The following is a 43,609-nucleotide window of genomic DNA, read 5'->3' as shown; positions in this document are numbered from 1 at the left end:
GCGTCACGACACGCCGGGCGGGCTGACGCAAACCTCTTGATCACCGGGGGTGGGCGGGCCCGGGGGCAGGGCGGGCCGGGGGTGGGCGGGCCGGGGGCAGGGCGGACCGGGGGCAGGGCGGGCCGGGGGGGTGGGGGTGGGGGTTGGGGGTCAGGCGGGGTTGGAAACGTTTTCGTAACGGGGGGTTGACCTCTCCGGCATCTGCGGAGCAGACTCCCCGGAAACGTTTACAGCTATCGGGTGGAGGTGCCGAACGTGGGTCGTAAACGTTTACAGGAACCGGCGGACGGTCGGCCCACGGTGCACACCGTCGCCGCCCGCGCCGGCGTCTCCATCGCCTCCGCCTCGCGGGTGCTCAACGGCGTCGGCGGCAGCCCCGAGACGATCCGCAAGGTTCGCGAGGCGGCGGCCGAGGTGGGCTACGTGCCGAACGCCATCGCCAGGTCGTTGCAGTCGCAGCGCACCGGCCTCGTCGCGCTCGCCGTCGAGGACATCGGCAACCCGGTCTACGTCGAGATGATGCGGGCCATCGAGGCCGTGGTCGCGTCCTCCGGGCGGCAACTGCTGGTGCACGCCACCGGTGGCCGGATCGACAACGAGACCGCGCTGCTGCGGCGGCTCGCCAACCGCTACGTGGACGGGATGATCGTCTCGCCGATCCGGGTCACCGACGACCACCTCACCGCGCTGGTGGACAGTCCGGTGCCGGTGGTGGTCGTCGGCCAGCTCGGCGCGGACGCTCCGATCGACAACGTGCGCACCGACTCGCGGCACGGTATGGCGCTCGCGGTGGACCATCTCGTCGCCGCCGGCCGACGACGGATCGGCTTCGTCAACGGCCCGCTCGACACCGTCCCGGGCGCCGCCCGCGACGCCGGATTCCGGGCCGCCCTGGCCAGCCACGGCATCCCGGTCGACGACGAACTGGTCGAGGTCGGCGACTTCCAGTACGCCGCCGGCCGCGCCGCCACCGAGCGACTGCTCGCCCGCGCCGACCCGGACGCCCTGGTCTGCGCGAACGACCTCATCGCGGTCGGCGCGCTGCACGCCCTGCTGGTCGCCGGGCGTCGGGTGCCGCAGGACGTCGCCCTGGTCGGCATGGACGACACCGAACTGGCCCGGATGATGTTCCCCCAGCTCTCCAGCGTGTCGCTCGGCTCGACCGAACGTGGTCGCCGGGCCGCCGAGCTGCTGTTGCAACGCATCGCCGACGCGACCCTGCCGCCGCGCCGCGAGCAGGTGCCACCACACCTTGTCGTCCGCGCGTCAAGCGCCGCGACCCTGCCGGCACCCCGACCCGCCGGCCCACCCACCACCCACCCGTCCAGCGAAGGGGTGACCGCATGACCACCCTGACCGAACGGCCGGACGTCGAGGGGGCCGAGTCGCCCCGCCGGCGGAACCGGTTCCGGTCCGACCGCACCACCATCTACCTTCTCCTGCTGCCGTCGCTGCTGCCGATCCTGGTGCTGTCGGTGTTTCCACTGCTGCGCGGCATCTACCTCGGCTTCACCGACGCCCGCGCCGGGCGCAACGTCGAGGTCAGCTTCACCGGCCTGGCCAACTACCGGGAACTCCTCGGCGACGAGCTGTTCTGGAACTCGTTCAAGATCGGCCTGCTCTGGGCGGTCGGGGTGACGGTCCTGCAGTTTCTGCTCGCCCTCGGGCTGGCGCTGCTGCTCAACCAGCAACTGCGGTTCCGCGGAGTGGCGCGGGTGCTGGCCGTGGTGCCGTGGGCGATGCCGCCGGTCGTGGTCGGCATCCTCTGGAAGCTGGTCTACCACCCCGACGCCGGCCTGATCAACGAGTTCTTCCACCGCGTCGGCGCAGACGGGCTGCGGACGAACTGGCTTGGCGACTTCAGCACCGCCCTGCCCGCGGTGATCATCGTCGGGGTCTGGGCGGGCATGCCGCAGACCACAGTCGTCCTGCTCGCCGGTCTGCAGGGCGTGGGTCGCGAGCTGCACGAGGCGGCGGCGGTGGACGGGGCGAGCACCTGGCACCGGTTCCGGCACGTCACGTTGCCCGCCCTCGCCCCGGTGATCGTGGCGATCACCTCGCTGGACTTCATCTGGAACTTCAACTCGTTCGGCCTGGTCTACGTGCTGACCGCGGGTGGGCCGGGCGGCAAGACGATGCTGCCGATGCTGTTCGCGTACGAGGAGGCGTTCCGCTACGGCAACTACGGCTACGCGGCGGCGCTCGGCAACGTCATGGTCGTGATCATCATCGCGTTGCTCGCGGTGTACCTGCGTCGCCGGCTCAGGGAGGCGAACTGACATGTTCGGAAAACCGAGCCGCACCAGCCGGACGTTGCAGTACCTGGCGCTCGCCGGCTACCTGATCTTCCTCGGGTTCCCGCTGGTCTGGCTGCTCTCCACGGCGTTCAAGCCGCCGCGCGAGCTGGTCCGCCTGCACCCGACGCTGATCCCCGACAACCCGACCCTGCAGAACTTCGTGCAGGCGTTCACCGAGCAGGAGCTGGGCCGGGCGGCGCTCAACAGCCTCCAGGTCTCGCTCGCCTCGGCGGTGCTGACCGTGCTCGTCGCCATGCCGGCGTCGTACGCGTTGGCCCGGTTCCGCTCCAAGCTCGGCACCGCCGCGCTGGGCTGGGTGCTGCTGTCCCAGCTCTTCCCGTTCGTACTGCTGATCATTCCGATCTTCCTGGTGCTGCGGCAGGTCGGCCTGGCCAACACGCACGCCGGCCTGGTGCTGATCTACGTGGTCTGGGCGCTGCCGTTCGCACTGTGGATGCTGCAGGGCTTCGTCCGCAACATTCCGCGGGAGCTGGAGGAGGCCGCCTCGGTCGACGGCGCGACCCGGATCCAGGTGCTGCGGCGGGTGGTCTTCCCGCTGCTCGCCCCGGGCCTGGTCGCGACCGCGCTGTTCTCCTTCATCTCCGCCTGGAACGAGTTCTTCTTCGCCCTGGTGCTGATCAAGACCCCGGAGCTGGCCACCCTGCCGGTGGCGCTGGCCCGGTTCGTCGGCATCGAGGGCACCGCCCGACTGGGGCCCCTGGCCGCCGGCTCACTGCTGGCGACCCTGCCCAGCCTGATCTTCTTCGCGTTCATGCAGCGCCGGCTCTCGTCCGGGTCGCTCGCCGGCGCGGTCAAGGGCTGAGCCGCCCGCACCCACCATCACCAAGGAGGTAACCCCCCATGCTCCGTACCCGATTCCGCCGACTCGCGGCGGCTGCCGCGGTCGCGGTCGTCGGCCTCGGCGCGCTCAGCGCGTGCGGCGACGGCGGCGGCGACGAGGACACGTCCGGCCCGGCCAAGCTGCGATTCCTCAGCCTGGCCTGGCAGAAGGAGTCGCTCCAGGTCAACAAGGACCTGGTCGCCAAGTGGAACGCCGAGCACCCGGACATCCAGGTCGAGTACGTCCAGGGTGACTGGAACTCGGTGCACGATCAGCTCCTGACCTCCTTCGAGGGCGGCGACGCGCCGGACATCGTGCACTACGAGGCGTCCTCGATCGGCGAGTTCAGCAAGCAGGGCTACCTGGCCGACCTGTCCGACCTGGTCTCCGACGACCTCAAGGGGCAGATCGACAAGGGCATCTGGGACACCGCCACCACCGACGGCAAGGTCACCGGCGTGCCGTTCCTGCTGGAGTCGCAGGTCGTCATCGCCAACAAGAAGCTGCTCGACGCCGCAGGTGTGGCGGTCCCACCGGCCGACGGCGGTTGGACGTGGGACGAGTTCCAGAGCAACGCGCAGAAGCTCACCAAGCCCGGCCAGTACGGCGCGGCCTGGGCGTTGAAGTCGCCGACGAACCGGGTGCTCAACCTGGCGCTCAACTACGACGGGAAGTTCTTCTACGGCGACGGTGGGCGCTCCGAGGTCAAGGTCGGTGACGCGGAGAAGGAGGTGCCGAAGCGGATCCACGACATGCTCTACACCGCCAAGTCCGCCTCCCCGGAGGCGCTCGGCATGAGCGGCGCGGACACCCTGCCCGGCTTCTTCGGCGGCAAGTACGCGATGCTTCCCGGCTCGGTGTCGCTGCGCCAGCAGATGGTCGAGCAGGCGCCGGCCGGCTTCGAGTGGGTCACCCTGCCCCCGATCAAGGGCCTCTCCAGCAAGCAGGCCGCCAACCCGCAGACGCTGTCGATCTCCGAGGACAGCAAGCACAAGAAGCAGGCCGCGCAGTTCCTGGAGTACTTCCTGAACCCGACGAACATGGCCGCCCTGGCCAAGGGCGACTGGCTCGTGCCGACCGGCAAGACGGCAAACGAGGAGCTGGTCAAGATCACCGCCGGCAAGCAGGGCTGGGACGTGGCCGCGGCCAGCGCCGCCGACCTGACCGTCGCCCCGTTCCAGCAGGCCGACGGCTACCCGGAGTGGAAGACCAAGTACGCCACTCCGGCCCTCCAGCAGTACTTCGCCAACAAGATCACCCTCGATCAGCTCGGCACGCAGCTGGTCGACGGTGGCAAGCAGGTTCTGAGGTAACGACATGTCTCTCTTGCTCGACACATCGGTTGGTTGCCTGGTCGGCGCCGCGGTCGGAGACGCCCTGGGCGGCGCCACCGAGACGGCCCTGCCCGAGCAGATCCGCACCCGCTTCGGCGGCTGGGTCGAGGGCATCGTGCCCCCGTACCACGCCGACTGGGCCACCGCGCGACCGCTCGCGCCGTACCACAAGGGCGACGGACACCTCACCGACGACACGTTGATGACCCACGCGCTGGTCCGCGCGTACGCGGCCAAGAGGGACCACCTCGACGCGTACGACGTGGTGGAGCTGCTGGTCCCCGACCTGATCGAGCGGGTGGTGTACATCCCCGACCTGGAACGCGACGGGGTGACCTTCCACCGGCTCGCGGCCGCCGAACGGTGGCTGGTCACCCGCCTGCACCACGCCCACGCGGACCCGCGTGAGGCCGGGGTCGGCAACATCGTCAACTGCGGCGCGGCCATGTACATGGCCCCGGTCGGCATCGTCAACGCGGGCGACCCGGCCGGCGCGTACGCCGAGGCGGTGGAGATCGCCGGCGCGCACCAGCACAGCTACGGGCGGGAGGCCGCCGCCGTCTTCGCGGCCTCGGTCGCGGCGGCCGCCACCCCCGGCGCGAGCGTGGACGACGTCGTCGCGGCGGCGCTGGACCTGGCCCGCGACGGCACCCGCGCGGCCATCGACGCGGTGGTCAAGGAGGCCCGCGGTCACCACGACTGGAAGCAGGCCATCCCGGCGCTGCGGGCCGCGGTCGCCCCCTACGACACGGTGGGGGAGGAGTACCGCAGCCCCGGCCTCGGCGCGCGGCGGCCCAGTCGCCTGCACGCCATCGAGGAGCTGCCGGTGGCGCTCGGCATGCTCGTGGTGGCCGGCGGCGACTTCCGGGCCGCGGTGCTCGGCTCGGTCAACTACGGCCGGGACGCCGACTCCACCGCCACCATGGCCGCCGCCATCGCCGGCGCGCTCGGTGGCGCGAAGGCGGTCCCGGCGGAGTGGTCCGACGTGGTCGCCACCGCCTCCAGGACCGATCTGGTGGAGCCGGCCCGGGTCCTCGCGGCAGTGGCCGGCGAGGTCTTCGAGCGGGACCAGGCCCGGTTCGCCCGCCGCGCGGAGCGTTTCGCGGGGCTGGCCGCCGGCACCACCCGGGAGGCTGGGGGCGAGACCCGGTGAGGATCACCTGGGTGCAGCCGGAGGACCTGCTGCCGCACGAGCTGGCGGCCAGCCGGGACGAGGGGCGCGACGTCACCGCCATCGCCGAACGGTGGACGGCGGCCGGCGGGGACCTGACCCCGCCGGTCAGCGGGGCGTCGAGCACCCCGGCGTCGCCGCAGCTGCGGGCCCTCGCGACGGAGCTGCTGGACGCCGCCGACGCGCTGCCCGCCGTCGACACCGCCGCTGAGACCGACGACCTGGCCACCCTGCGCGCCGGCTGGCCGGCCGGTTGGTCGCTACCGACCGAGGTGGCGTACGACCGGCTGCACGGCGCCTGGCTCGGCCGGGCCGCCGGTTGCCTGCTCGGCAAGCCGGTGGAGAAGATCCCCCGCGAGGGCATCCGGGAGATCCTCACGGCGACCGGCCGGTGGCCGCTGCGCGACTGGTTCACCGCGAAGGGACTCCCGGCCGACGTGGCCGCCCGCTGGCCGTGGAACCGGCGCAGCGCGCCGACGAGCCTCGCCGAGAACATCGACGGGATGCCCGAGGACGACGACCTGAACTACGCGTTGCTCGCACTGCGCGTGCTGGAGACGCACGGTCGGGGCTTCACCAGCGCCGACGTGGCGCAGGCGTGGTTGGACTGGCTGCCCGGCGGGCGGGTCTTCACCGCCGAGCGGGTCGCCTACCGCAACCTGCTGCTCGGCTACCCACCGCCGGAGAGCGCCCGTCGGCACAACCCGTTCCGGGAGTGGATCGGGGCGCAGATCCGCACCGACGTGTACGGCTGGGTCAACCCCGGCCGGCCGGACCGGGCCGCCGAACTGGCGGTGCGGGACGCGGCGGTCAGCCACGTCCGGGGCGGGGTGCACGGGGCGATCTGGGCGGCGGCTCTCTGCGCCGCCGCGCCGGTGGCCGACACCGTGCACGAGGTGCTGGACGCCGCCGAGGCGGTGCTGCCGCCGGCTAGCCGCTTCGCCGCCACGGTCCGCGGGGCACGCGCCCTCGGCGCGGGGACCGACGACTGGGAGAGCGTGGTCGACGAGCTGTACGCACGGCACGGCCACCTGCACTGGGTGCACGCCCGCAACAACGCGGCGCTGGTGGCCGCGGCCCTGGCGTACGGCCGGGGGGACCTGGAACGGTCGATCACCGCAGCGGTCAGCGGCGGGTGGGACACCGACTCGACAGGCGCGACGGTCGGCGCGGTGACCGGAGCGCTCACCGGTGCGTCCGGGCTGCCGGAGCGCTGGGTCGCCCCGCTGCGCAACCGACTGGCCAGCAGCATCGCCGGCTTCGACGGGATCGGTTTCGACGAGTTGGCCGGGCGGACCCTCGCCCTGGTGCGACCGGCGACGGAAGGGGGCCTGGCATGAGCGCGCGGGTGGCGGTGGTGGGTAGCAGCAACCTGGACCTGGTGGTCACGGCGTCGCGGCTGCCGCACCCCGGCGAGACGGTGCTCGGTGGAAACTTCCGGACCGTGCCCGGCGGCAAGGGCGCCAACCAGGCCGTCGCCGCCGCCCGGGCCGGCGCGACCTGCGACTTCGTGGGCGCGGTCGGCGACGACGAGTTCGGTACCCGGATGCGCGGCAGTCTCGTCGACGCCGGCGTGGACGTCCGGGGTCTGCGCACCGTCGCCGGCCCCTCCGGTGTCGCGCTGATCGCCGTCGACCGGGACGCGGAGAACTTCATCGTGGTCGCGCCGGGCGCCAACGGCACACTGACCGAGTTGGACGCGGACGACCGGACGACGATCGCGGCGGCGGGCGTGCTGCTGCTGCAACTGGAGGTGCCGCTCGCCGCCGTGACCCAGGCGGCGCAGTGGGCCCGCGCCGAGGGCACCACGGTGGTGCTGAACGCCGCGCCGGCCGCGACGCTGCCCGGCGCACTGCTCGACCTGGTGGACGTGCTCGTGGTCAACGAGCACGAGGCGGCGGTCGTCGCCGAGGTCACCTCCGACGACCCCCAGGTGCTGCTCGACGCCCTGCTGAAGCTGGTGCCCCGGGTGGTGCTGACCCTCGGCGCGCGGGGTGCCGCGTACGCCGACCGGGAGGGCCTGCGTCTCGCCGTCCCGGCGCCGCAGATCGACGCGGTGGACACCACCGCCGCCGGTGACGCGTTCACCGGCGCGCTCGCCGTCAGCTGGGCCGAGCGGGGTGGCGCCATCGACCAGGAGACCGTCACGGCCAGCCTGCGGTGGGCCTGCGCCGCCGGGGCGGCCTGCGCCCAGCGGCCCGGGGCGTCCACCGCCCTGCCCGAGCGGCCGGCCATCGACGCCCTCTACGACGCGACCTACCGAGGTGCACCGTGAGCTTCAACCCGTACGTCCCACGCCCGATCGACCGGCCGACCGAGGTGCCGTTGGGCGGGCACGCCGACCTGAGCACCCTGGACGAGGCGAAGATCTTCGCCGCGCCGACCGACCCGGCGGACTGGCCGGCCTGGCGGGAGCAGATCACCAGGTGGCGGGCCGACGCCCGGGAGCGGACCGGCTATGTCGGCGAGCACTACGACGAGATCACCGGCGACTGCTTCAGCGTCTGCCTGGCCTGGCTCTGGGACGAGACGCTCTACGACCACGAGCGTGGCGTCTTCACCGTCGACGAGTTCCTCGACGCGGCCGGGCGGGACTTCGGCGGCTTCGACGGGGTGGTGCTCTGGCACGCGTACCCGGTGATCGGTCTGGACGACCGCAACCAGTTCGACTGGTACCGGGACGTACCGGAGCTGCCCGAGGTGGTGCGCGCGTTCCAGCAGCGCGGGGTGCGGGTCTTCGTCGACTACAACCCGTGGGACACCGGCACGCGGCGCGAGGCGGGCAGCGACGCCGAGGAGGTTGCCACGTTGGCCGGCAAGCTCGGCGTCGACGGGGTCTTCCTGGACACTCTCAAGGAGGGCGCCGGGGAGCTGCGGGCCGCGTTGGACGCGGTCCGCCCCGGCCTGGTCCTGGAGGGCGAGAGCCGGGTTCCGCTGGCCCGCATCGCCGACCACGCGATGTCCTGGGCGCAGTGGTTCGCCGACTCCGAGGTGCCCGGCGTGCTGCGGGCGAAGTGGTTCGAGCGACGCCACGTGCTGCACCACACCCGGCGCTGGCACCGCGACCACCTCGACGAGTTGCACTCCGCCTGGCTCAACGGTGTCGGTGTGCTGGTCTGGGAGAGCGTCTTCGGTGTCTGGGTCGGCTGGAACGAGCGGGACCGCGCGGTGCTGCGGGCGATGCGCCGGGTGCAGAGCAGCCACGCGGCGTGGTTGCGCGCCGAGGACTGGGTCCCGCTCGCCGACCACCCGGGCCAGGGCATGGTGTACGCGTCCCGCTGGACGCACGACGACGAACCACTGTGGACAGTGGTGAACCGGGGCGCGGACCACGCCGGTCCGTGGCTGGTCACCGACCCGGACCTCGGCCGGCACTTCGTCGACCTGGTCACCGGTGCCGAGCTGACCGTCACCGAGACCGCCGACGGTCGACTCGCGGTGGGCGGCCCACTGCCGGCCGGCGCGATCGCGGCCGTGGCGCGTGGAGTCGCCGCCGCGCACCGACACGAGCCGCCGACCGGCGACCCGGCCTTCCCGGCCCGCGAGGCGGTGCGCGCCCGTACGCCCTGGGCGCCCCGCCTGCACGTGCCGTCGGGCATGGTCGCCGTCGAGGGCGGCCGGCGGGAACTCGTCGTCCGGCACCGGGTGCGGGAGACCGGCCTGTACGGCGAGGCGCCCTACGTCGACGAGTGGAAGCCCCTTCCGCCCCGACTCCACCACCCCGGCACGCTGCGGCGCAGTGTGCGGCTCGGCCGGTTCGCCATCGCCGTGCATGAGGTCACCCACGGCGAGTACGCCGAGTTCCTGCGCGCCACCGGTCACGCGCCGGTACGCCCGGAGCGGTTCACCGCCGGCTCCGGTTCGGCCGACGCTCCGGTCACCGGGGTCGAGTTGGCCGACGCGCGGGCGTACGCGGCGTGGGCCGGGCTGCGCCTGCCCACCGAGGACGAGTGGCAGGTCGCCGCCGAGGCGGGGCTGCTCGTGCGACGGGAACCGCTGGTGTGGAACCTGACCGAGAGCGAACACTCCGACGGTCGTACCCGCTTCGCCATCCTCAAGGGCGGCGCCGAGTACCGGGCGGAGGGCTCCGACTGGTACCTCGACGGTGGCCCACAACCCGCCGACGTCTCGGTGAAGCTGCTGCTCACCGGCGCCGGCCTGGCCCGCTCCGAACAGGTCGGTTTCCGCTGCGCGGCCGACCTCCCGGAGGCGACGGAGGTGACCCGGTGACCGCGCCACTGGACGGGGTGAAGGTCGTCGACCTGGCCACCCTCTTCGCCGGGCCGCTCGCGGCGGCGTTCCTCGCCGACTTCGGCGCCGACGTGATCAAGGTGGAGCACCCAGCCAAGCCGGACCCGTCGCGGGGGCACGGCCCGGCCCGCGACGGCGTGGGGCTCTGGTGGAAGGTGCTCGGCCGCAACAAGCGCACCGTCACCCTCAACCTCTCCGACCCGGAGGGCGCGGAGTTGCTGCGCCGGCTGCTCGCCGACGCCGACGTGCTGGTGGAGAACTTCCGCCCCGGCACCCTGGAGCGGTGGGGGCTCGGCCCCGCCGAGCTGCACGCGGTCAACCCCCGACTGGTGATCACCCGGATCAGCGGGTTCGGGCAGGTCGGTCCGTACGCCCGCCGGCCCGGCTTCGGCACCCTCGCCGAGGCGATGAGCGGGTTCGCCGCCGCCACCGGGGAACCGGACGGCCCGCCCACGCTGCCCCCGTTCGGGCTGGCCGACTCGGTGAGCGCGCTCGCCGCCGCGTACGCGGTGATGCTCGCTCTGCGGGCGCGCGACGTCACCGGCACCGGGCAGGTCGTCGACCTCGCCATCATCGAGCCGATCATGGCGATGCTCGGGCCGCAGATCACCTGGTACGACCAGCTCGGCTACCTCCAGCCCCGGCTGGGCAACAGGTCGAACAACAACGCCCCGCGCAACACCTACCGGTGTGCCGACGGGCGCTGGGTGGCGGTCTCCACCAGCGCGCAGAGCATCGCCGAACGGGTGCTGCGGCTGATCGGCCGGCCGGAGCTGGTCGACGAGCCGTGGTTCGGCACCGGCAGCGGTCGGGCCGCCCACGCCGACGAGTTGGACGCGGCGGTGAGCGCCTGGGTGGCGCAACGGGACCGCGACGAGGTGGTGGCCGCGTTCGAGGAGGCGCAGGCAGCGGTCGCGCCCGTCTACGACGTGCGGGACATCCTCGCCGACCCGCAGTACGCGGCGCTGGGCACGGTGCGCACCGTGCCGGACGAGGAGCTGGGTGAGGTACGGATGCAGAACGTGCCGTTCCGCCTCACCGGGACGCCGGGCGAGATCCGGCACGCCGGCCGGCGACACGGCCAGGACACCGACACCGTCTTCGGGGCGCTCGGCCTGAGCGCCGAGGAGTTGGCCGCGCTGCGCGAGCGGGGGGTGCTCTGATGCTGGTGAGCTGGCTCTACGTGCCCGGAGACCGCCCGGACCGGTTCGCCAAGGCGGTCGCCTCGGGTGCCGACGCGGTCATCCTCGACCTGGAGGACGCCGTGGTCGCCGGGCGCAAGGCGTACGCCCGGGACGCGGTCGCCGAGTTCCTCGCCGAGGCGCACCCGGTGCCCGTGCAGGTCCGGGTCAACGAGCTGACCGGCCCCGACCTCGACGCCGACCTGGCGGCGGTGACCGGCCGGCCCGGGTTGGCCGGGCTGCGGCTGCCGAAGGTCGAGTCGGCCGCGACGGTGGCGGCCCTCGCCGACCGGGTCGACGTACCCCTGCACCCGCTGATCGAGTCGGCGGTCGGGCTGGAGGCCGCGTACCCCATCGCGTCTGCCCACCCGGCGGTGGCCTCGGTCGGGCTCGGCGAGGCCGACCTGCGCTCGGATCTGGGGGTGAGCGACGACGACGGCCTGCTCTGGGCGCGCGGCCGGGTGGTGGTCGCGGCCCGCGCGGCCGGTCTGGCGCCGCCGGCCATGTCGGTGTACGCCGACGTCGTCGACCTCCCCGGTCTGGCCGCCTCCTGCGCGGCGGGCCGACGGCTCGGCTTCCTCGGCCGGGCGGCGATCCACCCGCGCCAACTCCCGGTGATCGTCGACGCGTTCCGGCCACCCGATCGGGAGGTGGCCCGCGCCACCGAGCTGCTGGCCGCCGTGGCGGACGCACACCAGCGCGACTCGGGGACCGTGGTCCTGCCCGACGGCCGGTTCGCCGACCGGGCGATGGTGGCCGCCGCCCGACGCGTCGTCGACCTCGCCGCCCGCTACGCCGCCTGAACGTCCCGCGTTCGTCAGGTCGCGCGCGGGGTCGGTGGTCGGTCGAGCTGGTCGAGGCGGGCGAGATCGCCGTCGCCGGCTCGGATCACGGCTGCGGCAAGCGCGGTGGTGTCCGGGTGGACGCCGGCCCGCTGCTCGGCGGCGGCGATCTTGACGGCCTGTGCGAGGTGTGCACGCAGATGCGCGGCGAGCAGTCGCTGGAACGTCTTCCCGGTGGCCGACCGCAGCGCGGCCAGCTCGTCGGCGGTGATCATGCCGGGCATGTCGTGACCCTCGTGTGGGTTGGTCGTCGGCGCGCCGGCCTCGGTGAGCAGGTGGCGGGAGCGGGTCAGGTCGGCCCGGGTGCTCGCCTGGACCTGCGCGGCCAACCGCTGCCAGGTCGGGTCGGTGGTGTGGGTGGGCACGAGGTCCAGCACCGGGAGCAGCCGTTGCGTCATCGCCGCCGTGAGTTGCAGCCAGGCGATGTCGGTGGGGCTGAAGGCGCGGGCCGTCGGGGTGGTGGCGCTCGGTGTGAGGGCCCGCTGTGCCGCGTCGTCCGTGGTGTTCGACGGCCCGCCGGCGCAGCCGGCGACGAGCATCGCCGTCATCAGCAGCGCGACGTGGACGCGCATCTCTCCTCCTTCGGCCTCCCGAGGAGAGGGGGCGGCCCGGACCGGGCCGCCCCCTTCCGGGTACGACGGATCAGATCGGTCGGCCGTCGTGACCGCACTTGATGACCGGACGGATGCAGTCCTGGACCCGGCGGGCCAGCTCCGCTGTCGGCCAGGCGTTGAAGAAGTCGCCGTGCATGGTGTACCCCGGCCCGGAGGCGAGCCGGAAGTGCGACGGGTCGCCGTTGACCGGGTAGCGCAACACCTGGCGCAACTTCGGCACGTGCACCGGGTGGGTGCTCGGGCAGGCCTGGTTCACCGGGTACGCCAGGTGGCTCTTGTGGTCCGCGGAGTCCAGGTCGCGGCCGTTCCAGCACTGCGGGAAGTCCAGGTACGACTCCAGCATCGTGCCCGACGGGCAGTTGACGAAGTCCTTCGACGGCGGCACGTGCCCGGCGTGCAGGCACGACCAGCGGGCGATGCTGTCGTTCGGCCCGGCGGCCTTCGCGTTGCCGGCGACGAGCCGCAACCCCTGCGGGAACGGCTGGGTGTTCGCGACGACATCGGCGCGTACGCCCTCGCCGAGGTAGTAGAACGTGGCGATCGCCGGCTCCACCGCGACGTTGTCCCGGTAGAGGGTCGGCACCCAGTACGACGACACGTCCACTGCCGGGTTACAGGTGGTTGGCGAGTTGACCAGGTCGGGCAGGGTGGTCCTGGCGTTCGTCACCGTGCTGCCGAAGAAGCTGTGCATGTGCGAGGCCCCGGGCAGCCCGGGAAAGATGATCGGGTCGTCCGGCAGCCGGTGGCTGTAGGTGCAGTCGGCGGGGAACTCGGCGACCCGGATGACGTTGGTGCCGAAGTCGGCTCCGCCGGGGGCGGCGTCGGCCCGGTTGGTGGTGGACACCAGGTACGTGCCGAGTAGCACCAGCAGGGCGCCGATCGCCGTGGCGAGGCGCAGTCGGCGGGGGGTGCCGGAGAGGGGTGCGGCCCTGTCCATCTCGTGACTCCTGTCGGGGGAACGGGTCAGGGACAGCTCCGGTGCCGCCGCCGAAGACATCGGAGGTGTGTCCTGGCCAGACTGGGTGGTGGCCGGTTGTGCAGCCGGTGCGAGAGAGCGCTCTCACTACCCCAGCCTCACCTTGAAGTCGACAAATGTCAATACGTGCCGCGGTTGGCGGAAATGACGACGAACGGCCGGGCCATCGACTCGGGTTCCTGAAAGTCGCGGCGTCCCGGCGCCAGGGACACCCCGACTTCCTGAAGACCGAGTGGATCATGCCGGTCTACGCCGTTCGCGCGCACGAATCGGCCCTGCGCCGATCCGGCCCCGGCCAAGCGGCAGACCCGGCCAAGGAGGAGGCCCTCCGGGAACGGGCACCGGCACGGGTCTCGACGTGCGGGTGGGGCAGCCCGAACGTGTCGGACTGCCCCACCGAGGGGTGCGGGGATGCGATCAGAACCCGAGGACACTCCGCCCGCCCACCACGGGCAGGCGCAGCTCGCTGTCGTTCGGCGCGACCCGCAGCTCGGTGCCGCCCAACGGCAGCAACGTGTACTCCTGGTCGCTGGAGAAGACGACGACACCGATCCGGTGGCCGGCCGGGAAGATGTAGTCCTTCGGCTCCATGGTCCACCGGTAGTCGTACAGCTTGCCCTGCTTGACCGGCGCGGTCCGCGCGGCGCTGACGCGGTTCTGCGGGTCCATCCAACCTCGCGTGACCACCGTCGGGGCGGCGGTCGAACCGGCCGGGCCGTAGTCGACGAGGTAGGCGGTGAGGTTGGCGTCCGGCTTGTTGTCGATCGCCATTCGCAACCGCATCTCGGGGCGCCCGGAGACGCGTACGCTCTGTGTCAGCTCGGGGGAGCGGTAGGCGAGTCGGTTGGCGCTCGCGGTGTCCGGATTGGACACCAGGGTGTCCGGGTGGATGGTCCGGCCCTCGTCGACGAAGCTCTGCTCGACGCGCGCCTTCGGCGGCTTACCCGTGGTGAGCGTGCCCGGCGCGGTGGCGTCGGTGGCGGCGAAGCGCAGGCCGACCTCCCGGGCGGCGGGGTCGGGCCAGTTGGCGTACGTGGTGTAGGCGCGGTCCTCGCGCTGGAGCACCGCGGTCGGCTCGTCCATGATGCCGTTGCGCACGTTCCACAGCCAGAAGTCGAACCAGCGGTTCTCGGTCTGCTTGTACGTCCAGGTCTGCCCGCTGGGCAGGGTCACCGAGGCGCTACTGCCCGGGCCGCCGTGCCCGCCCTGGTGCAGCCAGATCTTGCGCGGCACGTCGCGCTTGGCGAGCTGGTCCCACCAGCCGGCGAAGTGCTCGGTCTTGACGTTCCAGTCGTTGAGGCCGTGCACGACGAAGACGCTTGCCTTGACGTCGCGGGCGTCGAGGTAGTCGCGGTCGCGCCAGAACGGCGAGTAGTCGCCGGTGACGCGGTCCTGCTTCGCGGTGATGTCCGCGAGCTCGTCGGCGCACTGCCCCTCGGCGCGGGCCTGCCCGGCGGTGTACTGGGCCAGAATGTCGAGGTCCTCGCCCTGGAACGTGCCGGGCGCGACGACGAGGCCGTTGGCCCGGTAGTAGTCGTACCAGCTGCTGATCGCGGAGACCGGGACGATGGTCTTGAGCCCCTTGACGCCGGTGGTGGCCACCTGGTTGGGCAGGGTGCCGTTGTAGGAGACCCCGGTCATGCCGACCGCGCCGGTGCTCCAGCCGGCGGTGACCGGCGCGCCGTTGGCGTCGTACCCCTTGGCCCGGCCGTTGAGCCAGTCGATGACCGCCTTGGTGCCGAGCGTTTCGGCCTGGTCGCCGCTTGTCGGGCAACCGTCCGAGTCGCCGGTGCCGACGCTCTGGCCGAGCACCACCGCGTACCCCCGGGGCACGTAGTAGTCGTCGAGCGAGCCGGGCAGGTTGGCCTTGGCCTGGGCCCGCTGCGCGCCGGCGTCGAGGGCGCGGCGGCCGGAGCGGTCGGTCAGGCCGTTCTGCGGCAGGTCGTCGACGAGCACGCTCGGGTACGGCACGTCACCCCAGGTGCCCTTGCGGTACGGGCTGTGCTCGAAGATGACCGGCACCTTGAAGCCGGTGGTGGCGGTCTCCCGGGGTCGGGAGATGTCGATCGCGACCCGGTCGGGCCGGCCGTCGTGGTCGGTGTCCACCGGGGTCTGGACGAACACCCGCTCCTCGATCGCGTCGGCGAGCGAGAACACCGGTTGGGTCATGCCGTCGCTGACCACGATGCCGGTGGGCGTGGTGGCGGCGGGCGGTGCAGCCGTTGCGGTGGGGGCTGCGCTGAGCACCAGGGCGCCGGACACGCCGACGCTCAGTAGCGCTAGATGACGGGGTCGACGCATCCGCGTCTCCCTTCGGTTGGGCTGGTCGCCGGGTGTCGGCACTGGCCAATCTCGAAGATCCATTCGTCGTCATGCTAGGTGCGCCGCGGCGTCCCGTCGATCCCCTCGGGCGTCCACCGTGGCCGGTCAGGGGGTCGGTGGTGTCACCGCGATGATCAGGTGGGCGCGCCCGTCGCTGGCGTTGCGGTAGAGGTGCGCGAGGCGCGAGTCGAAGGTGACCGACTCGCCGGCGGTGAGGGTGTACGACTCGCCGCCGATCTGTGCGACGACCTCACCGGTGACGACGATCGCGCACTCGGTGGACGGGTGTGCCCAGGGTTCCGCCGAACTGGCGTCGCCGGGTGCGAGGTGGGCCTGGAGGACCTCCAGGTCGCCCCGGCCGGGGGTGAGTCGTTCGTAGGTGATCTGGCCGGGTGGCGCGGCCAGCCGGGTCCGGGCGCCCACGCGGCTGATGTGCACCGGCGGCGCCTCGGGCTCGGAGAACAGCTCCGCGATCGAGGTGTCGAAGACCTGGGCGAGTTTGCGCAGGGTGGACAGGCTGGGGTCGGTCGCGCCGTTCTCGATCTGGCTGAGCAGGGCGGGGGACACGTCGGCGGCTGTGGCGAGCTGGCGCAGCGTGAGGGAGTGCTGCTGACGCAGGTCGCGGAGTCGGTCACCGAGCATGTGTCCTCGTTCCAAATACAGTGTGGCTGAATCTTGATTGACCAAACTATACGGCCCTGTTTAGGATCGCTAAACATCAGGCGGCAATGTTCCACCCAGGTGAACAAGCCGCACCGAGGCGCGAACCGGACGCCTGGCCGCCCGGTCTTACATCCAACCCCGAGACGACGCCCCCGAGAAGCCCGCGACGCCGTCATCCCATCGGCCCCGCCGATGCGTGGCGCCGCCAGCCGGGCGTCGACGCCCCGCGGACCCCGCCCAGCGGGCCGCGCGATACGAAGGTAGGAACAGCATGTCGGTGTCCCCTCGCCGGCTCCTCGCCGGAGCGTCCGCTCTGGCGACGCTGGCCGTCCTCTCCGCCAGCGCCTGTAGCGCCGGCGGCAGCGGTGGAAACACGAACGGTACGGCCAAGACCCTCACCGTGAACACCTCGTTCGTGCTCAAGACCCTCGACCCCGGCCGGGTCTACGAGGCGACCGGTCTGACCGCCGTGCACGCCCTCTACGACACCCTGCTCACCTTCAAGGGCTCGGACGTGAGCAAGCCCGTCCCCGCGCTGGCCGAGTCGTACCAGGCGTCGCCGGACGCCACGACGTTCACCTTCAAGCTCCGGCAGGGCGTGACGTTCGCCGACGGCAGCCCGCTCACCGCCGACGACGTCGTCTTCTCGCTCAACCGGCTGAAGAACATCAAGGCCAGCCCCGCGGTCACCGTCAGCGGCCTGACCGTGACCAAGACCGACGACAGCACCGTGGTGGTCGCCTCGGCGACCCCCGACCCGAACATCCCGGTGGTGCTGTCGATGCCGTCGACAGCGGTGCTCAACTCCAAGGTCGCCAAGGAGCACGGCGCCCGCGACGGCGCTGACGCCGCCCAGAGCGACACGGCCCAGCAGTACCTGGACACCGCCTCCGTCGGCAGCGGCCCGTACGTGCTGAAGTCCTACGACCCCTCGGCGCAGGTGGTGCTGGAGGCCAACCCGAAGTACTGGGGTACGAAGCCGCAGTTCTCCCGGGTGGTGCTGCGCAACATGGACGTGCAGACCCAGAAGCTGACCATGCAGCGCGCCGAGTCGGCCGAGGTCTCCCTGGACATCTCCGGCAAGCTCCTCGACGGCCTGCCGGGCAGCCTGCAGACCTCCGGCGTGCAGGACACCGTCTACTTCCTCTTCCTCAACGCCGACCCGGGCGTCTCGGCGGTCACCTCGAACCCGAAGTTCAACCAGGCTCTGCGCGCCGCGATCGACTACCAGGGGATCGCCGCCCTGTACGGCAAGGGTGCCGCCCCCGGCGCCGGGCTTGTCGCGCCCGCCTTCCCGGGCGCGCTGCCGACCGGCGAGGAGTCCAAGCGGGACGTGGCCAGAGCCAAGGCGCTGCTCACCGAGGCCGGCCTGAGCAACCCGACGGTGAAGTTCACCTACCCGGCCATCACCTACAAGGGTGTGGACCTCGGCACGGTGGCCACCAAGGTGCAGGGCGACGCCGCCGAGGCGGGCATCAAGCTGGAGCTGAACCCGCAGCCGCTGACCACGTTCCTCGACGAGATGCGCGGTGGGAAGTCACCGCTCGGGTTCACCCCGCAGAGCCTGAACTACCCGGTCGCCGACTCGCTGATCAACAACATGGCACCGGGGCAGGCGACCGCACTGCGTTCCGGCTGGACCGTCGAGCGGGCCGACCCGGCCGTGGTGGCCGCCGGCAAGAAGGTCACCGCGACCCTCGACCTGGCCGGCCGGGCCACCGCCATGCAGGACTGGCAGCGACTGATGAACGCGTCCTCGCCGTACGTCGTGCTGGCCAGCAACTCCTCCATCGTGGTGGCGACCAAGGACCTGACCGGGGCGGACTACACCGCCGCCGGTTGGCAGGTGGACGTCGCCGCGGTCGGCCGCAAGTAGTCCCGACGACATGACCACTGTCCACGACGGTGAGCCGGGCGCGGTCGCCACGACCGTGTCCCGGCCCCGGGGTGCCCATCCGCTGCTGACCTTCCTGGCCAAGCGGGTGGCGGTCACCGCCGGCCTGCTGCTGGGCGTCACGGTGGTGACGTTCGGCCTGGTCAACGTGGTCCCCGGTGACCCGGTGACCGCCAACCTCTCCGACCAGGCGCTCAACGACCCCGCCGCGGTGGCCGCCTTCCGCGAGAAGTGGGGCCTGGACCAGCCGCTCTGGGCCCAGTACCTGCACTACCTCGGCAACCTGCTGCACGGCGACCTGGGCCACTCCCAGCAGACCGGGCGGGCCGTCCTGGACGACCTGCTGCACTACGTTCCGGCGACCCTGGAGCTGGCCATCCCGAGCATGGTGCTGGCGCTGCTCATCGGCACCGGGGTCGGCATGCTCGCGGCGGTCCGCAACGGTCGGCTCACCGACCAGCTCGTCCGGGTCGGTGCCCTGCTCGGGCTCTCCACCCCGCCGTTCTGGCTGTCCCTGGTCGTGCTCTACGTCTTCTTCTACCAACTCGGTCTGGCACCCAGCGGTGGGAGACTCTCCACCGACTTCAGCCCACCGCCCACCGTCACCGGCATGTACACCGTCGACGGCGCGCTCGCCGGTCAGTGGGACGTCGCCTGGGACGCCGCCCAGCACCTGTCCCTGCCGGTGCTCGTGCTGACCTCGCTGACGGTGGCGATGCTCGTCCGCTTCGTCCGCTCGGCGATGCTCGAGGTGCTCCAGCAGGACTACATCCGGGCCGCGTACGCCAAGGGTCTGCCGACCCGGGTGGTGCTGCGCCGGCACCTGCTGCGCGCGGGCCTCGTCCCGGTGGTCACCGTCTCCGGCCTGGCGTTCGCGTCGCTGCTCTCCGGGACGGTGCTCGTCGAGAGCATCTTCGGCTGGCCCGGCGTCGGTCAGTACGCGTACCGCAGCGCCACGGCGCTGGACCTGCCCGCGATCCTCGGCGTCAGCCTGTTCGTGGCACTTGTCTACACGCTCGTCAACCTGACCGTCGACCTGCTGTACGGGCTCATCGATCCGAGGATCCGGTTGTCATGACGACACTTGCAGACCCGAAGGCGGAACGGGCCCTGGGCCGACGCCGCTGGCTCGGCCGACTGCGCGGTGGCTCGGCCGGCCGACCGGTGTGGCGTCAGCCGATCACCGTGGTGGCGTTGACGATTCTCGGTGGATGGCTGCTGCTGGCGCTGCTCGCCGACGTTCTCGCACCGTACGACCCGCTGGCGCAGAGCACCGACGCGTACGCGTCGCCGTCCGGGGCGCACTGGTTCGGCACCGACTCGCTCGGCCGGGACATCCTCAGCCGGGTGATCCACGGCGCCCGACTGTCCATCCCGTTGGCCCTGGCCATCGTCTCGCTGGCCCTGCTCGTCGGTGGGCTGCTCGGGCTGGTCGCCGGGTACGTCGGCCGGTTCGTCGACGAGGCGCTGATGCGCCTGACCGATTTGGTGTTCGCGTTTCCGCAGATCATCCTGGCCATGGCGGTGACGGCGGCGTTCGGCCCGAACACCCGCAACGCCGTGCTGGCCCTGGTCATCGTCTCCTGGCCGGTCTACGCCCGGGTCATCCGCAGCGCCGTGCTGAGCATGCGCGGCGACGACTACCTCAACGCCGCCCGCCTGCTCGGCGTGGGACCGATCCGCGCGTTGCGCCGTGACGTGCTGCCCAACAGCATCGGCCCGGCGATCGTGCTCGCCACCCTGGAGCTGGGCAACGCGGTGCTGCTGCTCGCCGCGCTGTCGTTCCTCGGCCTGGGCCCCCGCCCACCGGCCGCCGAGTGGGGCTCGATGGTCGCCCTCGGCGCGCAGGACCTGTCGATGTGGTGGGTGAGCGTGTTTCCCGGCCTGGCCATCCTCACCGTGGTGATGGCCTTCAACGTGCTCGGCGACGCGCTGCGCGACCGGCTCGACCCCCGCTACTCGAAGGGACGCTGAGGTGGCACCGCTGCTCGACGTCGACTCCCTGGCCGTCACCCTGCCCTCGCCGCGTGGTCCGCTGCCGATCCTGCACGACGTGTCGTTGACAGTCGACGAGGGTGAGCTGGTCGGCATCGCGGGGGAGAGCGGCTGCGGCAAGAGCCTCACGGCGCAGACCCTGCTCGGGTTGCTGCCCCCGGGCGCGGCGGTCACCGGCTCGGCCCGGTACGCCGGCACCGACCTGCTGGGCCTCGACGCCAAGGGCTGGCAGCGGGTCCGTGGCGCGGGCATCGCGATGGTCTTCCAGGACCCGAGCGCCGCCCTGCACCCGATGCTCACCGTCGGCCGGCAGCTCACCGAACACATGCGGGTGCACCTGCGGATGGACCGGCGGGCCGCCGGCCGCCGCGCGGTGGAGCTGCTCGACCAGGTCCGCATCCCGGACCCGGAGCGGGCCCTGCGGGCCTACCCGCACCAGTTCTCCGGCGGGATGCGGCAGCGGGTCGCCATCGCCATCGCGCTGGCCGCCCAGCCTCGGCTGCTGATCGCCGACGAACCGACGACCGCCCTCGACGTCACCGTGCAGGCCGGCATCCTGGCCCTGCTGGAACGGCTGCGCGCCGAGACCGGGCTGGCCGTCGCGTTCATCACCCACGACCTCGGTGTGCTCAGCGCGCTCACCACCCGTGGCTACATCTTCTACGCCGGGCGGGTTGTCGAGACCGGCCCGACGGGCGCGCTGCTCACCGCCCCCGGCCACCCGTACACGGCGGCGCTGCTCGGCGCGCGACCGCACGGCACGCAGACCGGCGGGACGTTGCGGCCCATCCCGGGCGCTCCGCCGGCGCCCGGCGAGGCCCCGCCGGGCTGCCCGTTCCAACCCCGCTGCGGGTACGCCGAACCGTCCTGCGGCGAGGCCCCGCCCCCGCTCGCCCCCGCCGGAGCCGACCGGTCGGTGGCCTGTGTGGTCCGTCCGCACCTGGAGGTTCCCGCGTGAACAACTCCGAGCCCGCACGACTGTCCTTCACCGACGTCGAGGTCGAGTACCGCTCCCGGGGGCGTGGCCGGGTGCGGGCCGTCGCCGGGGTCAGTCTCGAGGTGAAACCCGGTCAGATCGTCGGGCTGGTCGGCGAGTCCGGGTGCGGCAAGTCCTCCCTGGCCCGCGTCGCGGTCGGGCTCAGCGCACCAAGTGCCGGCACCGTCGCGTACGCCGGCCGGCCGGTCACCCCGCTGGGCTGGCGGCCCCGCTCGGGCGCGGAGGTCGCTCTCCAGATGGTCTTCCAGAACCCGTACGCCTCGCTGAACCCCCGGCGCACGATCGGCTCGCAACTCCTCGACGGCGTGCCGGCGACGGTGACCGGGGCGGCCCGCCGGGCCCGGGTGCACGAACTGCTCGACCGGGTGGCCATGCCGACGAGCGCCGCCCAGCGGTATCCGCACCAGTTCTCCGGCGGTCAGCGGCAGCGCCTGGCGATCGCCCGCGCGCTCGCCCCGGAACCCCGGATGATCATCGCGGACGAGCCGGTGACGGCGCTGGACGCCTCGTCCCAGGCGCAGGTGGTCAACCTGCTCGTCGGGCTGGTCCGCGACCTCGACATGGGCATGCTGTTCATCTCCCACGACCTGGCGCTGGTGCACGAGATCGCCGACGTGACCGCCGTGATGTACCTGGGTCGGATCGTCGAGGCCGCACCCACCCGCGAGCTGTGGCGCGAGCCGCGACACCCGTACACCCGGGCGTTGATCGACGCGGTGCCGCAGATCGGACCCACGCCGCGGCTGCCCGCCATCCTCGCCGGGGAGGTGCCCGACCCGGCCAACGCCCCCACCGGGTGCCGGTTCCGGCCGCGTTGCCCGCACGCGTTCGACAGGTGCGCCGAGCAGCCGCCCACCGTCGAACTGGGCGGCCGCAGCGTCGCCTGCTGGCTCACCGACTCCGCGGCGGCACCGACCGCCGCGCGCCCACTCTGAGGACGCCCCCATGCGCATGCCCACCGAACAGGTCCTGGTCAACCTCGCCCTCTACGACGGGGTCCAGGACACCCTCCAGCCCGACCGCGGCATCTGGATCGGCGGCGACGGGATGATCCGCGCCGTCGGCCCGGTCGACGACGTCCTCGCCGAGGCCGGCGACGCCCGGGTGGTCGACCTGGGCGGCGACCACGTCATGCCCGGTCTGACGAACATGCACGTCCACCTGTCGCTGGGGCTGCCCGGCCACCTCGCCGACAGCGTGCACAACTCCAACCTGGCCGAGCTGGTGCTGCTGATGGCCGACTCGGCGCGGCGCACCCTGCACTCCGGTGTCACCACCGCCCGCCTCGTCGGGGAGAGCCGGTACGCGGACTTCGCCCTGCGCCGGGGGATCGAGGCCGGCGCTGTCGACGGCCCGCGCATCTTCACCGCCGGGCACGCGCTCTGCTGCACCGGCGGCCACGGCTGGGACGCCGACGCCCTCGAAGCCGACGGCGCGGACGGGTTCCGTCGGGCCACCCGCGAACAGCTCCGCGCCGGCGCCGACCTGATCAAGGTGTGCATCTCCGGCGGGATCGCCGGCCAGCACGAGGCGATCGACACCCCGCAGCTACTCGACGACGAGATGGCCGCGGTCATCCGCGTCGCGCACGACTGGGGGCGCAAGGTCACCGCACACGCCGGCCCGGCCGACTCGGTCCGCCGCGCCGTGGAGCTGGGCCTCGACTGCGTCGAGCACGGGTACGAGCTGACCGACGACGTCACCCGGCTGATGGCCGAGCGGGGTGTCTGGTACGTGCCGACGATCGTGGTGAGCCGGTGCGAGCAGTTCTTCCGCGACTCCGGGGTGCCCGGCTGGCTGATGGACCGGGCCCTCGCGGCCGGACCCCGACACTGGGAGAGCCTCCAGCACGCCATCCGTAACGGCGTGCCGATCGCGCTGGGCAGTGACATGCCTCCGCACGCCGGGTACGACGAGACCACCGCGACCGTCCGCGAGCTGGAGTTCATGGTGGACGCCGGGATGCCCGTCGCGGACGCGCTCAAGGCCGCCACCACCCGACCCGCGCAGTGGCTGGGTCGCGCCGACACCCTCGGCACCGTCGAGCCCGGCCGGCACGCGGACCTGCTGGTGCTGCGCGACGACCCGACCCGCTCGGTCTCCGCGTTGCGCACCCTGCACGCCGTGCTCAAGGGCGGGGTGGCGTACCGCGACGACCGTGGCCGCTTCGGCGTACCGCGATGAGCAGCATCACCGAGGTCGCCGACGGGTACCTCGACGCGCTCGCCGAGCTGGATCCGCAGGCTGCCGAGGCGGTGGGGCGTACCCCCGGGTCGCAGGTCCCGGACCTCTCGCCGGACGGATTCGACGCCCGCGCGGAGCTGGCCCGAGGCACCGCGACGGCCGCCGCCACGGCGACCACCCACGGCCCCGGCGAACGGTCGCTGGCCGGGGCCCTGCGCGACCGGCTGGCCAGCGAGGTCGACCTGTACGACGCGGGTTTCACCACCCGGCTGCTCGCCCCGCTGGCCACCCCGGTGCACCTGCTCCGGCAGGTCTTCGACAACCTGCCCCGGGACAGCGAGGACGACTGGGCGGTGGTCGCCGACCACCTGCACCGGGTGCCCGACGCCCTCGACAGCTACGCCGCGACGCTGCGCCGCTCGGCGCAGCGGGGGCAGGTGGTCGCCCGCCGCCAGGTGCTCGTGGTCGCCGGGCAGTGCACGTCCTGGGCCACCGCCGACTTCTACGGGCGGTTGGTGGACGGCTGCCCCGACGGCCCACTCGCCGCACGCCTGCGCGAGGGCGCGCGGCTGGCGACCGCCGCCACCGCCGGCTTCGCCGCGTTCCTCCGCGCCGAGCTGGCACCCGCGGCGTCCGATGTCGACGGTGTCGGCGGTGACCTGTACCGGGTCACCGCCCGCAGCTTCCTCGGCGCGACGGTCGACCTCGACGAGGTGTACGCGTACGGCTGGGCGGAGCTGGAGCGCACCGCCGCCGAGCTGCGGACCGTGGCGGGCGAGCTGGGCCACTCCCGGGTGGCTGCCGCCCGGGCGGCCCTGGACGCCGAGCCGGCCGGCCGGGTGGCGGCCGGGCCCGCCCTGGAGGAGTGGCTGCGCCGGCGCACCGAGCAGCTGACCGATGCGCTCGACGGCACCCACTTCGACATCCCGGCCGTCCTGCGGCGGGTGGTGTGTCGGATCAGCCCCGCCACGTCCGGGGTCATGTACTACACGCCCCCCGACCCGGCGATGACGCGTCCCGGCGCGATCTGGTGGTCGGTGCCCTCCGGCGAGTCGACGGTGCCGGTGTGGCGGCACGTGGGCACGCTGTGCCACGAAGGGCTGCCCGGCCACCACCTCCAGCACGCCGTCACGCTCACCACCGCCGCCCTGCACCCGTGGCAGCGCGCCCTCTGCCAGGTGCACGGGTACGCGGAGGGGTGGGCGCACTACGCCGAACGCCTCGCCGACGAGATCGGCCTCTACGCCGACCCCGCCGAGCGGCTCGGCATGCTCGACGGTCAGATGTGGCGGGCCGCCCGCGTGGTCATCGACCTGGGTCTGCACCTGCGGTTGCCGATCCCGGCCGGCAACGGGTTCACCGAGGAGCGCCGCTGGACGCCCGCTCTCGCGGTCGACGTCCTCACCCGCGTCGCCGGTCTGGACGCCGAGACCGCGCGTTTCGAGGTCGACAGGTACCTCGGCTGGCCGGCCCAGGCCCTGGCCTTCAAGGTCGGTGCGCGGCTGTGGCAGCAGGCCCGCCGCGACGCCGAGCGACGCGAGGGTACGGCGTTCGACCGGAAACGCTTCCACCACACCGCGTTGGCGCTCGGACCCATGGGCCTGGACCCACTGCGCGTCCGCCTGGCCGACCTGCCCTGACCACCCCGCACCGCCGTACCTGATCGGAAGTGACACCCGATGAACGACGAACTCTCCACCACCATCACCGACCTGTACCGATCCCTCGGCGACCGGCAGGCGTTCGACGCGCACCTGCACCCGGACCTGACGTTCTGGGAGTCCGACGCCGACGGCCTGCTGTCCGGCCTGGGCGCGCTCGACGACCTGCGGGACCTGCGGGCGAGCCGGGCGGCGGGGCCGGCGCCGCTCTCGGTGGCGCCGGAACACCTGCGCGCCGACGCCTGGGGGGACACCGGGCTGGTCCGCTACGTGCTGCGGGCCCGCTTCGCCGCCCCCCGGCCGGACGAGTGTTTCCGGGTGACCGACGTCCTGCGCCGCGAGGACGGCTCCTGGCGGATCGTGCACCACCACGCGGAGGCCGTGCGATGAGCGCCGAGGAACCCACCACCGACCTGTACGACCTGCGGGTCGTGGTGGAGCGGATCGAGGGCCGCTCGGTGTGCGGCCTGAAGCCTGGCGACCACGTCGACGTGACCGGGTCGAACCGGCTGACCATCCCGGCCGGAAAGCACTTCTGCCTGTACGCGCTGGCCGCGTGCCTGCCCCTGATCCCGGCCAAGCAGCGGGCGCTGGCCGAGGGCGACTGGATGGCCCAGGACAGCCACGTGGCCTGCCCGGACCCGGAGGAGCGGCTCATCATGCGCATCGAGCGGACCGGCCGCCGGCAGATCCCCACCGGGGAGCTGACGTGAGCGCAGGGCTGGTCGGCATCGGCCTGCAGTCCGACAAGTCCGCCGACGAGTACGCCGAGCTGGCCGAGCTGACCGAGCGGCACGGTTTCGACGTGCTGTCGGTCTTCGGTGACCTGATGTACCAGCCGCCGATCTTCCCGCTGTTGGTGGCGGCCCGGCACACCCGGCGGATCCGCCTGGGCGTGGCGTGCCTCAACCCGTTCACGATGCACCCGGTGGAGGTCGCCGGTCAGGTGGCCGCGCTGGACCTCGCCTCGCACGGCCGGGCCTACCTCGGGCTGGCCCGGGGCACCTGGCTCAACGAGATAGGCGTGCCGCAGGTCCGACCGATTCGGCGCATCGTCGAGACGGTGGCCGTCGTCCGGCTGTTGCTCGCCGGTGACGACGGCGGTTTCCAGGGCGGCGAGTTCACCGTCGCGCCCGGCACGTCGTTGCGGTACACCCCGGCCCGTGCCGACGTGCCGGTCCTTGTCGGCACCTGGGGGCGGCAGACCGCGCGGGCGGCGGCCGGCTTCGCCGGCGAGGTCAAGGTCGGCGGGTCGGCGAACCCGGCGATGGCCCGGCTGATGCGGGCCTGGCTCGACGAGGCGGCCCCACCGGAGCGCGACCGTACGGGAGTCGTGCTCGGGGCGGTGACGGTCGTCGACGAGGACGGTGCGGTGGCCCGCCGGATGGCCCGCCGGGAGGTGGCCATGTACCTGGCCGTGGTCGCCGCCCACGACCCGACGATCGAGGTGGACCCGGAGCTGCTGGCCCGGATCCAGCAGCATGTCGGCCGCCGGGAGGACGACCTCGCCGGGGCGTTGATCGGCGACGACCTGCTCGACCTGTTCGCCTTCTCCGGCACACCCGAGCACGTCGCCGCGCAGGCGGCGGCGCTGTTCGACGCCGGGGCGAGCCGGGTGGAGTTCGGCACCCCGCACGGGTTGACGCCGCACGGCGGGATCGACCTGCTCGGCCGGCGGGTGCTCCCTTTGTTACGGCAGTGAAAACCACTTCGTCGGAGGCTCCCCGAAGATCGTTCAGCTACATATGATCTTGCCGGAGGTTGCCCGAAGAGGCACTTTCGTCCACATTAGACGAGGAGCAACATGCTCAGGAGAACGCGGTGGCTGATGGCGGTTGCCGTCACGGCCACGACGCTGACCGCCCTACCGGGCGGCTCGGCCACAGCCGGCAGCATCGACCGGCCCGGCACACCCGCCGCCTCGGCCGACGGTAGGACGCACACCGTCACCCTGCTGACCGGCGACGTGGTGACCGTCCGCAGCACCGGATCGGGGTGCCCGCAGGCCACCATCCGGCCGGTCGACGAGAACGCGGTGATCGACCAGAGCTGCGGCCCCGACGGTCACCTGCACGTCGTCCCCGCCCGGGTCGCCTCCCAGATCGGCTCGGTCCTCGACCCGGACCTGTTCGACGTCACCGCGCTCGTCGCCGACGGCTACGACGACGACAACGCCGCCGAGCTGCCGCTCATCGTGCAGCCCGCCACCGCGTCCGCCCGAGTCGCCGCACTCGGCGACGTGCTGCCGCTGCCAAGCATCGGCGCGGTCGCCGGCCGCGTACCCAAGAAGAGCCCGGCCACCGCGAAGCTGGCGACCAACACGCTGCTCGCCGGCGCGAAGAAGGTCTGGCTCGACCGCAAGGTCCACGCCACCGCCCTGCCGGCCGGCGCGAAGCCCGCCGGCCTGGACCGCAACCTCGGCCAGATTTCCGCACCGGACGCCTGGAAGGCCGGCTACACCGGCAAGGGCACCCGGGTCGCGGTGCTCGACACCGGCGCCGACTTCACCCACCCGGACCTGGCCGGCCGGGTCGCCGAGCGGGCCGACTTCACCGTCGAGGGTGGCGACGCCGTCGACCACAACGGCCACGGTACGCACGTCGCCTCGACGATCGCCGGCACCGGCGCGGCCGCACACGGTCAGCGTCGTGGCGTGGCGCCGGACGCCAAGCTGGTGATCGGCAAGGTCCTCGACGACCACGGCTCCGGCGCGGACTCCGGCATCATCGCCGGCATGGAGTGGGCCGCCCCCCGGGCCGACGTCATCAACATGAGCCTCGGTGGCAGCGCACCTGACGACGGCAGCGACCCCCTCTCGCTCGCCGTCGACGCCCTGAGCAAGTCCACCGGCACGCTGTTCGTCATCGCCGCCGGCAACAGCGGCGCGCAGATCTCCTCGCCCGGCTCGGCCGCCACCGCGCTCACCGTCGGGGCCGTCGACCGCGACGACAAGCTCGCCGACTTCTCCAGCCGGGGACCGCTGATCAACAACCACGCGGCCAAGCCGGAGGTCGTCGCGCCCGGCGTCGACATCGTCGCCGCCCGTGCCGCCGGCACCAACCTCCAGGACCCGATCGACAGGTACTACGAGGCCATCAGCGGCACCTCGATGGCGAGCCCGCACGTGGCGGGCGCCGCCGCGCTGCTCGCCCAGCGCCACCCGGACTGGACCGGTGAACGGCTCAAGGCCGCCCTGGTCGGCGCGGCCGACCCGCTGACCGGCATCGACCCGTACGCCATCGGAGCCGGCCGGCTCAACGCGGCCCGTGCCCTCGGCGGCCCCACCAGCGACCAGCCGGTGGTCAACCTCGGCACCTTCGCGTACCCGCAGTCCGGGACCAGCGAGACGAAGCTGAGCTGGACCGGCGGACCCACCCCGGCCACGACGGTCCTCGACCTCGACGTGTCGATCGTCAACCACGACGGCCAGCCGGTGCCGCGCGGCGCGGCGTCGCTGTCGACGAGCCGGGTGACCCTCAAGCGGGGCGCCACCGGGGCGGCGACCCTGCGGATCAACCGCGCGGCGCTGGCCAGCCGACCGGGCCTCTACCTGGCCACCGTCACCGCGCGCAGCGGCCGCAAGCCGGTCGTGACCACGCCGGTGAGCTTCTACGTCGAGCCGCCCAGCTACGACCTGACGATCCACACCAAGCCGATGCCCGGCCTGCGCGACGGCGCGGACACCTGGATCAACCTCATGGTCGCCAACCTCACCGACCCCCTGCTGTTCTACGGCGGAGGCGGCGGCACGCCCGGGGAGACCTTCACCCTGCGGGTGCCGGCAGGCCGGTACTCGGTGCTCGGCGCGTCGATCGCCTACTACGTCGACAGCGACGTGCAGGAGAGCACCCTCACCGCCGCGGGTGACCTGGACGTGCACGCCCCCCGGAGCGTGACCCTCGACCCGGCGCAGGCCCGGCCGGTCACGGCCACCGTCGACGGGGCGGCCACCAGGACCACCCGGACCGACGTCACCACCTTCCAGACCGCGGTGAACGGCCTGCCGTGGTGGCACCAGATCAGCGGGTTCGGAGTGGCCACCGCGGTCCGCAGCGTGGCGGTCCCGAAGCCCACCATCGGATCGCGGCGCACCTGGGCGGCCGTCAACATGGACTCGCCGGCCGGCACCGCGAAGCCGTACCGCTACAACATCGTGCACGAGTACGCGGCCGGCGTGCCGGCCGACCCGTCGTTCCGGGTGACCAGGGCGGAACAGGCCCGGCTGGCCCGCATCGACGAGACGTTCCACCAGACCGACTCACCGGAGATGTACACCCTGCTGGTCCGCACCGGCTCCACTCCTGACGGGGTGCCGGTGACCCAGACCTACGAGGGCGTCATGCCGCCGAGCCGGACGTCGTACCTCTCGCCGGAGATCGTCTGGGCCGACGAGGGCGTCTACGGCGGGCTGGCCGCCATGGAGGCGCCGCGCCGGTACCTCCCGCGCAGCCAGCAGTCCAAGGTCTGGGCGCGGCAGCCGCTGCACTCCGACTGGTACGACGACCCGGCCGGCGCCGACTGGAGCTGCGCCACCGCGCCGTCGCGGACCCGGGGCAACCTGCACCTGGACATGGTGACGCTCACCGACCAGCACCAGCGGGCCGACTGCCTGCAGGGTGCGGCGGTCGGCGTGAAGCGCAAGCTGTCGCTGTACCGCAACGGCACGCTCGTCGACGAGCGGTCCGGCCCGTACGGCGACTTCACCGTTGCGCAGCCGATGGCCGACTACCGGGTGACCCTCGACGTCGACACGAGTCTGATCCTGCCGATCTCTACCAAGGTCAACACCTCGTGGACGTTCCGGTCCGCCGGCCCGGACGGGACCGGGAGCGTGCCGCTGCCGCTGCTCGCGGTCGACTACGCCCTGCCGATGGACCACGACAACCACCCGATCGACGGAACGGCCGAGCTGGCCGTCCGGCAGGCACACGGTGTGAAGACGCAGAAGGTGACGTCGTTCCAGGTCTGGACGTCGACCGACGACGGGGCCACCTGGACGTCGGCCCGGGTCACCGAAAGCGGCGACACCTACCGGGTCGCGCTGCCGAAGGCCACCGCCGGCCAGCCCGTCTCGCTGCGGGTGAAGGCCACCGCCAACGGCGGTAGCGGAATCGACCAGACGATCATCCGGGCGTACCACGCCGGCTGATGGTCACCCCGCTGGTGCGGCCCGGGCCCCCGACCGGGCCGCACCAGCTCCCCGCCGGTTGCGGGAGCCCTCGATTTCCGCGCGGACGGTGTCGATCCGGCCCCACCTCGTTCGTCGTGACGGTGACCCACGACGCCGACAACGAGAGGCACGCCCATGACGTCCGTCGCCGAGACACCACCGCGCCGAACCCGTCTCCTGCTGGGCTGTGGCGCTGTCGCCGGCCTGCTCTTTCCGGTCCTGTCGTTCGGGCAGGCGTTCACCCGGTCCGGCTTCGACCTGCGCCGGCACGCGATCAGCGCACTCACCCTCGGTGACCTCGGCTGGTTGCAGGTCACCGCGTTCGTGGGCGCCGGCGTCCTGGCCGTCGCCTTCGCACTGGGCCTGTGGCAGGCACTGCGACCGGGCCGCGCCGGCACCGTGGTGCCGGTGCTCGTCGGCGTGTACGGGGTGGCGATGATCGGCGGTGGGATCTTCGTGCCCGATCCCGCACTCGGCTGGCCACCCGGCGCCCCGGCGGGGCTGCCCGAGCAGACCAGCACGGGCAGCGTCCTGCACACGGTGTGCGGCGCGGCGGCGTTCCTGTCGCTGATCGCGGCGGGCCTGCTGCTCGCTCGACGGTTCGCCGCGCAGGGGGACCGGACCTGGGCGCTCTACAGCGCCACCAGCGGTGCCGTCGCGTTCGTCCTCACCGCCCTGCCCTGGAGCGAGGGGAGTGCGAGCATCCGCTTCGCCGTCGGAGCGGTGCTCATCTCGGGTTGGCTCGTGGCGCTCTCGTGCGGACACGCGACGAGATTGCCCGACCGATGAGGCGGTTCTCGTCGTAGGTGGGTGACAGCATCACGTCATGGCCACAGCGAAGCAGCCGGTAGCCGTCCCGACCGCGATCAGCGTCGACGAGTTCCTGGCCGGCAATTCCGACGAACGCAGGCGGGCCGACGCCGGGCGGCTCCGCGCGATCATGAGTGAGCTGACCGGGGAGCCGGCGGCCATGTGGGGCTCGAGCATCGTCGGCTTCGGCAGCTACCGCTACATCTATGAGAGCGGGCGCAGTGGCGACGCGCCCCTGGTGGGGTTCTCGCCGCGCAAGCAGCACCTCGTCCTCTACCTCTCCGGCGGTGGTCTCGAAGAGCAGTTCGCCGCACTCCTCGCCCGGCTCGGTCCGCACCGTGCCGGAAACGGATGCCTCTACCTGAAGCGGCTCGACGACATCGACGAGAGCGTGCTGCGGCAGCTGATCGAGCGCGCCGTCGAGGTGCACAGGGGCGTCGACCGGGCCAGCCGCCGATGAGCCGCCACCGTCACTGGCCCTCCCAGACCGCCTTCGCCCCCGAGTCGCCGGTGCGGAACACGTAGTAGAGGGCGACGCCGGCAGCCACCACCGACAACACCTGCAACGCCAGGGTCAGCGGTCGGCCGGGCCGTCGGTCCGCGTCGGCGTTGGCCTCGGCAGCTTTCGGCGGTACGAACCAGACAAGTGCCAGCGCCACGACCCCCAACCCGATCGTCGCGTAGAGCGTGATGTCACCGAACTCCTGGTGCGCCGCAAGCTTCGGCAGGAACTCGGGGGTGACCCGGTTTGCCGACTGCATGCGTTCGAGGAAGGCGTCACCGGAGAGCTTGGTCAGCAGAGCGGCGACCGGCGCGCCCACCGCGAGCAGCCCCAGCACCCAGCGGGTGTGCGGCCGGATCGGCGCGACGAGCGCGTACCCGACCGCCAGCAGGGCCAGCAGCGGCACGAACACGACCGCCGCGTGCAGCAGCAGAGGGTGGGCGGGGATGCCCATGAACTCCTCGAACATCGGGCGGCTCCTCCTGGTATCGGCCGGACATTGATCGTCCGGGGATGGAGGCTATCGGTACCGCAGGGGTGTGTCAGCCCCCAAGATTGCTACCGCGGCGCGGTCCGGCAGGTGCGCCGGGCCGCGCCGCGCACGTCAGAGGGTCTGCGGTGATGTCGAGCGACTCAGGACGTCGCCGATCGGCGCGACGGCGAACAGGAAGCCCGGCACCGCGACCCCGTGCATGCTCAGACCACCACCCGATAGTGGGTGGTGAGCAGTCCGGCGTCGTCGTACACGTGGAACGCGACGCCGGGCGGCTGGGTCTGGGTGGTCAACGGGCCCTCACCCTCCCAGGGCATCCGCAGGGTGTTGGCCACGCCCGGCGCGATCCGCAGTGGACGGCCCGCGAAGGTGCTCGCGGCGGCGGTGTGGAAGTGCCCGGTCAGCACGGCGACGACCTGCGGGTGGGCGGCGACGAGGTCGGCCAGGGGGTCGGCCGGCAGAAGCCGCATCGGGTCGATGACCGGGTGGTGCAGCACCACCGGCGGGTGATGCAGGGCGATGAACGTGGGTGTCCCGGCCGGCACCGAACCCAGCTCGGGCCGGCGCCGCCGCGGTCGTCACCGAGCAGACCCTTGCGGTACGCGTCGCGCACGTCATGGTTGCCGGGGCAGACCATGACCGGCAGCGGGGAGTCGAAGAGCCTCGCGGCCATCTCGTACTCGGCCACCGCCGCGGTCAGCTCCGGGAGCGCGGCAGGCAGTCCTTCTTGTACTTGAGGCCCGATCCGCACCAGCAGGCGTCGTTGCGCTCCGGCGGCCACGGGATGCGCGCGCTGGGCCGTGCCGACACCTCGGCGGCGTAGCCCGCGCGGACTGCCACGTCGGCCGGGTCGCCGTCACGTCGACCGGCGAACGCGGTCAGCCCGGCGACCGTCGCGCCGAACACGCCCAACCCGGCCTGACCGGCACCCCTGAGCCGAACCAGCTCCGTCTCTAGTCGGCCCCGGTGCGCGTCCCAGTCCGGCCCGTACACCTCGGTGAGTGCGGGATGCTCGGCGAGCAGGCGGTCGAACTCGGCCCGAGGCCAGAAGAGCAGATCCGACTCGGCGTCCCTGCGCTCCCCGGCCCGTCGCACGAGCTGGGTCTCCAGCCGGTCCGCCAGGTCGTCCTGCCGGTCGTGCGGCAGGTTCAGGTTCCGTCGTACCCGATGCCGCTGTTGCAACAGGAAGAAGGCGACACCTGGCGCGTCCGGCGGACCGAGGTCGACCACCGGGTCGATCGCGGTGCTGGCCGGCCCGGACGCGGCGGTCGCGTGCTCCTTGAGCAGCTTGTCGACCGCCTCGCTCAGCCACGTCTCGGCGATCGCCGAACGCCCACCGGCGTCCAGCGCGGCACTCACATAGGCGGGAGCGTCGGGCTGCACGAGCAGCAACGGGCGCAACGCGGTCAACTCTGCCATCGCCTCGTCGTCCCGGTCGCCGGCCCGGAACAGCGTGCGGGCCCGCAGCGCGCGGGCGAAACCGGCCCGAGGATCATCGCCGGACGGGTACGCCGCCAGGGCCTGCTCCGCGTACCGAAGCGCGGCCTCGGGCCGGGCCCGGATCTCCGCGATCTCGGCGGCCAGGGTCAGCGCGTCCCCGGCGTCGTCCGGGTCCTCCATCCGGCCCTGCTCGACGGCCTCCGCGAGGTCGGCGGCGACACCGAGCGGATTGGCCGTCCCGAGCGCGGAGCGGCGAAGTTCGGCGAGCTCAGCCTTGGTGAGTGTCTCTCTCGTCGGCACGATCTCACGGTACGTCGGGCTACGAGCAGTATGCGGGCAGATCACCTGTTACGCCGCTCTCATGCCGCCCACCGGGGACTACGACCACGCTCCGGACTCCGCGGCCCGGGCGGCGTAGGTGTCGAAGTCGAGCGGGTCCCGTCCGAGAACCCGACGCACCCCGTCGGCCGGTTCGGCGAGGTGGCCCGCGCGCATCCCGGCGAACAGGGCGTTCAGCGCCGTGGCCGCCTCCGCCGGATACCCCTCGGCGAGCAGTTCGGCGTGGTACTGCTCCGGGGTCAGCTCCACGTAGCGGATCGAGCGGCCGGTCACCCGGGCGATCGTCGCCACCGCCGCGGCGAAGGTCAGCGCACGGGGGCCGGACAGGTCGTACACCTGTTCGTGGTGACCGGGCGAGGTCAACAGCGTCGCCGCCACGTCGGCGACGTCCTGGGCGTCGACGAACGGCTCCGGAGTGGCGCCCATCGGCAGGGCCAGCCGACCGTCGAGCAGTGGTTGGCGAAACAGGTCCTCGCTGAAGTTCTGACTGAAGTTGTTCGGCCGGATGATCGTCCACTCGATGCCGGACTTGCGCACCGCCTCTTCGGCGGCGAGCATGCCGGGGGAGAAGTCGGCGACCCGGTCGATGCCGCGCCCGGAGAGCGCCACGATCCGGCCGACACCGGAGTCGACCGCCTGCGTCACGAAGTCGGTGGCCAGCGCCGGATCCTCCGGAGCGAGCAGATAGACAGCGGAGGCACCCGCCACGGCCGGCCGCCAGGTGTCCCGCCGCGACCAGTCGAACCGCACCTCACCGGAGCGGGCGGCGGCCCTGGCGTGGTGACCCGCCTCCCGCAGTGTCTGGACCAGCCGGCGACCGGTCTTACCGGTGCCGGCCATCACGAGTGTCGAAGAAGCATCCGTCGTCATGACCACGAGTCAACGCGCCCGGCCGTGGGCGGGACATGTGCCGTCGTACGCCGGGCATGTCCGATCGTCCGAGGTCGATGCTTCCCGCTCTATCGTCGGTTCATGGACCCGTTCGACAATCTGCTGCGCGGTCTGCACGCCGACGGCGCGGCCTTCGGCCGGTCGGTGCTGACGCCGCCGTCGGCGCTGCGCTTCACCGACGGCGCCCCGCTGACGCTCTGTGTTCCGATGCGGGGCGAGGGGTGGATCTCGCATCCGGACAGCGACAAGCCTCGCCTGGTCCGGGTCGGCGAGGCGGCCATCGTGCGCGGGCCGGCGCCTTTCGTCTTCTCCGCCGAGCCCCGGTCGAGCTTCGAGCCCGGGGAGTTGCGGGACGTCCGGCGCGGCCAGACCGGGGTGGTCGACCCGGCGGGCGCGGATCACAACGAGCGGCTCGTGCTGCTGGTCGGGGTGTACCACGTCCGGGGTCGGGTGCCTCAGCGGTTGCTGGGCGCGCTGCCGCCGGTGCTCGTCGTGCCGGAGGACCAGGACTGCGCCGCGCTACGCGACTACCTGGACGCCCAACTCGACGCCTGTCGGCCCGGACGGCAGGTGGTGCTGGACCGCCTGCTGGACTGGTTGTTGGTGTGCACGGTGCGGGACTGGTTCGACCAGCCAGAGGCCGAGGCGCCCGGCTGGTACCGGGCGCTGAGCGACGAGACTGTTGGCCCGGTGCTGCGCGCCATGCACGACGCGCCGGGCCGACCGTGGACCCTGGCCAGCCTGGCGGCGCAGGCCGGGGTCTCCCGGTCCACACTGGCCAAACGATTCACCGCGTTGGTGGGTGAGCCGCCGCTCACCTACCTGACCGACTGGCGCATGGCGGTGGCCGCCGACCTGCTCTCCGAATCGACAGCGACGGTCGCCGCCGTGGCGCGTCGCCTGGGGTACGCGGACGCGTTCGGCTTCAGCGCGGCCTTCAAACGCGTGCACGGCCTGAGCCCGAGCGGTCATCGGCGGCTCGCGAAACCAACGCACTTCGGTCATCTGCTGTCAACCCCTCGTCGGTAGCGTCCGGTCGCCAGTTTCTCGACCAGATCGTACAAAGGCGGAGTTATGGGCACGGTGGATCGGCGTACGTTCCTCAAGGCGATGGGGGTCCCCGCGATCGGCGCGGCGCTCCCGTTGGATCTCAGCAAGGCGCTCGCCATCCCGGCGAACAACCGGACCGGCACGATCGAGGACGTCGAACACGTCATCATCCTCATGCAGGAGAACAGGTCCTTCGACCACTACTTCGGCACCATGCGCGGCGTACGCGGATTCGGTGACCCCCATCCGGCGACACTGCCGTCGGGCAAGGACGTGTGGCACCAACCCAACGGTGCCGACGAACTGGTGCCGTTCCGCCCCGAGGTGAAGGACCTCGGCCAGACGTTCCTGCCGGACCCGCCGCACGGCTGGAACGACGGGCACGCCGCCTGGAACGACGGCCGGTTCGACGGGTGGGTGCCGAACAAGGGCGTCACGGCGATGACCTACCACACCCGCCAGGACCTGCCCTACCACTACGCGCTCGCCGACGCCTTCACCGTCTGCGACAGCTACCACTGCTCGCTGATGGGCCCGACCGACCCGAACCGCTACCACATGTGGAGCGGCTGGGTCGGCAACGACGGCAAGGACGGCGGCCCGGTCATCACCAACGCGGAGGCCGGCTACGACTGGTCGACCTACCCGGAGCGGCTGGAGCGCAACGGCATCTCCTGGAAGATCTACCAGGACGTCGGCACCGGCCTCAACGCCGCCGGGTCCTGGGGTTGGACGAACGACCCGTACATCGGCAACTACGGCGACAACTCGCTGCTCTACTTCCACAGGTACCAGAACGCGCAGCCCGGAACGCCGCTCGCCGACCGGGCCAAGACCGGCACCGAGATCCGCACCCAGGGCCGTGACCCGGAGGCGCTGCTTGCCGACTTCCGCGCCGACGTCGAGGCGGGACGCCTGCCGCAGGTCTCCTGGATCACCGCCCCGGAGGCGTACACCGAGCACCCGAACTGGGGGCCCGCGTTCGGTGCCTGGTACATCTCCCAGGTCATCGACATCCTCGCGTCGAACCCCGAGGTGTGGAGCAGGATGGCGCTCTTCATCACGTACGACGAGGAGGGCGGCTTCTTCGACCACGTGGTCCCGCCGACACCCCCGCAGAGCCGCGAGCACGGGCAGTCGACGGTACCCACCACCAACGAGATTTTCCCCGGCGACGCCGACCACCCGGCCGGGCCGTACGGCCTCGGCATCCGGGTGCCGATGGTCATCGTCTCGCCGTGGACGCGCGGCGGCTACGTGAACTCGCAGGTCTTCGACCACACCTCACTGATCAAGTTCCTGGAGGCGCGGTTCGGGCACGGCCGGCCGGACCTCATCGAGAAGAACATCACCCCGTGGCGACGCGCCGTCGTCGGCGACCTGACCACGGCGTTCGACTTCCGGCACCCGAACCGCTCCCGCGACGTCAGGTTGCCCGACACCGACGACTTCAAGCCCGAGGACCTGGTCCGGCACCCCGACGAGGTGCCGGTCCCGCCGGCGGACCAGCGGCTACCGAAGCAGGAGCACGGGGTACGCCCGGCACGGCCGATCCCGTACACCCTGCACGCCGACGGGCGCCGCGACGGCGACGCGCTCCGCATCGACCTGCGCAACTCCGGCGGGGTCGCGGCGGTCTTCCAGGTCCGCCAGGCTGGCAGCGCGGACGCCCCGCGCAGCTACACCGTCGAGCCGGGCAGACACCTGAGCGACACCTGGCCGGCCACCTCCGGGTACGACCTGTCGGTGCACGGCCCGAACGGCTTCTACCGCCGGTTCGCCAATGGTCGGTCCCTCCTCGACGTCACCCCCACCTACGGTGAGCGGGACGACAAGGTCGCCCTCACGCTCACCAACCGCGGGTCGAAGCGGGTCGAGGTGACCGTCCGGGACGGGTACAACGGGCGTCCGGTCACGCTGTCGCTGCGCCCCGGCGTGACCGAGCGTGCCAGCTGGGCGCTGGCCCGCACCCACGGCTGGTACGACCTGACGGTCAGCGTCGCCGGTGACCCCGACTTCGCGTACCGCTGCGCGGGTCATGTCGAGAACGGCAAGGAGAGCATCAGCGACCCGGCCCTCGGCGGGCTCGTCTAGGGCGTGCGTCGCGCCGGCCGGAGACGGCTGCCTCGTTGAGCGTGATGACTCAGAGGTATCAATATGCCTGTGAGTCATCACGCTCGTCACGCCAATCGCCTGCCCGAAGGTCACGCTCCGTAGTGGTCTAGCCGGAACGTCGGTGCGCAGCCCTCGCCCCGAGCGACCGGCATCGCGAGGCCGACCGGCTACGAGACACGTCCGAGGTACGCAAGCATCGCCTCGCGGCTTCGCGGCAGGCCGAACTCTGCGACGAGCATGGACACGTTGCCGAACTCCTGCCCGTCGATCAGCCACGGCTCGGTCGACCCGCCCAGCACCTCGGCAAGCCGCCGTTGCCGGGGCAGCAACGCCGCGATCGGCGTACCAGTGGCCGCCGGACCGTCCGGGAACGCGAGGCGCAGCGCCGCACCCAGCACCGTCAACGACCGCTCACCGCTGACCGTGGGCAACCGTCGGAGCAGCGCGTCGAAGGCGCGATCGGAGTGCAGCGGACCGAGCTGCCGCAGGGCGAGCGCCGCGTAGCCGCCGAGATCGCCGCTGAGGAACGGCACCCATTCCCCCTCGGCCGGCTCGGCGTCGTCGGACGGCGCCGACGCCCACCTCAACAACTCCTCGGCGGTCGCCGGGTCGGTCGCCGCGCCGAGGACCCGGACCCGACCGATCGCCGCGGCGCAGCGGACCAGCGGACGCGGATCGGTCAACCACCGCACGTCCGGTGCGGCACCGAGCAGCCCCGAGGCCACCAGCATGGTCGCCACCTCACCCGGCGTCGACGCGGCGCCCGGGGCCCGAGCGGCGTCGATCGCGCGAGCCAGTGCGGCCACACTGCCGTCGGCCTCCTCCGAAAACCAGGCGAGGGTGTACGCCGCGACAGCGCGCACGCCCGGATCGGAGTGCTCCAGCAGCGTGCAGAACACCGGAACCCCGGCGCGCACCGCGTCGTAGGTCGCCACCTCGACGTACGCCCACAGCCGACCCTGATCCGCCTCGGACAGCGACTCGACGTAGGCGTACTCGACGTACTCCTTCTCCGCCTCGTCCTCGCCGGCCCACGGTGGCGGCTTCGCGGCGAGCAGCTCACGGCCACCCTGGGCGGCCCGGCGGTAGTCGGCCACCGGGAAACCCTGCGGCAGGAAACCCTCGTCGTACCCGACGGCCAGAACGCTCAGCAGCCCGAGCACCGCCGCCGGGTCCGGGGTGGCCGGATCGCCGAGCATCTCCAGCAGGAACGGCACCGCGTACGCGCTCGCCTCGAACCGGCTGCCCTGGTGAAAGACGTTGGTGTAGAGGTCGGCCAGGGCCTCGTCGCGGGTGGCCGGGTCGGGGGAGAGCAGGGCACGCAGTTGGCCGGGCACGTCGTCGGCAGCCCCGTACGCGTGGCCCAGCCGGGCCCAGTCGATGTCGTCAAGTCCGTCCAGCACGCCCCATGCTCTCCCACCCCGCCGACAGTTCTGCGCGGCAGGTCGGTCAGAACTCCTCGTACACCGCCGGGTCCTGATCGGAGAGCCGACCGTCCGGGCGGCCCAGCGCGGTGATGGCCTCGACCTGCGCGTCGGTGAGCCTGATGCCGAAAACGTCCAGGTTCTCGGTCTGCCGCTGCGGCGAAGCGGCCTTGGGCAGCGGGATCACCTGGCGGGCCACGTGCCAGGCGAGGATGGTCTGCGCCGGGCTGACGCCGTGGGCGGTGGCGATCTCCACGATGACGGGGTGCCGTTGCAGGTCGTTGCCGTGGCCGAGCGGGCTCCACCCCTGCACCAGGATTCCCTGCTCCCGGTGGTAGTCGAGCGCCTCCTGCTGCGGGAAGTACGGGTGCACCTCGATCTGGTTCACCACCGGGGCGACCCCGGTCTCGGCCACCAGCCGCTCGATGTGCTCCGGCAGGAAGTTGGAGAGCCCGATGTGCCGCACCAGACCGCGCTCGCGCGCCTCGATCAGCGCCCGCCACGCCTGCACGTACAGGTCTTCCTTGGGGTTCGGCCAGTGGATCAGGTAAAGGTCGACGCGGTCGAGGCCGGTGCGGAACACGCTCTCCTCGATGGTGGTCAGCGCCTCGTCGTAGCGGTGGTGCCGCCCCGGCAACTTCGAGGTGACGATCAACTCGTCCCGCACGTCTCCCGCCGAACGGGCGGCCCGACCGACAGCGCCCTCGTTCTCGTAGTTGACCGCCGAGTCGAGCAACCGGTAACCCGCCCGGATCGCGTGCCCGATCGCGTCGACGCCCGCGGACCCGTTGAGCTGGTATGTGCCGAGCCCGATCGCCGGCAGAGTGGTGCCGTCGGCAGCCGTCAGATGGGGAATCGTCATGATCGGAACCCTACCCGCGTGGGGGCGTCCCGGATGGCGAGTGCGGCCTGGATGAGCGCGGCGTGGGTAAGCGTCTGGGGGTAGTTGCCGAGGTAAGCGCCCGTCGCGGGGTCCACCTCTTCCGGGTATAGGCCGAGCGGGCTGGCGTAGTCGAGAACGGCCCGGAACAGCTCGACGGCCTCGTCGCGGCGCCCGGTGCGGGCAAGGGCCTGCACGAGCCAGAACGAGCAGGGCAGGAACGCGCCCTCGGTGCCGGGCAGGCCGTCACGTCCGGGCGGATAGCGGTAGAGCAGCGGACCGCCGGCGGACAGGCGGTCGCGGATGGCGTCGATGGTGCCCCGTACCCGGGGTGACCCGGCCTGGTCCAGGCCCAGCAGCGGCAGAACGAGCAGGGCCGCGTCGAGGTCCGGGGAGCCGTAGCTGCGGACGTAGCTGGCCGCCGTCGGGTCGAAACCGCGCGTCCGGACCTCGGCGGCGATGGCGTCACGTTCGCTCTGCCAGCGTCGACGTTGCCGCTCGGGCACGGGATGCGTGTCCGCGATGGCCAGGGCACGGTCCAGGGCGAGCCACCCCATGAGCGTGGAGTGGACGTGATTGGCGGGCTCCCGTACCTCCCAGATACCGGCGTCGGGAACCCGCCAGCAGCCGGCGACCACGTCCGCGAAGCCGCGCACCGCCCGCCAGGTTTCGGCGGGGAGGCGGTGCCCGGCCTGGGCGAACCCCCAGGCGGCGTCGATAACCCAGCCATAGCCGTCGAGCTGGTGCTGACGTGCGGCTCCGTTGCCCACCCGTACCGGAGTGCTGTCCAGGTAGCCGGGCCAACCGAACAACTCCCGCTCCGCTGGGACCTGCCGGCCGTGCAGGGTGAGCAGCGCCGGCAGGCGTGGCCGTTGCAGTCGGCTGGCGTGTAGCAGCCACGCGAGGAAACCCCGTGCCTCGTCGGTCTTGCCGACGCTGAGGAAGGCGCTGACGCCGATGCTCGCGTCCCGGGGCCAGACATAGCGGTAGTCCCAGTTCCGTACCCCGCCGGGATCCTCGGGCAGGGACGTGGTCGGTGCGGCCACCGGTGCTTGCGAGGGTGAGTAGGTAAGCAGCCGCAAGGTGAGCAGGCTGCGGACGACGTGCTCCCGGAACGGCAACCGCTCGTCGATCTCCGCAGCCCAGGTCCGCCAGCGGGCCTCGTCCTCGACGACCAGGTCCCAGGCGGCCGTCGGCTCGACGTGGATCACCGGCTCACGGTGGGCCACGGCCAGGACGACCGTGACCGGATGTCCCGGCCGGACCGTGATCGAGGTCGGCCGACCCGGTTCGATGCGGAGCGTGGGCGTGCAGTGCAACGCGACCGCGAGCGCCCCCCACTCACACACCAGCCCCTGGCGCCGGTGCTGTGCCCGGGGCCGGCGGTGCCCTGCGCCCAGGCGGGGATCGAACTCCACCACCGCGTCGACAGCAGCCCGCTCGGCCGACAGCCGTCGCACGATCAGCGTCGTGGGCAGCAGACGACCGCTGACCTCGGCCACCATCGCCTCGGTGAGGCGGAGTCGACCGCCGCCCACCGCCCAGGTGGTCTCCAGGGTGGCGCTGTGCCGCCGGTACCGTCGTTCGACGACAGTTGCCGGCCCGGCCGGGCCGACCCGGAACGTCCCGGCGTCCGGACCCCCGACCAGTCGGCCGAACAGGGGGTCGCCGTCGAAGCGGGGTACGCAGAACCAGTCCATCGCGCCGTCACTCGCGACCAGGGCGGCGGTACGGGTGTCGCCAAGCAGACCGTAGTCGCTGATCGGTCGCACCCCGGTCACCTGGCCTGCAGGAGCAGCGCGAGGCAAACCCCGTAGACGAGGTGGACGACAGCCGTGACCAGCGGGGTCTGGATGCCGTAGTTGAGGGCGAACAGGCCCGGCGGCTCCAACACCGCCGTGCTGGCCGGTCCCGCCCGTTGCGAGGCCATCCGCGGATGGATACCAGGAAGCAGCGGCAGAATCACCGTCAGCGCGATCCCGACGTGCACGATCCCGAGCAGCGCCCCGATCCACCAGTCCGCCCGGTGCAGCAACGCGAACGTGGCCGCGTACCCCAGGGCGAAGCCCTGACCGGTGCAGAGGTGCAGGAAGAACCCGACGACCCGGGCCCGGTCGGGGTCCTCGGTGACGAAGGTGCCGAGCACCAGGGGGATGTCGAGCCGGGTGAGACCAGCCAGTTGGGCGGTGATCATCGCCGCGGTCAGCGCCGCGGTGGCGACCAACCCGAACAACGCCCATCCGGCCCAGTCCATCTCAGCAGTCGTCGACGTCGCGGGCGTTCGCGGTCATCGGTCATCCTCCGGCTGAACAGCGTGAATCCCACGGCCCGGACCGGACACCCGCCCACCGGTAGTCCGGTTTCTCACCATATGCCACCGGGTCTGTCGCGCTGACCTGATCTGCTCGTCAATCACGGCCAAGCCGGTGGAGGTGGGCCGAATGCGCGACGACCGGCCCGCACGGCCATGGTGGCGAGGGCAGCGTTGGCGCCACCGCCAATTACCGCGCCGATACCGAACGGTGCCGCTCGACCGAGGACGATGATGCCCTGCTTGGTTCCGTACTTCGTGACGAAGTGCCTCCCCAGGATCCTGTTGATCTGACGCAACGTCTCGGCAGGTACCTTGGCGACAACCTGGCGCCCCCAGTGCTGACCCGTACGCTCGGCGACCTTGGTGATGGTGGCGGAGCCGGACCCACCGAGCATGATTCCCATCACGATCGTTCGGCGGCGTTCGATTTCGTCGATGGGGACTCCGTGGACCTCGGCGATCGAGAGCGCGAAGAGGGCGCTCAGCTCAAGAGATGAGAGAACCTCGCCGGCTGACAGTGCCAGTGCGATGCCGGTGCCGACGCCGGGTGCTGCTGCGGCTCCGCCAACCGCAGCACCCGTCCCCGCCAGGGCGCTGACGTACATCCTTTCCAGATTGCGGATCACCTCTGCTGGTGTCGCCTCCGGGTTCCGCTGACGCGCCCGGGTGATGTTCTTTCGCACCAACACGCTCTGGGCGTCGATCGCCCTGTCCAGCAGGTCGAGGACCCGCTGCCCACGTACGGCTGCTTCCGGAACCGCTGCGACGAGGGCATCGTCGCCGCGTACGGGACTTTCGTTCTCGAATCCATCGGCCTCAAGCGCCATCTCACAACCTTCATGATCGACAACGGGAACATCACACTAGGGCCTGTGTCGAAGTCGGTTACAGCCACTCGTTGATCGCGGCGATGTGAACGGTGGCTTCGTAGCGGACGGCGAGTTTGTCGAACCGGGTC

The 43,609-nt window shown here is 72.2% G+C and carries 38 protein-coding genes; 25 read left to right on the top strand and 13 right to left on the bottom strand.

From position 1 onward, the window contains the following. Window positions 1-255 precede the first annotated feature (255 nt). The 10 genes from AB0C15_RS29500 to AB0C15_RS29455 are packed head-to-tail and all read left to right on the top strand — an operon-like array spanning window position 256 to window position 11,878. The gene (locus AB0C15_RS29500) at window positions 256-1,347 is read left to right on the top strand and encodes a LacI family DNA-binding transcriptional regulator (protein WP_357357418.1); all 1,092 of its coding nucleotides are present in this window, start codon (window positions 256-258) and stop codon (window positions 1,345-1,347) included. Continuing rightward, the gene (locus AB0C15_RS29495) at window positions 1,344-2,279 is read left to right on the top strand and encodes a sugar ABC transporter permease (protein ID WP_357357416.1); all 936 of its coding nucleotides are present in this window, start codon (window positions 1,344-1,346) and stop codon (window positions 2,277-2,279) included. The genes AB0C15_RS29500 and AB0C15_RS29495 overlap by 4 nt, the downstream gene beginning before the upstream one ends. A gap of 1 nt (window position 2,280) precedes the next feature. Next, window positions 2,281-3,120 carry a carbohydrate ABC transporter permease gene (locus AB0C15_RS29490; RefSeq protein ID WP_357357414.1) on the top strand — a complete coding sequence of 280 codons (840 nt, stop codon included), beginning with the start codon at window positions 2,281-2,283 and terminating at the stop codon, window positions 3,118-3,120. 38 nt (window positions 3,121-3,158) lie between these two features. Continuing rightward, complete coding sequence (locus AB0C15_RS29485) at window positions 3,159-4,451, top strand: sugar ABC transporter substrate-binding protein (RefSeq protein WP_357357412.1); 1,293 nt, start codon at window positions 3,159-3,161, stop codon at window positions 4,449-4,451. Between the two features lie 4 nt (window positions 4,452-4,455). Next, window positions 4,456-5,625: an ADP-ribosylglycohydrolase family protein gene (locus AB0C15_RS29480; protein WP_357357409.1), complete on the top strand. Its 1,170-nt coding sequence runs from the start codon at window positions 4,456-4,458 to the stop codon at window positions 5,623-5,625. After that, window positions 5,622-6,983 carry an ADP-ribosylglycohydrolase family protein gene (locus tag AB0C15_RS29475; protein WP_357357407.1) on the top strand — a complete coding sequence of 454 codons (1,362 nt, stop codon included), beginning with the start codon at window positions 5,622-5,624 and terminating at the stop codon, window positions 6,981-6,983. The genes AB0C15_RS29480 and AB0C15_RS29475 overlap by 4 nt, the downstream gene beginning before the upstream one ends. Next, window positions 6,980-7,918 carry a ribokinase gene (locus AB0C15_RS29470; RefSeq protein WP_357357405.1) on the top strand — a complete coding sequence of 313 codons (939 nt, stop codon included), beginning with the start codon at window positions 6,980-6,982 and terminating at the stop codon, window positions 7,916-7,918. The genes AB0C15_RS29475 and AB0C15_RS29470 overlap by 4 nt, the downstream gene beginning before the upstream one ends. Then, window positions 7,915-9,873 (top strand): SUMF1/EgtB/PvdO family nonheme iron enzyme, encoded by a 1,959-nt coding sequence (locus tag AB0C15_RS29465; protein ID WP_357357403.1) that lies wholly within the window; start codon window positions 7,915-7,917, stop codon window positions 9,871-9,873. Before AB0C15_RS29470 ends, AB0C15_RS29465 begins: the two co-directional genes overlap by 4 nt. Continuing rightward, window positions 9,870-11,057 (top strand): CoA transferase, encoded by a 1,188-nt coding sequence (locus tag AB0C15_RS29460; protein WP_357357401.1) that lies wholly within the window; start codon window positions 9,870-9,872, stop codon window positions 11,055-11,057. Before AB0C15_RS29465 ends, AB0C15_RS29460 begins: the two co-directional genes overlap by 4 nt. Continuing rightward, complete coding sequence (locus AB0C15_RS29455) at window positions 11,057-11,878, top strand: CoA ester lyase (RefSeq protein WP_357357399.1); 822 nt, start codon at window positions 11,057-11,059, stop codon at window positions 11,876-11,878. Before AB0C15_RS29460 ends, AB0C15_RS29455 begins: the two co-directional genes overlap by 1 nt. A gap of 14 nt (window positions 11,879-11,892) precedes the next feature. Here AB0C15_RS29455 and AB0C15_RS29450 read toward each other — a convergent pair whose 3' ends face one another. From AB0C15_RS29450 to AB0C15_RS29435, 4 genes are all read right to left on the bottom strand, one after another. Beyond that, window positions 11,893-12,489 carry a DUF305 domain-containing protein gene (locus tag AB0C15_RS29450; protein ID WP_357357396.1) on the bottom strand — a complete coding sequence of 199 codons (597 nt, stop codon included), beginning with the start codon at window positions 12,487-12,489 and terminating at the stop codon, window positions 11,893-11,895. A 70-nt stretch (window positions 12,490-12,559) separates the two neighbouring features. Continuing rightward, window positions 12,560-13,468, bottom strand: a complete 909-nt coding sequence (locus AB0C15_RS29445; RefSeq protein WP_357357395.1) for a DUF1996 domain-containing protein — start codon at window positions 13,466-13,468, stop codon at window positions 12,560-12,562. A gap of 456 nt (window positions 13,469-13,924) precedes the next feature. Beyond that, window positions 13,925-15,808, bottom strand: coding sequence for a Xaa-Pro dipeptidyl-peptidase (locus AB0C15_RS29440; protein WP_357357393.1), 1,884 nt, complete (start codon window positions 15,806-15,808; stop codon window positions 13,925-13,927). 126 nt (window positions 15,809-15,934) lie between these two features. Next, complete coding sequence (locus tag AB0C15_RS29435) at window positions 15,935-16,471, bottom strand: helix-turn-helix domain-containing protein (protein WP_357357391.1); 537 nt, start codon at window positions 16,469-16,471, stop codon at window positions 15,935-15,937. Between the two features lie 292 nt (window positions 16,472-16,763). On the opposite strand from AB0C15_RS29435, the gene AB0C15_RS29430 reads away from it, so the two are divergent. The 13 genes from AB0C15_RS29430 (at window position 16,764) to AB0C15_RS29370 (ending at window position 31,663) form a co-directional block, all read left to right on the top strand. Further along, complete coding sequence (locus tag AB0C15_RS29430) at window positions 16,764-18,368, top strand: ABC transporter substrate-binding protein (RefSeq protein ID WP_357357388.1); 1,605 nt, start codon at window positions 16,764-16,766, stop codon at window positions 18,366-18,368. Window positions 18,369-18,378: 10 nt separating this feature from the next. Beyond that, window positions 18,379-19,464 (top strand): ABC transporter permease, encoded by a 1,086-nt coding sequence (locus AB0C15_RS29425; protein WP_357357386.1) that lies wholly within the window; start codon window positions 18,379-18,381, stop codon window positions 19,462-19,464. Beyond that, window positions 19,461-20,360, top strand: a complete 900-nt coding sequence (locus AB0C15_RS29420; RefSeq protein WP_357357383.1) for an ABC transporter permease — start codon at window positions 19,461-19,463, stop codon at window positions 20,358-20,360. The genes AB0C15_RS29425 and AB0C15_RS29420 overlap by 4 nt, the downstream gene beginning before the upstream one ends. Before the next feature lies 1 nt (window position 20,361). After that, window positions 20,362-21,339 carry an ABC transporter ATP-binding protein gene (locus AB0C15_RS29415; protein WP_357357381.1) on the top strand — a complete coding sequence of 326 codons (978 nt, stop codon included), beginning with the start codon at window positions 20,362-20,364 and terminating at the stop codon, window positions 21,337-21,339. Next, the gene (locus tag AB0C15_RS29410) at window positions 21,336-22,313 is read left to right on the top strand and encodes an ABC transporter ATP-binding protein (protein WP_357357378.1); all 978 of its coding nucleotides are present in this window, start codon (window positions 21,336-21,338) and stop codon (window positions 22,311-22,313) included. Before AB0C15_RS29415 ends, AB0C15_RS29410 begins: the two co-directional genes overlap by 4 nt. A 10-nt stretch (window positions 22,314-22,323) precedes the next feature. Beyond that, entirely contained in the window at window positions 22,324-23,562 is a 1,239-nt protein-coding gene (locus AB0C15_RS29405) for an amidohydrolase family protein (RefSeq protein ID WP_357357376.1), read from the top strand. Then, window positions 23,559-25,202 (top strand): DUF885 domain-containing protein, encoded by a 1,644-nt coding sequence (locus AB0C15_RS29400; protein ID WP_357357374.1) that lies wholly within the window; start codon window positions 23,559-23,561, stop codon window positions 25,200-25,202. The genes AB0C15_RS29405 and AB0C15_RS29400 overlap by 4 nt, the downstream gene beginning before the upstream one ends. 39 nt (window positions 25,203-25,241) lie before the next feature. Next, window positions 25,242-25,613: a nuclear transport factor 2 family protein gene (locus AB0C15_RS29395; protein ID WP_357357372.1), complete on the top strand. Its 372-nt coding sequence runs from the start codon at window positions 25,242-25,244 to the stop codon at window positions 25,611-25,613. Further along, a complete protein-coding gene (locus AB0C15_RS29390) occupies window positions 25,610-25,936 on the top strand; it encodes a TIGR04076 family protein (protein WP_357357370.1) in 327 nt (108 codons plus the stop codon). Before AB0C15_RS29395 ends, AB0C15_RS29390 begins: the two co-directional genes overlap by 4 nt. Next, window positions 25,933-26,925 (top strand): LLM class flavin-dependent oxidoreductase, encoded by a 993-nt coding sequence (locus tag AB0C15_RS29385; RefSeq protein WP_357357367.1) that lies wholly within the window; start codon window positions 25,933-25,935, stop codon window positions 26,923-26,925. Before AB0C15_RS29390 ends, AB0C15_RS29385 begins: the two co-directional genes overlap by 4 nt. A 102-nt stretch (window positions 26,926-27,027) precedes the next feature. Next, window positions 27,028-30,372 carry a S8 family peptidase gene (locus tag AB0C15_RS29380; protein ID WP_357357365.1) on the top strand — a complete coding sequence of 1,115 codons (3,345 nt, stop codon included), beginning with the start codon at window positions 27,028-27,030 and terminating at the stop codon, window positions 30,370-30,372. A gap of 156 nt (window positions 30,373-30,528) precedes the next feature. Then, a complete protein-coding gene (locus AB0C15_RS29375; protein ID WP_357357363.1) occupies window positions 30,529-31,182 on the top strand; it encodes a DUF998 domain-containing protein in 654 nt (217 codons plus the stop codon). A gap of 37 nt (window positions 31,183-31,219) precedes the next feature. Next, the gene (locus tag AB0C15_RS29370) at window positions 31,220-31,663 is read left to right on the top strand and encodes a DUF1801 domain-containing protein (RefSeq protein ID WP_357357361.1); all 444 of its coding nucleotides are present in this window, start codon (window positions 31,220-31,222) and stop codon (window positions 31,661-31,663) included. A 10-nt stretch (window positions 31,664-31,673) separates the two neighbouring features. Here the strand turns inward: AB0C15_RS29370 and AB0C15_RS29365 are convergent, their stop codons facing one another. The 4 genes from AB0C15_RS29365 to AB0C15_RS29350 all read right to left on the bottom strand — a co-directional run bounded on the left by AB0C15_RS29365 (window position 31,674) and on the right by AB0C15_RS29350 (window position 34,847). Further along, the gene (locus AB0C15_RS29365; RefSeq protein ID WP_357357359.1) at window positions 31,674-32,174 is read right to left on the bottom strand and encodes a DUF2231 domain-containing protein; all 501 of its coding nucleotides are present in this window, start codon (window positions 32,172-32,174) and stop codon (window positions 31,674-31,676) included. 227 nt (window positions 32,175-32,401) lie between these two features. After that, window positions 32,402-32,743, bottom strand: coding sequence for a hypothetical protein (locus AB0C15_RS29360; protein ID WP_357357357.1), 342 nt, complete (start codon window positions 32,741-32,743; stop codon window positions 32,402-32,404). A gap of 151 nt (window positions 32,744-32,894) precedes the next feature. Next, entirely contained in the window at window positions 32,895-33,938 is a 1,044-nt protein-coding gene (locus tag AB0C15_RS29355; RefSeq protein ID WP_357357355.1) for an SEC-C metal-binding domain-containing protein, read from the bottom strand. A 78-nt stretch (window positions 33,939-34,016) separates the two neighbouring features. Further along, window positions 34,017-34,847 carry an NAD(P)H-binding protein gene (locus tag AB0C15_RS29350; protein WP_357357353.1) on the bottom strand — a complete coding sequence of 277 codons (831 nt, stop codon included), beginning with the start codon at window positions 34,845-34,847 and terminating at the stop codon, window positions 34,017-34,019. A gap of 102 nt (window positions 34,848-34,949) precedes the next feature. Between AB0C15_RS29350 and AB0C15_RS29345 the strand changes: the two genes are divergently transcribed. Together AB0C15_RS29345 and AB0C15_RS29340 are read left to right on the top strand one after the other, a co-directional pair. After that, window positions 34,950-35,897, top strand: coding sequence for an AraC family transcriptional regulator (locus tag AB0C15_RS29345; protein ID WP_357357351.1), 948 nt, complete (start codon window positions 34,950-34,952; stop codon window positions 35,895-35,897). Window positions 35,898-35,942: 45 nt separating this feature from the next. After that, window positions 35,943-38,012, top strand: coding sequence for a phosphocholine-specific phospholipase C (locus AB0C15_RS29340; protein WP_357357349.1), 2,070 nt, complete (start codon window positions 35,943-35,945; stop codon window positions 38,010-38,012). A 188-nt stretch (window positions 38,013-38,200) separates the two neighbouring features. Here AB0C15_RS29340 and AB0C15_RS29335 read toward each other — a convergent pair whose 3' ends face one another. The 5 genes from AB0C15_RS29335 to AB0C15_RS29315 all read right to left on the bottom strand — a co-directional run bounded on the left by AB0C15_RS29335 (window position 38,201) and on the right by AB0C15_RS29315 (window position 43,478). Then, window positions 38,201-39,436 carry a hypothetical protein gene (locus AB0C15_RS29335; protein WP_357357347.1) on the bottom strand — a complete coding sequence of 412 codons (1,236 nt, stop codon included), beginning with the start codon at window positions 39,434-39,436 and terminating at the stop codon, window positions 38,201-38,203. A 46-nt stretch (window positions 39,437-39,482) separates the two neighbouring features. After that, window positions 39,483-40,319 (bottom strand): aldo/keto reductase, encoded by an 837-nt coding sequence (locus tag AB0C15_RS29330; protein ID WP_357357345.1) that lies wholly within the window; start codon window positions 40,317-40,319, stop codon window positions 39,483-39,485. Further along, complete coding sequence (locus AB0C15_RS29325) at window positions 40,316-42,109, bottom strand: glycoside hydrolase family 15 protein (protein WP_357357343.1); 1,794 nt, start codon at window positions 42,107-42,109, stop codon at window positions 40,316-40,318. Before AB0C15_RS29325 ends, AB0C15_RS29330 begins: the two co-directional genes overlap by 4 nt. Window positions 42,110-42,114: 5 nt before the next feature. Beyond that, window positions 42,115-42,591 (bottom strand): hypothetical protein, encoded by a 477-nt coding sequence (locus AB0C15_RS29320; RefSeq protein ID WP_357357341.1) that lies wholly within the window; start codon window positions 42,589-42,591, stop codon window positions 42,115-42,117. A gap of 158 nt (window positions 42,592-42,749) precedes the next feature. Then, entirely contained in the window at window positions 42,750-43,478 is a 729-nt protein-coding gene (locus AB0C15_RS29315; protein ID WP_357357339.1) for a hypothetical protein, read from the bottom strand. Between the last annotated feature and the right edge of the window lie 131 nt (window positions 43,479-43,609).

This window comes from Micromonospora sp. NPDC048835 (assembly GCF_040649995.1).
Classification (GTDB): Bacteria; Actinomycetota; Actinomycetes; order Mycobacteriales; family Micromonosporaceae; genus Micromonospora.
The sequence above is the reverse complement of the archived record's forward strand: the minus strand, read 5'-3'. Positions and strand labels throughout refer to the sequence as shown.

What these genes read in the sequence shown, in the direction of transcription:
- AB0C15_RS29395 (WP_357357372.1), top strand. Translation starts at nt 25,242, where the DNA reads ATGAACGACGAACTCTCCACCACCATCACCGACCTGTACCGATCCCTC.
- AB0C15_RS29480 (WP_357357409.1), top strand. Translation starts at nt 4,456, where the DNA reads ATGTCTCTCTTGCTCGACACATCGGTTGGTTGCCTGGTCGGCGCCGCG.
- AB0C15_RS29340 (WP_357357349.1), top strand. Translation starts at nt 35,943, where the DNA reads ATGGGCACGGTGGATCGGCGTACGTTCCTCAAGGCGATGGGGGTCCCC.
- AB0C15_RS29320 (WP_357357341.1), bottom strand. Translation starts at nt 42,591, where the DNA reads ATGGACTGGGCCGGATGGGCGTTGTTCGGGTTGGTCGCCACCGCGGCG.
- AB0C15_RS29330 (WP_357357345.1), bottom strand. Translation starts at nt 40,319, where the DNA reads ATGACGATTCCCCATCTGACGGCTGCCGACGGCACCACTCTGCCGGCG.
- AB0C15_RS29430 (WP_357357388.1), top strand. Translation starts at nt 16,764, where the DNA reads ATGTCGGTGTCCCCTCGCCGGCTCCTCGCCGGAGCGTCCGCTCTGGCG.
- AB0C15_RS29495 (WP_357357416.1), top strand. Translation starts at nt 1,344, where the DNA reads ATGACCACCCTGACCGAACGGCCGGACGTCGAGGGGGCCGAGTCGCCC.
- AB0C15_RS29440 (WP_357357393.1), bottom strand. Translation starts at nt 15,808, where the DNA reads ATGCGTCGACCCCGTCATCTAGCGCTACTGAGCGTCGGCGTGTCCGGC.
- AB0C15_RS29485 (WP_357357412.1), top strand. Translation starts at nt 3,159, where the DNA reads ATGCTCCGTACCCGATTCCGCCGACTCGCGGCGGCTGCCGCGGTCGCG.
- AB0C15_RS29445 (WP_357357395.1), bottom strand. Translation starts at nt 13,468, where the DNA reads ATGGACAGGGCCGCACCCCTCTCCGGCACCCCCCGCCGACTGCGCCTC.
- AB0C15_RS29370 (WP_357357361.1), top strand. Translation starts at nt 31,220, where the DNA reads ATGGCCACAGCGAAGCAGCCGGTAGCCGTCCCGACCGCGATCAGCGTC.
- AB0C15_RS29455 (WP_357357399.1), top strand. Translation starts at nt 11,057, where the DNA reads ATGCTGGTGAGCTGGCTCTACGTGCCCGGAGACCGCCCGGACCGGTTC.
- AB0C15_RS29350 (WP_357357353.1), bottom strand. Translation starts at nt 34,847, where the DNA reads ATGACGACGGATGCTTCTTCGACACTCGTGATGGCCGGCACCGGTAAG.
- AB0C15_RS29315 (WP_357357339.1), bottom strand. Translation starts at nt 43,478, where the DNA reads ATGGCGCTTGAGGCCGATGGATTCGAGAACGAAAGTCCCGTACGCGGC.
- AB0C15_RS29450 (WP_357357396.1), bottom strand. Translation starts at nt 12,489, where the DNA reads ATGCGCGTCCACGTCGCGCTGCTGATGACGGCGATGCTCGTCGCCGGC.
- AB0C15_RS29365 (WP_357357359.1), bottom strand. Translation starts at nt 32,174, where the DNA reads ATGTTCGAGGAGTTCATGGGCATCCCCGCCCACCCTCTGCTGCTGCAC.
- AB0C15_RS29400 (WP_357357374.1), top strand. Translation starts at nt 23,559, where the DNA reads ATGAGCAGCATCACCGAGGTCGCCGACGGGTACCTCGACGCGCTCGCC.
- AB0C15_RS29425 (WP_357357386.1), top strand. Translation starts at nt 18,379, where the DNA reads ATGACCACTGTCCACGACGGTGAGCCGGGCGCGGTCGCCACGACCGTG.
- AB0C15_RS29380 (WP_357357365.1), top strand. Translation starts at nt 27,028, where the DNA reads ATGCTCAGGAGAACGCGGTGGCTGATGGCGGTTGCCGTCACGGCCACG.
- AB0C15_RS29375 (WP_357357363.1), top strand. Translation starts at nt 30,529, where the DNA reads ATGACGTCCGTCGCCGAGACACCACCGCGCCGAACCCGTCTCCTGCTG.
- AB0C15_RS29345 (WP_357357351.1), top strand. Translation starts at nt 34,950, where the DNA reads ATGGACCCGTTCGACAATCTGCTGCGCGGTCTGCACGCCGACGGCGCG.
- AB0C15_RS29435 (WP_357357391.1), bottom strand. Translation starts at nt 16,471, where the DNA reads ATGCTCGGTGACCGACTCCGCGACCTGCGTCAGCAGCACTCCCTCACG.
- AB0C15_RS29490 (WP_357357414.1), top strand. Translation starts at nt 2,281, where the DNA reads ATGTTCGGAAAACCGAGCCGCACCAGCCGGACGTTGCAGTACCTGGCG.
- AB0C15_RS29390 (WP_357357370.1), top strand. Translation starts at nt 25,610, where the DNA reads ATGAGCGCCGAGGAACCCACCACCGACCTGTACGACCTGCGGGTCGTG.
- AB0C15_RS29470 (WP_357357405.1), top strand. Translation starts at nt 6,980, where the DNA reads ATGAGCGCGCGGGTGGCGGTGGTGGGTAGCAGCAACCTGGACCTGGTG.
- AB0C15_RS29420 (WP_357357383.1), top strand. Translation starts at nt 19,461, where the DNA reads ATGACGACACTTGCAGACCCGAAGGCGGAACGGGCCCTGGGCCGACGC.
- AB0C15_RS29405 (WP_357357376.1), top strand. Translation starts at nt 22,324, where the DNA reads ATGCGCATGCCCACCGAACAGGTCCTGGTCAACCTCGCCCTCTACGAC.